General features: G+C 70.4%; 48 protein-coding genes (2 of these 48 only partly in view). 9 read left to right on the plus strand and 39 right to left on the minus strand.

What is annotated here, in order from left to right; genetic code table 11:
- The 24 genes from dnaE to dinB form a co-directional block, all read right to left on the minus strand.
- Positions 1 to 2474 carry the 5' portion of a DNA polymerase III subunit alpha gene (gene dnaE / locus HW274_RS07925; RefSeq protein ID WP_185988532.1) on the minus strand. The gene continues 1120 nt to the left of window position 1, outside the view, so only the first 2474 of its 3594 coding nucleotides appear in the window; its start codon is at positions 2472 to 2474; its stop codon lies off the left edge, out of view.
- Positions 2475 to 2650: 176 nt separating this feature from the next.
- Positions 2651 to 3619 (minus strand): ketopantoate reductase family protein, encoded by a 969-nt coding sequence (locus tag HW274_RS07930; protein ID WP_185988533.1) that lies wholly within the window; start codon positions 3617 to 3619, stop codon positions 2651 to 2653.
- A 65-nt stretch (positions 3620 to 3684) separates the two neighbouring features.
- Complete coding sequence (locus HW274_RS07935) at positions 3685 to 4287, minus strand: GNAT family N-acetyltransferase (protein ID WP_185989591.1); 603 nt, start codon at positions 4285 to 4287, stop codon at positions 3685 to 3687.
- A gap of 57 nt (positions 4288 to 4344) precedes the next feature.
- Positions 4345 to 5265 carry an RluA family pseudouridine synthase gene (locus tag HW274_RS07940; RefSeq protein WP_185988534.1) on the minus strand — a complete coding sequence of 307 codons (921 nt, stop codon included), beginning with the start codon at positions 5263 to 5265 and terminating at the stop codon, positions 4345 to 4347.
- The gene (lspA, locus tag HW274_RS07945; RefSeq protein ID WP_185988535.1) at positions 5262 to 6071 is read right to left on the minus strand and encodes a signal peptidase II; all 810 of its coding nucleotides are present in this window, start codon (positions 6069 to 6071) and stop codon (positions 5262 to 5264) included. Before lspA ends, HW274_RS07940 begins: the two co-directional genes overlap by 4 nt.
- A 245-nt stretch (positions 6072 to 6316) precedes the next feature.
- Positions 6317 to 6925, minus strand: a complete 609-nt coding sequence (locus HW274_RS07950) for a DivIVA domain-containing protein (RefSeq protein WP_075253348.1) — start codon at positions 6923 to 6925, stop codon at positions 6317 to 6319.
- A 165-nt stretch (positions 6926 to 7090) separates the two neighbouring features.
- The gene (locus tag HW274_RS07955; protein WP_075253347.1) at positions 7091 to 7387 is read right to left on the minus strand and encodes a YggT family protein; all 297 of its coding nucleotides are present in this window, start codon (positions 7385 to 7387) and stop codon (positions 7091 to 7093) included.
- Positions 7388 to 7399: 12 nt separating this feature from the next.
- Positions 7400 to 7864, minus strand: coding sequence for a cell division protein SepF (locus HW274_RS07960; protein WP_185988536.1), 465 nt, complete (start codon positions 7862 to 7864; stop codon positions 7400 to 7402).
- A gap of 151 nt (positions 7865 to 8015) precedes the next feature.
- Positions 8016 to 8831, minus strand: coding sequence for a polyphenol oxidase family protein (locus tag HW274_RS07965; RefSeq protein ID WP_185988537.1), 816 nt, complete (start codon positions 8829 to 8831; stop codon positions 8016 to 8018).
- Between the two features lie 29 nt (positions 8832 to 8860).
- Entirely contained in the window at positions 8861 to 10234 is a 1374-nt protein-coding gene (ftsZ, locus tag HW274_RS07970; protein ID WP_185988538.1) for a cell division protein FtsZ, read from the minus strand.
- 267 nt (positions 10235 to 10501) lie between these two features.
- Positions 10502 to 11734 (minus strand): cell division protein FtsQ/DivIB, encoded by a 1233-nt coding sequence (locus HW274_RS07975; RefSeq protein ID WP_260679027.1) that lies wholly within the window; start codon positions 11732 to 11734, stop codon positions 10502 to 10504.
- The gene (gene murC / locus HW274_RS07980; RefSeq protein WP_185988539.1) at positions 11731 to 13305 is read right to left on the minus strand and encodes a UDP-N-acetylmuramate--L-alanine ligase; all 1575 of its coding nucleotides are present in this window, start codon (positions 13303 to 13305) and stop codon (positions 11731 to 11733) included. Before murC ends, HW274_RS07975 begins: the two co-directional genes overlap by 4 nt.
- Entirely contained in the window at positions 13302 to 14561 is a 1260-nt protein-coding gene (gene murG, locus HW274_RS07985) for an undecaprenyldiphospho-muramoylpentapeptide beta-N-acetylglucosaminyltransferase (protein WP_185988540.1), read from the minus strand. Before murG ends, murC begins: the two co-directional genes overlap by 4 nt.
- Entirely contained in the window at positions 14545 to 16074 is a 1530-nt protein-coding gene (locus HW274_RS07990) for an FtsW/RodA/SpoVE family cell cycle protein (RefSeq protein WP_075253340.1), read from the minus strand. The genes murG and HW274_RS07990 overlap by 17 nt, the downstream gene beginning before the upstream one ends.
- Positions 16071 to 17630: a UDP-N-acetylmuramoyl-L-alanine--D-glutamate ligase gene (murD, locus tag HW274_RS07995; RefSeq protein WP_185988541.1), complete on the minus strand. Its 1560-nt coding sequence runs from the start codon at positions 17628 to 17630 to the stop codon at positions 16071 to 16073. Before murD ends, HW274_RS07990 begins: the two co-directional genes overlap by 4 nt.
- A 102-nt stretch (positions 17631 to 17732) precedes the next feature.
- Positions 17733 to 18833: a phospho-N-acetylmuramoyl-pentapeptide-transferase gene (gene mraY / locus HW274_RS08000; RefSeq protein ID WP_075253339.1), complete on the minus strand. Its 1101-nt coding sequence runs from the start codon at positions 18831 to 18833 to the stop codon at positions 17733 to 17735.
- On the minus strand, positions 18830 to 20281 hold the full coding sequence (gene murF, locus HW274_RS08005) for a UDP-N-acetylmuramoyl-tripeptide--D-alanyl-D-alanine ligase (RefSeq protein ID WP_075253338.1): 1452 nt from the start codon (positions 20279 to 20281) through the stop codon (positions 18830 to 18832). Before murF ends, mraY begins: the two co-directional genes overlap by 4 nt.
- Positions 20266 to 21852 (minus strand): UDP-N-acetylmuramoyl-L-alanyl-D-glutamate--2,6-diaminopimelate ligase, encoded by a 1587-nt coding sequence (locus HW274_RS08010; protein WP_185988542.1) that lies wholly within the window; start codon positions 21850 to 21852, stop codon positions 20266 to 20268. The genes murF and HW274_RS08010 overlap by 16 nt, the downstream gene beginning before the upstream one ends.
- Positions 21853 to 21958: 106 nt before the next feature.
- Positions 21959 to 23758, minus strand: a complete 1800-nt coding sequence (locus tag HW274_RS08015) for a penicillin-binding protein 2 (RefSeq protein WP_075253336.1) — start codon at positions 23756 to 23758, stop codon at positions 21959 to 21961.
- Between the two features lie 6 nt (positions 23759 to 23764).
- Positions 23765 to 24229 carry a hypothetical protein gene (locus HW274_RS08020; protein WP_003786297.1) on the minus strand — a complete coding sequence of 155 codons (465 nt, stop codon included), beginning with the start codon at positions 24227 to 24229 and terminating at the stop codon, positions 23765 to 23767.
- A 108-nt stretch (positions 24230 to 24337) separates the two neighbouring features.
- On the minus strand, positions 24338 to 25465 hold the full coding sequence (rsmH, locus tag HW274_RS08025; protein WP_075253335.1) for a 16S rRNA (cytosine(1402)-N(4))-methyltransferase RsmH: 1128 nt from the start codon (positions 25463 to 25465) through the stop codon (positions 24338 to 24340).
- Between the two features lie 266 nt (positions 25466 to 25731).
- Positions 25732 to 26163 (minus strand): division/cell wall cluster transcriptional repressor MraZ, encoded by a 432-nt coding sequence (gene mraZ, locus HW274_RS08030; protein ID WP_003786301.1) that lies wholly within the window; start codon positions 26161 to 26163, stop codon positions 25732 to 25734.
- A 649-nt stretch (positions 26164 to 26812) separates the two neighbouring features.
- Positions 26813 to 27226: a DUF3040 domain-containing protein gene (locus HW274_RS08035; RefSeq protein ID WP_075253334.1), complete on the minus strand. Its 414-nt coding sequence runs from the start codon at positions 27224 to 27226 to the stop codon at positions 26813 to 26815.
- Positions 27227 to 27350: 124 nt separating this feature from the next.
- On the minus strand, positions 27351 to 28622 hold the full coding sequence (gene dinB / locus HW274_RS08040) for a DNA polymerase IV (protein WP_075253333.1): 1272 nt from the start codon (positions 28620 to 28622) through the stop codon (positions 27351 to 27353).
- Between the two features lie 87 nt (positions 28623 to 28709).
- On the opposite strand from dinB, the gene HW274_RS08045 reads away from it, so the two are divergent.
- Positions 28710 to 29546, plus strand: coding sequence for a spermidine synthase (locus tag HW274_RS08045; RefSeq protein WP_260679030.1), 837 nt, complete (start codon positions 28710 to 28712; stop codon positions 29544 to 29546).
- Between the two features lie 61 nt (positions 29547 to 29607).
- Here the strand turns inward: HW274_RS08045 and HW274_RS08050 are convergent, their stop codons facing one another.
- Positions 29608 to 30546: a PAC2 family protein gene (locus HW274_RS08050; RefSeq protein WP_010613651.1), complete on the minus strand. Its 939-nt coding sequence runs from the start codon at positions 30544 to 30546 to the stop codon at positions 29608 to 29610.
- A 495-nt stretch (positions 30547 to 31041) separates the two neighbouring features.
- Here HW274_RS08050 and HW274_RS08055 point away from each other — a divergent pair, with 495 nt between their 5' ends.
- The 3 genes from HW274_RS08055 (at position 31042) to HW274_RS08065 (ending at position 37599) form a co-directional block, all read left to right on the plus strand.
- A complete protein-coding gene (locus HW274_RS08055) occupies positions 31042 to 33657 on the plus strand; it encodes an AAA family ATPase (protein ID WP_185988543.1) in 2616 nt (871 codons plus the stop codon).
- Between the two features lie 159 nt (positions 33658 to 33816).
- Entirely contained in the window at positions 33817 to 35742 is a 1926-nt protein-coding gene (locus HW274_RS08060) for an AMP-binding protein (RefSeq protein WP_075253331.1), read from the plus strand.
- A gap of 75 nt (positions 35743 to 35817) precedes the next feature.
- Positions 35818 to 37599, plus strand: coding sequence for an AMP-binding protein (locus tag HW274_RS08065; RefSeq protein WP_075253330.1), 1782 nt, complete (start codon positions 35818 to 35820; stop codon positions 37597 to 37599).
- A 39-nt stretch (positions 37600 to 37638) separates the two neighbouring features.
- On the opposite strand, the gene HW274_RS08070 is transcribed toward HW274_RS08065, so the two are convergent.
- Together HW274_RS08070 and dapA are read right to left on the minus strand one after the other, a co-directional pair.
- Positions 37639 to 38085, minus strand: coding sequence for a pyrimidine dimer DNA glycosylase/endonuclease V (locus tag HW274_RS08070; protein WP_185988544.1), 447 nt, complete (start codon positions 38083 to 38085; stop codon positions 37639 to 37641).
- Positions 38086 to 38107: 22 nt separating this feature from the next.
- On the minus strand, positions 38108 to 39004 hold the full coding sequence (dapA, locus tag HW274_RS08075; protein ID WP_075253328.1) for a 4-hydroxy-tetrahydrodipicolinate synthase: 897 nt from the start codon (positions 39002 to 39004) through the stop codon (positions 38108 to 38110).
- Positions 39005 to 39123: 119 nt separating this feature from the next.
- Between dapA and HW274_RS08080 the strand changes: the two genes are divergently transcribed.
- A complete protein-coding gene (locus HW274_RS08080) occupies positions 39124 to 39882 on the plus strand; it encodes a GNAT family N-acetyltransferase (protein ID WP_075253327.1) in 759 nt (252 codons plus the stop codon).
- Positions 39883 to 39935: 53 nt separating this feature from the next.
- On the opposite strand, the gene dapB is transcribed toward HW274_RS08080, so the two are convergent.
- Together dapB and HW274_RS08090 are read right to left on the minus strand one after the other, a co-directional pair.
- On the minus strand, positions 39936 to 40688 hold the full coding sequence (dapB, locus tag HW274_RS08085) for a 4-hydroxy-tetrahydrodipicolinate reductase (protein ID WP_075253326.1): 753 nt from the start codon (positions 40686 to 40688) through the stop codon (positions 39936 to 39938).
- Positions 40689 to 40730: 42 nt separating this feature from the next.
- Positions 40731 to 41360, minus strand: coding sequence for a TetR/AcrR family transcriptional regulator (locus HW274_RS08090; RefSeq protein WP_075253325.1), 630 nt, complete (start codon positions 41358 to 41360; stop codon positions 40731 to 40733).
- Between the two features lie 122 nt (positions 41361 to 41482).
- On the opposite strand from HW274_RS08090, the gene HW274_RS08095 reads away from it, so the two are divergent.
- Positions 41483 to 42379 carry an oxidoreductase gene (locus tag HW274_RS08095; protein ID WP_075253324.1) on the plus strand — a complete coding sequence of 299 codons (897 nt, stop codon included), beginning with the start codon at positions 41483 to 41485 and terminating at the stop codon, positions 42377 to 42379.
- 84 nt (positions 42380 to 42463) lie between these two features.
- On the opposite strand, the gene HW274_RS08100 is transcribed toward HW274_RS08095, so the two are convergent.
- The 4 genes from HW274_RS08100 to HW274_RS08115 form a co-directional block, all read right to left on the minus strand.
- Positions 42464 to 43870 carry a pitrilysin family protein gene (locus tag HW274_RS08100; protein WP_185989594.1) on the minus strand — a complete coding sequence of 469 codons (1407 nt, stop codon included), beginning with the start codon at positions 43868 to 43870 and terminating at the stop codon, positions 42464 to 42466.
- Between the two features lie 184 nt (positions 43871 to 44054).
- A complete protein-coding gene (locus HW274_RS08105; RefSeq protein ID WP_185988545.1) occupies positions 44055 to 46412 on the minus strand; it encodes a polyribonucleotide nucleotidyltransferase in 2358 nt (785 codons plus the stop codon).
- Between the two features lie 533 nt (positions 46413 to 46945).
- Positions 46946 to 47215, minus strand: a complete 270-nt coding sequence (gene rpsO / locus HW274_RS08110) for a 30S ribosomal protein S15 (RefSeq protein ID WP_185988546.1) — start codon at positions 47213 to 47215, stop codon at positions 46946 to 46948.
- Positions 47216 to 47436: 221 nt separating this feature from the next.
- Positions 47437 to 48462, minus strand: a complete 1026-nt coding sequence (locus HW274_RS08115) for a bifunctional riboflavin kinase/FAD synthetase (RefSeq protein ID WP_185989595.1) — start codon at positions 48460 to 48462, stop codon at positions 47437 to 47439.
- Positions 48463 to 48748: 286 nt separating this feature from the next.
- Between HW274_RS08115 and HW274_RS08120 the strand changes: the two genes are divergently transcribed.
- Positions 48749 to 51079, plus strand: a complete 2331-nt coding sequence (locus tag HW274_RS08120; protein WP_185988547.1) for an FtsX-like permease family protein — start codon at positions 48749 to 48751, stop codon at positions 51077 to 51079.
- An 11-nt stretch (positions 51080 to 51090) separates the two neighbouring features.
- Positions 51091 to 51912, plus strand: a complete 822-nt coding sequence (locus tag HW274_RS08125) for an ABC transporter ATP-binding protein (protein ID WP_185988548.1) — start codon at positions 51091 to 51093, stop codon at positions 51910 to 51912.
- A gap of 10 nt (positions 51913 to 51922) precedes the next feature.
- On the opposite strand, the gene HW274_RS08130 is transcribed toward HW274_RS08125, so the two are convergent.
- The 3 genes from HW274_RS08130 to rbfA form a co-directional block, all read right to left on the minus strand.
- Entirely contained in the window at positions 51923 to 52225 is a 303-nt protein-coding gene (locus HW274_RS08130) for a hypothetical protein (protein ID WP_185988549.1), read from the minus strand.
- Positions 52226 to 52296: 71 nt separating this feature from the next.
- Positions 52297 to 53376: a tRNA pseudouridine(55) synthase TruB gene (gene truB / locus HW274_RS08135; protein WP_185988550.1), complete on the minus strand. Its 1080-nt coding sequence runs from the start codon at positions 53374 to 53376 to the stop codon at positions 52297 to 52299.
- Positions 53373 to 53870 (minus strand): 30S ribosome-binding factor RbfA, encoded by a 498-nt coding sequence (rbfA, locus tag HW274_RS08140; RefSeq protein ID WP_185988551.1) that lies wholly within the window; start codon positions 53868 to 53870, stop codon positions 53373 to 53375. The genes truB and rbfA overlap by 4 nt, the downstream gene beginning before the upstream one ends.
- A gap of 197 nt (positions 53871 to 54067) precedes the next feature.
- Between rbfA and rarD the strand changes: the two genes are divergently transcribed.
- The gene (gene rarD / locus HW274_RS08145; protein WP_185988552.1) at positions 54068 to 55060 is read left to right on the plus strand and encodes an EamA family transporter RarD; all 993 of its coding nucleotides are present in this window, start codon (positions 54068 to 54070) and stop codon (positions 55058 to 55060) included.
- Here the strand turns inward: rarD and HW274_RS08150 are convergent.
- The 3 genes in view from HW274_RS08150 to HW274_RS08160 are tightly spaced (at most 51 nt apart) and all read right to left on the minus strand, a layout consistent with a single transcriptional unit that may run on beyond the window.
- Positions 55011 to 55835 (minus strand): slipin family protein, encoded by an 825-nt coding sequence (locus HW274_RS08150; RefSeq protein WP_075405054.1) that lies wholly within the window; start codon positions 55833 to 55835, stop codon positions 55011 to 55013. The two genes, rarD and HW274_RS08150, sit on opposite strands and share 50 nt — an antisense overlap.
- A gap of 51 nt (positions 55836 to 55886) precedes the next feature.
- Complete coding sequence (locus tag HW274_RS08155) at positions 55887 to 56816, minus strand: hypothetical protein (protein ID WP_075253315.1); 930 nt, start codon at positions 56814 to 56816, stop codon at positions 55887 to 55889.
- Positions 56816 to 57435: the final stretch of a nitric-oxide reductase large subunit gene (locus HW274_RS08160; RefSeq protein ID WP_075253314.1), read on the minus strand. The gene runs 1723 nt beyond the window's last position; only the last 620 of its 2343 coding nucleotides appear in the window; the start codon falls outside the window, past its right edge — the gene reads right to left on this strand; the stop codon is at positions 56816 to 56818. The genes HW274_RS08155 and HW274_RS08160 overlap by 1 nt, the downstream gene beginning before the upstream one ends.

Here is a 57435-nt window from a genome sequence, read left to right on the forward strand (position 1 = left end):
TTGTCCTTCTGGCTGGTGAGCAGGGCGGCCATGTACTCCGTGGGATAGTGGGCCTTGAGGTAGGCCGTCCAGTAGGACACGACGCCGTAGGCGGCCGAGTGGGCCTTGTTGAAGGCGTACTTGGCGAAGGGGACCACGACGTCCCACAGGGTCTTGACGCTCTCCTTGGAAAAGCCGGACTGGACCATTCCGGCCTCGAACTCGACGAACATCTTGGCCAGGATGTCCATCTTCTTCTTACCCATGGCCTTGCGCAGCGCGTCGGCCTTGCCCATGGAGAATCCCGCCAGGTCGGTGGCGATCTTCATGACCTGCTCCTGGTAGACGATGAGACCGTGTGTGGTCCCCAGGATCGGGTCGAGGGCCTCCTTGAGCTCGGGGTGGATCGGGATGACCTCCTGCAGGCCGTTCTTGCGCAGCGCGTAGTTGGTGTGGGACTCCGCCCCCATGGGGCCGGGCCGGTAGAGGGCGCCAACGGCCGAGATGTCCTCGAAGTTGTCCGGCTTCATCAGGCGCAGCAGCGTGCGCATCCCACCGCCGTCGAGCTGGAAGACGCCCAGGGTCTCACCGCGTGAGAGCAGCTCGTAGGTGGCGCGGTCGTCGAGCTCGACGTGGTCGATGTCCAGGGCCGGCTTGCCGTTGGCGACGATGTTCTCCAGGGCGTCGGAGATGACCGTGAGGTTGCGCAGTCCCAGGAAGTCCATCTTGAGCAGGCCCAGGTGCTCGCAGGTGGGGTAGTCGAACTGGGTGATGACGGCGCCGTCCTGGAGGCGCTGCATCATGGGGATGATGTCGGTCAGCGTGGCTGAGGACATGATGACGGCGCAGGCGTGGACGCCCCACTGACGGGTCATGCCTTCCAGCCCCTTGGCCAGCTCGACGATCTTCTGAGCATCGGGGTCCTCGGCGTGGAGCTTGCGGAACTCCTCGGCCTCGCCGTAGCGTTCGTCGGCGGGGTTGAAGATGCCCTTGATGGAGATGTCCTTGCCCTGGACGGAAGGGGGCATGGCCTTGGTGAGCCGGTCGCCGACGGCGTAGGGGTAGCCCATGACGCGACTGGAGTCCTTCAAGGACTGCTTGGCCTTGATGACGCCGTAGGTGACCACCTGGCTGATGCGGTCGGCGCCGTACTTCTCGCGCACGTACTCAATGACCTCGTCACGCCGGCGCTCGTCGAAGTCGACGTCGATATCGGGCATGGAGATGCGCTCGGGGTTGAGGAAGCGCTCGAAGATGAGTCCGTGGCGCAGCGGGTTGAGCTCGGTGATGCCCATGGCGTAGGCGACCATGGAGCCGGCTCCCGATCCACGCCCCGGTCCCACCCGGATGCCGTGGGCCTTGGCCCAGTTGATGTAGTCGGCCACGACGAGGAAGTAGCCGGGGAACCCCATCTGGGTGATGACGCTGATCTCGTACTCGGCCTGCTTGCGGCAGTCCTCGGGGATGTCGCCGTTGAACCGGCGGTCCATGCCGCGCCAGCACTCCTTGATAAACCAGGACTCGTCGGTCTCCCCCTCGGGGACGGGGAAGGCCGGCATGTATGAGGCCCCCTCGTCCACGGTGCGGAAGTGCACGTCGCACTGCTCGGCCACGAGCAGGGTGTTGTCGCATGCCTGGGGCATCTCGGAGAAGAGGCGGCGCATCTCGGCGCCGGGGCGCAGGTAGTAGGTGTCGCCGTCGAACTTGAAGCGGTCGGGATCGGAGAGCACGGAGCCGGAGTTGATGCACAGCATCGCGTCCTGGATGGTGCGGTCCTCGGGGCGCACGTAGTGGGAGTCGTTGGTGGCCAGCAGCGGGGCCCCGATCTCCTTGGCGATGCGCAGCAGATCCTTGGTGACGCGCTGCTCGATCTCCAGGCCGTGGTCCATGAGCTCGACGTAGAAGAACTCCTTGCCGAAGATGTCCTGCAGCTCCCCGGCGACGCGCAGAGCCTCGTCCCACTGGCCCAGGCGCAGGCGGGTCTGGACCTCCGAGGAGGGGCAGCCGGTGGAGCCGATGAGGCCGCCCGCGTAGCGCGAGAGCAGCTCGCGGTCCATACGCGGCGCCTTGCCCCACTGGCCCTCCAGGGAGGCGAAGGAGTCCATGCGCATGAGGTTGTGCAGGCCCTCGTTGTTGCGTGAGAGCAGCGTCATGTGCGTGTAGGAGCCGCGGGCGGAGACGTCGTCGCTCCGCTGAGACTCATCGCCCCAGAAGACCCGGGTCTTGTCGAAGCGGGAGGTGCCCGGCGTCATGTAGGCCTCGACCCCGATGATCGGCTTGATGCCGGCGGCCGTGGCGGCCGCGTAGAACTCGTAGGCCCCGAACATGTAGCCGTGGTCGGTGATCGCCAGGGCGGGCTGGCCCAGCCGCTTGGCCTCGGCCACGTAGTCCTTGATCTTCCCGGCGCCGTCCAGCATGGAGTAGTCGGTGTGGACGTGGAGGTGGACGAAGTCGTCCTTGGGGGCTGCTTCTTCCTGACTGCTCATCTCCGCCATGGCCCCATCCTAGGCCCGCCCGGTGCCCTGTCTCCCGGAGGGGCCCAGCGCGCTCCAGCGCGAAGGCGGGGCCTTGCCCGGCCAAGACGGGACACCGCCGAGGTAGTGGATAAGCCGGAGGAGAAATTCTCTGCGGGGCGGCGTCCTTCCCACCGCCTCCGAGAGGCGCGTCGGGCTCAGGCGCCCGCCCGGGCGACGGTCTCTCGCGGAGCCAGGACGCTGTGCGCGAGGTCGAGCACGGGGGTGGGCACGCCCACCTCGTCGCCGGCGCGGCACAGGGCACCGAGCTGGGCGTCGAGCTCGCTGGGCAGACCCGCGGCGATGTCCCGCTGCATCGATGTGGTGGCTCCGGCCGGCTGGGCGTCGGCCATGCGCAGGGCCTCGGCGACCGGGTCGGGGGCGGCGTCGGTGGCCAGGTCGTGCCCCAGTGCCGCGGCGACGGCGACGACCTCGCTCACGGCCCGGGTGAAGGCATCTCTCAGGTCGCTGCGCAGGACGCCGATCGGTGCGTTCGCGGCGGCACCGAGGGCTCCCTGTACGACGACGAAGGAGACCTTGCGCCACAGCTCGGCCCAGATGGAGCCCGGGATCCAGGCCCGGATTCCGGCCGCCTCCAGGGCCTGAACGGCGGCGCGGCTACGAGCGGTGGCAGCACCGTCCCACTCCCCCAGGGCCAGGGAACCGGCGCCACCGATGGTGCGGACCTCCCCGGGCGAGGCGACGGCGGAGTAGACACGGGCGACCCCGGGCAGGACGTGCTCCCTGCCGACGGCGTCGGCGAGCAGTCCGGGCGCACTGATCCCGTTCTGGGTTGAGACGACACCGGTGCCGGGGCCGGTCAGGACTCTGAGTGCAGGGGCCAGCGGTGCCAGCGCATCGACCTTCGTGGTGACCAGGACCAGGTCAGGCTGGCCTTCCAGGGTCTCGGTGAGGGCCTGCGGATCCTCACTGGCCAGGGGCATCTCGATGCGGGCGGTCACGAAACCGGGCTCGCCCCGGGAGCAGTCGCGCAGCGTCAGCCCGCTCGAGCGCAGAGCCGCCAAGGTGCGATCGTGAACGAGGAACCCGACCTGCTGACCGCTCGCGGCCAGGCGAGCGCCGAGCCATCCTCCGATTCCCCCGGCACCGATAACGACGATCCTCATGTGTGTCTCCTCTCAGTCCTGCTGCTGTCCGCACGAGCACGTACACCCAGGGGTCAGCGACCGGCCTAGGCGGTATGGCCGGAACTGTCCTCGGTGCTGATGCTGCTGACGATGCGGGCCATGTCCTGGTGCCAGATACCGGCGTCGAGGTAGCGGTGACCGTTCAGGACCCGGTATCCGCAGCGCTTGTAGAAGCCCATGGCCTGCTCCTGAGCTGAGAGAACCACCTCCACGCGGGGCCGGCCAGAGTGGCTCAGTGCAGTCTGCTCGAGGGCAGCAACGATGCGGGCGCCAAGCCCCGTACCGCGCACGATGCTCCGTACAGCCAAGCGACCCAGATGGACCCGACCGGGGTGCTCGGGCTCCATCAGGAGACGTCCAGCGCCCAGGGGTGTTCCGTCAGCTCCGCTGGCCAGGAGATGGATCGTGGTCGGCTCCTCGTCTCGGGCGTCGATCTCCTGGGCGAGGGGAACCGCCTGCTCAGCGACGAAGACCTCAAGGCGAACGTCGGCAACAGCCCTGCGGAGCCGGTCGGCCTCGGGGCCCGTCTCATCGCCACGGGCGGCTGCGAAGCCAATGGGTTCGTGGACGGCGGTGGCCGGGCGGATCTTGAGGGCGGGAGTCTCCGAGACCGCCTCGTCCGCGCTAGGCCTCGTCGTCGGGGCCATGGTCGAGCGAGGCAGGCGATCAGTCACTGTTCTCATTCACCTCCGCGCAGAGCCTGTTCACGGCAGGCGCAAGACATCGAGGGCATGGACGAGGTCGTCGGGGTAGTCGGAGGTGAAGACCATGTGCTCACCGGTGATGGGGTGGGTGATGCCGAGCTCGCGGGCGTGGAGCCACTGGCGGATCAGACCGGTGCGTGCGCTCATGGCCGGGTCAGCGCCGTAGGTGGCGTCTCCGATGCAGGGGTGGCCGACGGCGGCCATGTGGACGCGGATCTGGTGGGTGCGCCCGGTCTCGAGGTGAATCTCGGCCAGGCAGGCCCCGGGCATCGCCTCGATAACGTCGTAGTGGGTGATGGACTCGCGCCCGCCCTCGACGATGGCCATCTTCCACTCCCGGCTGGGGTGACGTCCGATGGGGGCGTCGATGGTGCCGCTGGAGGGATCGAGGTGGCCCTGCACCAGGGTGTGGTACACCTTGTCCACGGTGTGCTCCCGGAAGGCACGTTTGAGCACCGAGTAGGCCCGCTCCCCCTTGGCCACGATCATGACGCCCGAGGTGCCCACGTCCAGGCGCGAGACGATGCCCTGGCGCTCGGCGGCGCCGGAGGTGGCCACTCGTACGTGCATGGCCTTCAGGGCGCCGAGGACGTCGGGGCCGTCCCACCCCATGGAGGGGTGCGCGGCCACGCCCGCGGGCTTGTCGACGACGACGATGTCCTCATCCTCGTAGAGCAGCTCCATGCCCTCCACGGGAGTGGCGACCGGTTCGACGGGACGGGGGTCGGGCAGGTCGACCTCGAGGAGCTCGCCCGCGCACAGACGAGAGGATTTGGCCAGCGTCTCACCGCCTCGGCGCACCTCTCCGGCCTCGCACAGGTCCTCCACCCGGCTGCGGGACAACCCCGTCATCCGGGCAAGCGCGGTATCGACGCGTTCGCCGTCGAAGCCGTCGGGGACGGGCAGCAGGCGCATGCTCATTGCGGCTCCACGGAGGTCGCCTGCGTCGATGCATCCAAGGACTCCTCCGGCTTGGAGGGCACCTCGGCGCGATCCTTCCCGCGGGCCCGGGATCCTCGGCGGGTTGAGGAGGGCGGTGCACCGACGCCTTTCGCCTCCGGGTCGTCCGAGGCGCCGGCACGCGTGCCGTCGATCTCCCAGCCTCCCAGGGACAGGATGATGATGCCCGCGGCGGCCGCCACGATGGCGATGTCGGCGACATTGCCCACGAAGTAGCCGCCGTAGTCGATGAAGTCGATGACGTGGCCGCGCAGGAAGCCGGGCTCGCGCAGAAGGCGGTCGATGAGGTTGCCGACCGCCCCGCCAAGAACCAGGCCGAGGGCCACCGCCCAGGAGCCAGACGCAAGGTTCCGGGAGACACGAATGATGATGGCCACGACACAGGAGGCGATGAGCGCGAAGATCCACGTCTGCCCGGTGGCGAAGGAGAAGGCGGCGCCGGGGTTGCGCACCAGGACCAGCCCCAGCGCCCGGCCGAACAGCGCCGTGTGCCGGCCGTCGGACAGGGCTGAGAGCGCCCACTGCTTGGATGCCTGGTCCACGACGATGACGATGATCGCCACCAGCCACAGCACGATCACGGGGAGGCGTTTGGATCGTCTCGCCCCCGCAGTCACCTCCTGCGACGTCACGGCCTTCTCCATGGAGATGAAGGGATTGTCCGTGGGCAGTGGGACAGCGTTATCCGCGTTATCGGCGTTACCGCCGTCGACGGCGTTGCCGGTGGCTTCCTGCGCCAAGGAGGCGGGATCGACGTGGTCAGGCATAGGGCTTTCTCGCATTGCGCTCAGAGGAGAACGGGTGACGAATGGGCTGTGTACCCAGCGAAGGGCGGCGACCCGTGCGGGTCGCCGCCCTTCGTAGGAGGCCGTGTCACTGGTGACTGGAGGAGCGGAACCATCCTGATCGGATAGGGACCGTCGTGATGAGGCTCCGTTGGCCAGTCCCGAAGGTGCTCGCGGGGATGGACCGGGAGGCGATCACGGCCTGGAGGATCACGACCCCTGCAGGATCACAGGCTGGAGATGGAGCTCTCGCCGCCGTCCTCGACGTTGGCCAGCAGGTTCTGCAGGTAGCTCTTGAGGCGAGTGCGGTAATCGGACTCGAAACGCCGCAGCTCGTCGATCTTCTGCTCGAGGGCGGCGCGCTCCTTCTCCAGCTGGGCGAGGGTGCGGTTGCGCTGGTCCTCTGCCTCGCGCACGATCTGCTCCCCGGTGGAGCGAGCCTCGGTGACGATGCGCTCACCCTCGGCCTTACCGTTGGCGACGTGCTCGTCGTGGAGACGCTGGGCCAGCTCGAGCATGCCGGACGCGGCAGCCGGGCCCTGAGCGCCGGTGTCGCCGGCGGAGACAGCCGGCATGGACAGGGCAGGCTCTGCCTGGACCGGAGATACGGGGGAAGCGGGGGCGGAGGGGATAGCGGCCCCCTCGCTGAGCTGTGCGATTCGGCGGTTGGCGGCCTCGAGCTTGGCCTTGAGGTCGGCGTTCTCAGCCTCCAGCTGACGCATGGCCTCGACTACCTCGTCGAGGAACTCGTCGACCTCGTCCTGCTCGTAGCCCTCACGGAACTTGGTCGCCTGGAACTTCTTGTTGAGGACGTCGTCTGCTGTCAGCAGCGTCATGGGTCGTCACCTCGGTGTCGTTACGGATAAGGTCACGAGCACCGGGCATCCGGTCACTCATGCGGACAGAGTACCTGAACTCGAGGTTCAGGCCACATCAAGCGCGCTATCTCACGCTGACGTGAGAACAGCACTCTAGCGGTTCGCTCACAACTTCACACCTGTTCAGATGACAAGTCCGAGGAACCACTGGATGATCCAGATCCCGAAGACCAGGACCAGGAAGCTCAGGTCGATACCGACCCCTCCCAGGCGTGCCATGGGAACCCTCTGACGGATCACTCGCAGAGGAGGATCCGTCAGAGCGTAGACAAGGTTGGCCAGCACCAGGACGATCCCCTGGGGGCGCCACTGGCGGGCAAAGACCTGAATCCAGTCGAGCACGACCCTGACCAGGAGGATGAGGAAGTACAGGCTCAGAATGCTCGACAGGATCCCGGCTACCGCGGAGACGAGGTTCACGTACGAGTCAGCTCAGCTCTGGTTGAAGAAGCGGCCGCGGGCCTCGGCGACCTCACCGCCGTCAATCTCCACGCTGGCCGGAGTCAGCAGGAACACGCGCGGAGTGACACGTTCGATGGCACCGTGCAGCCCGAAGACCAGACCGGCGGAGAAGTCCACCATGCGACGTGCATCGGACTCGCTCATGCCGGTGAGGTTGATGATGACGGGGACGCCGTCACGGAAGGACTCGCCGATGATCCTGGCCTCGTTGTAGGTCGAGGGGTGAACCGTGACGATGCGGCGAAGGTCGGGGGCGGCGGTAACAGGCTCGGGCGCAGCCGGGGCGGAGAAGTCCTCGTACCCCTCGTCAGCGAAGTCCTGCTCGTGCTCCTGCACGGCGTAACCGGCGTCGACAGCCTCGTAGCTGTCCTCGTAGGTCTCTTCCTCCGGCTCCGAGTAGCCGAGGAAACTGGTCATACTGCGCAGCGCGCCCATTTATCGCTCCTTGGTTCGTCCGGTCCCCTGCGTTCCGGATGTGCTGCGACGGTATCCGCCCCCGCGACACCGCACGGGGACCTCACCTCGGCGTGTCCCCCACCTCAGGTTTCAGGAAGGTCACGCCCAGGAGTTATTCAGCAGACGAGACTTATTGCGGAACTCCAATGCCCGCCAGACGTCCGGTCACTCCGTCACGGCGGTAGGAGAAGAAGCGAGGGTCCTCGTAGGTGCACCACTGACCGGCGCTGATGTGACCAACACCGGCGCGCTCGAGCTGGGCGAGGACCCCTGCCGCAACATCAAGGCCGGGCGTCCCCCACGATGTGCGCGAGGCGCACGCCGGTTCGCGCTGCGCGGACAGTGCAAGCATCTCCTCGGGGACCTCGTAGCAGGAGCCGCAGATCGACGGCCCCACGGCGGCCCACAGATCCGCTGGATCCACTCCACCGCGTCGGAGGGAGTCGACGGTGGCGGGGACGACGCCGTCGAGCATGCCTCGCCGCCCGGCGTGCACGGCAGCCGTCAGAGCACCGTCCCAGGACGCGAGCAGAACGGGAACGCAGTCGGCCACGAGAACGCAGCAGCCGGCGGGCGCCCCGCCCGTCCGAGAGTCCAGGACGAGGGCGTCCGCCGTGGGCACCTCACCGGCCTGAGCCGTGGCCACGACGGCGGAGTGAATCTGGTTCATCCAGGCCAGGTGACTCCCCTGCTCAAGCCCGAGCAGCTCCTCGAGCCGACGACGGTGACAATGAACACGTTGCGGGTCGTCTCCGACGTGGAGCGCCAGATTCCACCCGTCATATGAGGTCCCTTCCTCACTCTCGGCATCTCGGTCCTGGGCGCTGCCTCCCGGGGCCGAGACGGGACGGGCCCGCAGGCCGCGGGTGGTGAAGAACCCACGAGCCCGCGGGCCCAGATCCACCTCGATCAGGTCCGAGGCCTCAACGGCGGTGGTATCGCACATGTTGCCGCGCCCCCGGACAGCGATGCCGCTCAGCGCAGGAAGTCGGGCAGGTCGATGCCGTCATCGTCGGCGTCGACCCCGATCACCTGAGGAACCTCAAGATCGGAGACCGAGTGCTGCTGCGACGGCACCGAGCCGTAGGAGCCGTAGGACTCATCCACATAGGCCGGCATGCTCCCCGAGGAGAGGGCCTCGGCGGCGCTGACCTCCGACAGGTGCGCCGCGGCCGCCGGGGAGGCGGAGGGCGGAGGAGCCAGCGGGACCGGACGAGTCACCGGGTTCTGGGCGGCATGGGCGCCACCGCGAGGAGCGGGGGCCGGGGGCAGGTCATCGACCGGGGAGGAGGGCACCGGCGGCACCGCGGCGGCGCGCGAGAGCCGAGTCATCGGGTCGGCCAGGCCACCGACGACCGGCTCGGAGTCGAAGCCGGCGGCGATGACAGTCACCCGCACCTCGTCTCCCAGGGCGCCGTCGACCACGTTTCCGACGATGATGTTGGCCTCGGGGTGGACGGCCTCGCGCACCAGGTTGGCGGCCTCGTTCATCTCGAACAGGCCCAGGTCGGAACCGCCCTGGAAGAACAGCAGCACGCCGTGGGCGCCGTCGATCGAGGTCTCCAGCAGCGGCGAGGCGATGGCCTCCTCGGTGGCCGTGATCGCGCGCCCCTCACCAGTGGCCGAGCCGATACCCATGAGTGCGCTGCCTGCGCCCTGCATGACGGACTTGACGTCGTTGAAGTCGACGTTGATGAGACCGGGGGTCGTGATGAGCTCGGTGATGCCCTGGACGCCCTGAAGAAGAACCTGGTCGGCCTGCTTGAAGGCGTCAACGACGGAGATGTTCTTGTCGGCGATCTGCAGGAGGCGGTCGTTGGGGATGACGATGAGGGTGTCGACTTCCTCGCGCAGCGCCTGGACACCGTCCTCGGCCTGGGCCGAGCGGCGGCGTCCCTCGAAGGAGAAGGGACGGGTGACCACACCGATGGTCAGCGCACCGATGCTCTTGGCCAGGCGGGCGACGACGGGGGCTGCGCCGGTGCCGGTGCCGCCTCCCTCTCCCGCGGTGACGAAGACCATGTCCGAGCCATCGAGGGCCTCACGGATCTCGGACTCGTGGTCCTCGGCGGCCTTGCGGCCGATCGCCGGGTCGGCCCCCGCCCCCAGCCCTCGAGTCAGGTCCCGCCCGACGTCGAGCTTGACGTCAGCGTCGGACATGAGCAGCGCCTGGGCGTCGGTGTTCACGGCGATGAACTCCACGCCACGCAGATCGGCCTCGATCATGCGGTTGACGGCGTTGACGCCGCCACCGCCAACACCGACGACCTTGATCTCTGCCTGGTAGTGCTGTGAGTCGTCCACAGCCATGCTCTCGACCACTGGCGTCCCCTCCGCGAGTTTCGTCATGAGCCCTCCGACGAGGACTCCCCTCAAACCTCAACCTCAAGTTGAGGTCAATACTTATGTCATTCTCTGAACGACGGGCTTAACGCTATGAGACATCCAGGACGTCGCATCGCATTGAAGCCCGGCGTGTTCGTGTGCAGTTGCCTGCGGATTCCCTGCTATATCGCTGCAATTTACCTGCGATGAACCTGAAGGTTCCCGGGTGCGTGCTGCTGCGCGCCCCGCCGTCCCCGGAGATACCGCGCAGCGGTGGAACGCAAGAACCGTTCAGGACGTCGGCGATGGCGCCACGGGGGTCGCGCCGGCGCTGTCAGCGGATCGTGTGGTGGGGCGATGCGGCGAGGAGACGTCGTAGATGGAGGCGGTGGTGGTCATGAGAGTCGCCAGGACGCGTGCCTTGAGCGCGTTGTCCTGGTTGTTCCCCCAGACCACACTGGCCCCGCTGGACAAGGTCAGTGTGACCTGCCCCGCCTCAGTGGCGCTGCCGCTGCTCACCTGGGCCAGGGTCTCCGGCGTGAGGGAACCCACCACCTGGGTGACGGCGGCAACCTGCTTGGCGGAGATCTTCTGTGGCTCCGATGCCTGCGCGGCGGGATCGGGCACGATGTTCACCAGGCCCGACGGCGGCTCGGAGACCCGCTCGAGGACCACCGCTTCGTTGTCGAGGACCTGGTAGCCGTCCAAGTCCTGCACGGTGGCCACCGGTACGCGCATCGTCAGGTGTACCCGCAGCCCGTGGGGCCAGGCCCTGGTCACCTGTGCCCGGCGCACCCGGACCAGCTTGTCACTGACCTGAGTGGAGAGCCGGCCGGTGTCGATCCGCAGCAACGAGTCGCCCTCGTAGGCGGCCAGAACCTCGCGGACCTGCTGGTCCGAGACGCTGCCGTCCGAACCTGCCACGGAGATCCTCCGGGCCTGCAGCCCCAGGAGGGGTGAGAAGGCCAGGGCCCAGACCGCCACGGCGATGGCGACCACCACGACGGCGACCCTCACCACCCGTCGCAGCCGCAACCGGCGCACGGCGGCTTGACGCTCCTTGAGCCGATCGGCCAGTCCGGTGGAGACGACCCGGTCGTCTCCACCAGAAAGAGCCACCTGCCTGCGGCCGAAGACGGTCAGCTCGGTGCCCGCCGCCTCGGGGCTGGAGGACTCCTGGCGAGGGCTGGTGCGGCCTGCGCCCTCGCCACCGCGACGCGAAGCCGGCGAGGAGCTGGACGCGCCCCTCGACGTCGACGGGCGCCTGGGTCGCGAGGCCGACCCGGCGCCGCCCGACTCCTTGGGAGTCCTGGGGGCCGAAGCGCTCCGGGGCCGCTTGGCGGGGGCCGCCGGCCCGGCCTGCTCAGCTCCGTGATGCACCGTCGGGGTGCTCGGCGTGGATGAGCCCTGCGCCGAGCGGGAGGGACGCGGACGCCTGGGGCCGGAGCGGCGCGGCGGGATGCTGGCCGGGGTGTCCTGAGCGCGGTTGGAGCGCTCGGGGCGGGGGGCCGAGGGCTTCCTCATGCCCGCTCGTCCCGGTCCGCGGGCGAGGGGGCTGCACCGCCCTCGCGTGCCGCCAGGTCGGCCAGTACCGTGCCGGCGAGCTCGGTGACGTCACCGGCACCGACTGTCAGCAGCAGGTCGCCGGGGCGCGCCAGGTCGGCCACCGCGTGGGCGGCGTCAAGGCGCTCGGCGACGAACCTGGCGATGCCACCAGGGACGCGCTGGGCGACGGTGTCCCCGGTGATGTCGGGGAAGTCCGCCTGAGTCTCCCTGGCGGGGTAGACGTCGGCGATGACAACGGCGTCGGCCAGGGCCAGTGCCTGTCCGAAGCGGTCGGCGAAGGCCCGGGTGCGGGAAAACAGGTGCGGCTGGAACAGGACCAGGACCCGGCCGCCGCGCTCCTGGGCCACGCCCCGTGCCGTGCGCAGCAGGGCCTCGATCTCCGTGGGGTGGTGGGCGTAGTCGTCGATGACGCGCACACCGTCGGCTTCGCCCCGGTCCTCGAAGCGCCGGCCCGTCCCCCCGAAGGCACCCAGTGCCCGGGCCATCCGGGCCGGTTCGACGCCGAGCTCGATGCCCGCGGCCCAGGCTCCGGCGGCGTCGAGGGCCACGTGGTCCCCGGGTACGGCCAGCACCAGCTCGACCGGGCCGTGATGCGGCTCCTCGCCCGCACCGCCGGCGGGCTCGCGGCCGGCTGCCGTGGTGAGGGTCAACAGCCCCCGAGTGGATGAGGCCCCACGTTCCTGGATGTCCAGGTGGACGTGCCCCTCCCCCACGAGCACTCCGCCGGGGAGGGTGTCGGGGCCTGCGAAGGAGTAGGTGACGACGCGCAGGCCCTCGGCTGCAGCGGACTGCGCCAGGCGCAGTGCGCCGGCGTCGGCGGCGCAGGCGACCAGCAGGCCCCCGGGCACCAGCCGGTGAGCGAAGTCGACGAATGCCGTCTCGAAGGCCTCCGCGGTGCCGTAGCTGTCGAGGTGGTCGGGCTCGACGTTGGTGACGATCTCCACGCGCGGGGTGTAGTTGAGGAAGGAGCGGTCGGACTCATCGGCCTCGGCGACCAGGGCGGGTCCGCTGCCCAGGTGGGCGCCGGTGCCCAGGGCCCGCACGACCCCGCCGATGGCGAAGGAGGGGTCGGCTCCGGCCTCCGTGAGGGCCTCGGCGAGCATGCCCGAGGTCGTGGTCTTGCCGTGCGCACCCGCCACGGCGACGAAGTCCAGGCCCTGCGCGGCCAGGGCCAGCGCCTGGGAGCGGTGGATGACGTCCTGGCCCCGCCGGCGGGCCTCGGCGAGCTCGGGGTTGGTCTCCTTGATCGCGGTGGAGACCACAACAGTGCTCCGCTCGGGAACGTTCGCGGCGTCATGCCCCAGGTGGGTCGTGATGCCCAGATCGGCCAGGTGGTCGAAGGCGGGACCCCCGTGGGCGTCGGAGCCGGAGACCTGGGCGCCGCGGGCCGCGAGCAGCTGAGCGACCACGCTCATTCCCGCTCCCCCGATGCCGATGAGGTGGAAGGCCCGGCCTGCCAGGGTGCAGTGGTCGCCCTCGGCCGGCCGGCGCGAGGTGCGGGAGGCGTCCTGGGGTGTGGTGGCGGTCATGCCGCATTCTCCTCGTCAGTGGGAGTGTCGTGGATGGAGGCGCACTGCCGGATGAGGGCGGCCAGGCGGGCCGCCGCATCCTGGACGCCGGTGGAGGCCGCAGCCCGGGCCATGGCGGCCTGCCGCTCAGGGTCGGAGATGAGCATGGCGAAGTCAAGGATGTCCGAGGGCTTGAGGTCGGCGTCGAGCACCATGCGCCCGCCCCCGGAGGCCAGGACGTCAGCGGCGTTGAGACGCTGCTCGCCGTTGCCGATCGGCAAGGGGACGTAGAGCGCTGGAAGCCCCAGGGCCGTGATCTCTGCGACGGTACCGGCACCGGAGCGGCACAGGACCCCGTCGGCGCAGGCATAGGCCTGCTCCATCGTGGTCAGGTAGTCGAGCACGTGGTACCGCTCAGCGAGGTCCTGCGCAGCGCCCGCCGCCACTGCCGCCTCGAGGGCGGCGCGCACCGGGGCGTCCTTGTCCTTACCGGTCAGGTGCAGCACCTGCAGGCCGGTTGGCAGGGAGTCCAGAGACTCGCTCAGGACCTCGTTGAGGTGCTGGGCCCCCAGGGATCCGCCCGTCACCAGCAGCGTGGGCAGGTCGGGGTCGAGTCCCAGCGCCGGGGCGCCCTCGACGCGGGCCCGGCGGGCCCCCTCGTCCGTGGCACGCTGCGAGACCAGGGTGGCGATGGCCGGGCGCAGCGGCAGCCCTGTGACCTCGGTGCAGCCCTTGGACGCCTTGAGACGGGTGGAGGCGAAGGTCAGGGCGACGGCCTGGGCCCAGGAGGCACCCAGCCGGTTAGCCAGCCCCGGGCGGGCGTTCTGCTCATGGATGACGACCGGCACCCCGGCCTTCCTGGCGGCCAAGTAGGCAGGGGTCGACACGTAGCCGCCGAAGCCGACCACGACGTCGGCCCTGACCGTCTCAATGGCCTCAGTGGCCGCGCTGATCGCCTTGCCCAGCCGGTGCGGCAGACGCAGCAGGTCACCGCTGGGGCGCCGCGGCAGAGGGACTCTGGGGACCAGGGCCAGCTCCAAGCCGGCCTCGGGCACCAGTCGCTTCTCCAGTCCCTCGGCGGTCCCCAGGACGAGGATCTGCGTGCCGGGGTCACCGCCCAGGGCCGGGTCCCGCAGGGCCGCGGCCGTGGCCAGCAACGGGTTGACGTGGCCGGCGGTGCCCCCGCCGGCCAGCAGCACCCGCAACGGCCGGTGCCGCTCCGAGCCGCTGGGACGCTCCTGCTGGGGCGAGCCTGCGCTCTCACTTGTCTCGGGCACGGTTCCTCCTAGGGACAATGACTGCCAGGGAACGACGCAGCGCCCCGGGACTCGTGGACAGGGCCTCCTGCGCGCCGGGTTCGTGGCGCGCGAAGGCCAGAAGCACCCCGATGGCCAGGAGGACCGACACCAGTGCAGTGCCTCCACGGCTGACGAGGGGAAGCGGGACGCCCAGCACCGGCAGTGCACCGGTGACGACCCCCATGTTGATGATCGCCTGCCCCACGATCCACGCACCAATGGCCGAGGTCGTGGCCACGACGTACAGGGAGGCGTGGCGTCTCATGATCCGCAGGCAGCAGGCCCCGATGACGGCGAACAGGGCGATGACGACGAGGGTGCCCACCAGCCCGAACTCCTCGCCGAGCACGGCGAAGATGTAGTCGGAGTCCGCCTGGGTGAGGTAGCCCCACTTCTGGCGCGACGATCCTGGCCCCACGCCCAGCCAGCCCCCGGTCCCCAGCGCCCACATCCCGTGCTTGGGCTGGTAGCCCACCCCCATGGGGTCGGCTCCCTCGGGATGGATCCAGGCGGTGATCCGGGCGCGCCGGTTGGCACTGAGCATGGAGGCGGCCGCGAACATGACGATGCCACCGGCCCCCAGGAGTGCGAACCAGCGCTTGCGCATTCCGCCCACCCACAGGGCCCCGGCGACGATGATGACCAGGATGATGACGGTTCCCAGATCCTGTCCGCCCAGGACGCTCGCGATCGCGACTCCGACACCGCCCCAGCCCGCGACCCATGCCCGGTCCCGCGGGCGCTTGTTCGCGTACCAGGTCACCAGGGTGCCCAGCACCAGGGCGAGGGCCACCTTGATGAACTCCGAGGGCTGGGCGGTACCGATCCCTGGGACCTGGATCCAGTTGCGGTTGCCGTAGACGTTGACGCCCACGGGCGTGAACACCAGGCACTGCAGAGCGATCGTCAGCGCCAGGAGCCCCCAGGCCATCTTTGGGAACCAGGACAGCGGTATGCGGGAGACCCCCACCATGCCCAGCGTCCCCACCGCGGCGAAGATGAGGTACTTGGCGAAGTCGGTGAAGGCGTTGCCACCGTTGGCGGCCACTGTCACCGACTGCACGGAGAAGACCATGATGAGCCCGAAGGTCTCCAACACCAGGGTGGACACGAGCAGGCAGTAGTAGGTCAGAGTCACCTGCTCAGCGCTCTGGGTGGAGTCGGACCCGCCGGAGGGACGCCGACGACGCTCCTCAGGGGCGCCCTCGGGCTGAGGGCCCCCGCCGTCCCAAGGTCGTGAGAGCCGCTCACCCCAGCGCGTCAGGCGCTTGCGCCAGGCGTCACGCAACCGACCGCCCGCGGCCGTGGGCCGGGAGCCGGAGGGTTTTCTCGGCTGCCGGGACGAGGCGGCCGTCTCCCTGCGGGGGCTGCTCCGCTTCGGCTTGCGGCCGGCACCGGCCCCCCGCGACGAACCTGCGGAGGCTCGTGAGGAGCCTGACGGGGAGGAGGTCGACGAGCGGGCGTTGGTGGCCGAGGTGGACCCGGTCTTCACAGCTGCTCCTGGTCGCCGGAGCCGTCCGCGTCCCTGGGGCCATCGCCTTGGGTGTAGGCCTGGGCGCAGGTGGCGAACAGGTCGCCGCGCTGGGCGTAGGACGTGAACTGGTCCCAGGAGGCGCAGGCCGGGGCCAGCATGACGGTGTCGCCTCTGCGGGCCATGGCGCCGGCGGCCTCCACCGCGGCGGCACTCACCTGCTCGGCGCTGCCGTCGCTGACGCGGGTGACGGGCAGGCCGGGGGCCTCCCGCTCCAGGGCCGTCAGGATGTCGTGCTGGTCCTTACCGATGACGACGGCGCCGCGCAGGTGGGGGCGCACCGTGCGGACCAGGTCGAAGAACTGGGCGCCCTTGGTGTCGCCGCCGCAGATCCACACGCCGGTCCCCTGCGGCAGGGACGTCAGTGCGGCCTGGGCGGAGTGCGGGTTGGTGGCCTTGGAGTCGTCGACCCAGGTGATGCCCTCCGCCTCGGCGACGGTGACGATCCGGTGGGCTCCGGGGCTGTAGGCGCGCAGTCCGGCGGCGACCGCCTCCGGGTCGGCTCCGGCCGCGCGGGCCAGCGCCGCGGCCGCCAGGGCATCGGCCAGCAGGTGCGCGGGCAGGTTCTGGGCACGCCGCCCGGGAGCCAGGTGCGCCAGGTCGGCGGTGGTGGCCAGCTCGACACCGCTTGAGCGCCGCTCGGCGTGGAAGGCACGGTCGACCAGCAGGTCCTCCACCATGCCGACCTGTCCCAACCCCGGTGCGGCCAGGGTGAAGCCGACGGCTCGGCAGCCCTCGACGACGTCGGCCTGGCGGACCATGTCCTCGGTGGCGGAGTCGGCGAGGTTGTAGACGGCGGCGAGCCAGGTGCGGGAGTAGACGCGGGCCTTGTCCTGGGCGTAGGCCTCCAGGCCCCCGTGCCAGTCGAGGTGGTCGGCGGCCAGGTTGAGGCAGGCCGAGGCCAGGGGCACCAGGGTCCTGGTGGTGTGCAGCTGGAAGCTGGACAGCTCCACGGCCAGGGCGTCGGCACTGCCTGCCAGCACCGCCTCAATGACGGGGGTGCCGATATTGCCCACGGCCGGAGCCGTGAGCCCCTGGGCCTCAAGGATCGCCGAGAGCATGCTGACCGTGGTGGTCTTGCCGTCCGTTCCGGTCAGAGTCAGCCAGGGCACGTGCGGACGCGCTGAGTCCTGCTGGATTCTCCAGGCCAGCTCGACCTCGCTCCAGGTCTCGATACCCGCCGCCGCGGCGCCTCGCAGGACCGGCCCGGTGGCCGGGACGCCGGGTGAGACGATGAGGAGCCTGGCCGGGGACTGCGCCAGGGCGGCCGCGGTCGCCTCGGCGTCGGCGACCGTGGTGGAGGCCACGGGGGTCTGCAGCATCTCGAGGGAGGACTCGCGGCTGTCGAAGACGTGGATGCGCGCCCCCAGCGTGGCCAGGGCGTCGACGACGGCGCGCCCGGTGCGCCCCAGGCCGACGACGGCCACGTGGGCGCCGTCGAGCTGGTCGCTCAGGGACCCGCCGGGGCCGGTGACGGCACTGGACGGCTCACCGGGGACTTCAGTCAGGCTGGTCACGGTGCGGGCTCACGCTCCTGGTTCCTCACTGCTCCTGACGGGGCATCCGGCAGGAGAAGACTGCTTCAATGGTTCGGGTCGCAGTGGCCCGGGCGTTCTGGCTCATCCGAAGATGAGCTGGCGCAGGTACTCGGCGTAGAAGATTCCGAGTCCCGCGATGACGCACAGGCCGGCGATGATCCAGAAGCGGATCACCACGTTGACCTCGGTCCATCCTCCCAGTTCGAAGTGGTGATGCAGTGGAGCCATGCGGAAGACGCGTCGGCCTGTCGACTTGAATGAGACGATCTGGATGATGTCGCTCATGACCTCGGCCAGGAACAGCCCGCCCAGGATGACGGCCAGGAACTCGGTCCGGGTCAGGATCGACAGTCCGGCGACCGCCCCTCCCAGAGCCAGGGACCCGGTGTCGCCCATGAAGATCTTGGCCGGTGAGGCGTTCCACCACAGGAAGCCGAAGCAGGCCCCCATGAGGGCGGCGGCGATCATGGCCAGGTCTCGTGGGTCCCTGACCTGGTAGCAGGTGGTGGGGACCATGGTCTCGTGGCCGTAGTTGCAGGACTGGTTGGTCTGCCACACGCCGATGAGCGTGTAGGCGCCGAAGACCATGGCCGAGGCACCGGCGGCCAGTCCGTCGAGCCCGTCGGTGAGGTTGACGGCGTTCGACCAGGCGGTGATGAGGAAGTTGGCCCACAGGATGAACAGGATGAGCCCGACGACACTGCCGGCGAAGGCCAGGTTGATCGCCGAGTCCCGGGCGAAGGAGATCCGGGTGGAGGCGGGGGTCAGTCCGTTGCGGTCCGCGAAGTGCAGGGCCGCCACCGAGAATCCGATGCCGATGAGCGCCTGCCCCACGATCTTCTGCCAGGCCCTCAGCCCCAGCGAGCGCTGCTTGGAGATCTTCTCGAAGTCGTCCAGGAATCCGATGAGCCCGAGCCCGACGACGAGGAAGAGCAGCAGGACCCCAGAGGCGCGCGGCGTGCGCAGCTGGCTGAGATTGGCCAGGGTGTAGCCCAGGACGGTGGAGATGATGATGACGAGACCGCCCATGGTCGGCGTGCCGCGCTTGGTGAAGTGTCCCTGGGGGCCGTCCTGGCGGATGAACTGTCCGTACTCCTTGGCGTGGAGGTAGCGGATGAGCAGGGGGGTCCCCAGCAGGGTGCCCACCAGTCCGACCACGCCGGAGATGAGGATGGCGGTCATCGGGGACGAACCTCCTTGAGGTGGTCGGCCAGGCGCCAGGCGCCCGAGCCGTTGGAGCCCTTGACCAGGACGGCGTCGCCGTCGCAGAGCAGGGCGTCGATCTGGGAGATGGCGGTCGCGGCATCATCAAAACCGACGACCTCGACCCCTCGCGCCCCGGCCGCCTCGAGTGCCTCCTGGGTGGAGCCGATGCCGATGAGCATAGCGGCTCCCGCTTGGGCCGCGAGCTCGCCGGTGCGCGCGTGATCGGCCGCAGAGGACTCCCCCAGCTCGAGCATCTCGGAAATCACGACGACGCGACGTCGCTCCCCCGCCAGAGCCGGCAGCACCGCCAGCGCCGCCGTCATGGAGTCGATGTTGGCGTTGTAGGAGTCGTCGATAAGGAGAAGATCACCACTGAGTTCCGAAATATCCATCCGGTGGGGGCTCTCGATGCTCACCGAGCCGAGTCTCTCGGCGATGAGCTCAGGGGCGATACCCGCGGCCAGGGCCAGGCCCGCGGCGGCCAGGGCGTTGGACACGTTGTGCACGCCGGCCACGGCCAGGTGGACGCGGCAGGGCTCGGCGAGACCGGGCAGGTGGAGGTCGAAGGCAGCTCGGGCGGCCGCGTCCAGGTCCACGTTCTCGGCCCTCAGGTCGGCCTGTCGCCCCCGGGCGGAGAAGGTCAGGACGCGTGCCGGTGCGAGCTCGGCCATGGCGGCGGCGCGGGCGTCGTCGGCGTTGAGGATGGCGATTCCCTCGGGCCGCAGGCCGGCGATGATCTCCGCCTTGGCAGCAGCGACTCCCTCGATGGAGCCGAACCCGCCCATGTGGGCGTGGCCGATCATGAGGACCCCGGCCGCGTCCAGGGGGGCGATGTCGGTGAGGTAGGCGATGTGGCCGGGTCCGGAGGCTCCCATCTCCAGGACGAGGTAGCGGGTGGACTCGTCGGCCTCCAGCACGGTCAGCGGCAGACCGATCTCGTTGTTGAAGCTGGCCCGGGGCGCCACCGTGGGGCCGGAGGCGGCCAGGAGCTGGCGGGTGAGGTCCTTGGTGGTGGTCTTGCCCACCGAGCCGGTCATCGCCACCACGGTGAGACGCTCGCCTTGCTCGGCTGCCGCTTGGCGCAGTGCCTCCAGGTGGGTGCGGGCCAGCGCGCCGAGAGCCGCCACGGTGTCCTCCACGAGGACGAGCCCTATGGACGCCTCCTCGGCCTGCCCCTGGGACAGTCCGCTGCGGGCGGCCTCCAGGTCGGAGACGATGGCGCCGACGGCGCCCAGGGCGCGGGCCGATCCCAGGTGGGCGTGTCCGTCGGTGCGCTCGCCGTGTACGGCGACGAACAGTGAGCCCTCGGCGGCCTGGCGGGAGTCGGTGACGACCGGTCCGGTCACCGGCGCGTCCGGGCCGATGAGCCTGCCGCCGACGGCGGCCGCGATCTGACTCAGGCTGAGCCTCATGCCCGTCCCCATTTCTCCTCGACGGCCTCAGCCATCACGGGCGCGTCGTTGTAGCGGATGAACTCTCCGGCCATCTCCAGGAAGGGCTCGTGGCCCTTCCCGGTGACGATGACGGTGTCGTCGGGTCCGCACAGCTCGACGCCCCGGCGCACGGCGTCGCCGCGCCAGGTGGTGATCTCCTCGACGTCCGTCAGGTCGGGGCGTACGCCGCGCACCCCCTCGAGGATGGCGTTGCGGATGAGCTGGGGGTCCTCGCTGCGGGGGTTCTCGTCGGTGACGACCAGAACGTCGGCCAGGCGTGCGCACACCTCGCCCAGCATGGGCCGCTTGCCCTGGTCGCGGTCGCCGTCGGAGCCGAAGACCACGATGAGGCGCCCCGGGGTGATGGGGCGCACGGCCTTGAGGGCCAGCTCCATGGCATCGGGGGTGTGAGCGAAGTCGACGATGCACAGGCCGCGTCGGCCGTCACGCTGGCTGATGCGCTGCATGCGGCCGGGGATGTTGTGGGCGCCGGCCAGGGCCGTGGCGGCCGTGGCGGCGGGCACCCCGGCACGGATGGCCATGACCAGGGCCAGGGCGGCGTTCTGCACGTTGACGAGTCCGGGAAGCGGGCAGGAGGCCTCGATCTTCTCGCCGTCGGGCCCGTGGAGGGTGAAGGTGGTGGCTGAGTCGGTCAGGGAGACGGCGGCGTCGCTGACCCACCAGTCGGCGGGAGTGTCACCGGGGTAGGCGCGCACGCGGTCGATCTCGATGGGGGCCTCGGCGGCCAGGGTCGCGCCCCACTGGTCGTCGACGCAGACCACGCCGCGGCGGGCGTGCTCGGGGGTGAACAGCTGCGCCTTGGCCTCCAGGTAGCCCTCCATGGTCTTGTGGAAGTCGAGGTGGTCGCGCTGGAGGTTGGTGAAGCCGGCGACGTCGACGACAATCCCATCGAGCCGGTGCAGGACGATGGCGTGGCTGGAGGCCTCCAGGGAGGCGGCGCCGACCTTGTCCTCCACGGCCAGGGCCATCATCCGCTGCAGGACGGGGGCCTCGACGGTGGTGCGCGGGGACTCCACGGAGCGCTCCCCCACGCGCAGCTCAACGGTTCCGGCCACCATGCAGCCGCCGACGTGGGCGGACAGGATGGCGTCGAGGAAGTAGGCGGTGGTCGTCTTGCCGTTGGTTCCGGTCACGGCGGTGGTGACCAGGCCGCGCGCCGGGTGGTGGTAGACCTCGGCGCTCAGGGGGCCGACGACGGCGCGGGGGTCGCTGTGCACGAGGGTGGGGGTGCCGGGAGCCGTCTGGCGGACGATCTGGGCGCCGTCGGCATCGGTCAGGACGGCAACGGCACCGGAGGCGACGGCCTGCGCGGCGAAGCGGGCGCCGTGGACGGTGAAGCCGGGCAGTCCCACGAAGAGCTCACCCGGGGCGGTGTCAGCGGAGTCGACGCTGACCCCCAGGATGCTCAGGTCGTTGAGGGCCGCGGCGTCCTCAGCCGAGGCGGGAGCCAGGGAGAAGCGCTCGCACAAGGTGCTGATGGGGATGGGACCATTGGAGCTCGGCCGTAGGGCGGCGGCCGACTCGTAGGCGTGGTTGCTCATAGTTCCTCAATCTATCGCGACCTTCCACTGTCGATGTTCCACAAGAGCCCCTCCGGCCCACTTCGCCGAGGTGCTGGTGGTCACGCTCATCTACCCATAGGCGTCCTCACTGATTCGCGTCCCTCTCTCCTCCGGCCCCGTTGCGAGCTGCCCGAGCCGCCACGACGCTGGGGTCCGGGGCGATGTTGAGCGCCTGCATGGCGGCCAGCGCCACCTCCCGGAAGACGGGGGCGGCAACGGTGCCTCCGTAGATCCCCTCGGGGCGGTTGACGATGACCGCGATCGCCAGCACCGGGTCGCGAGCCGGCAGGAAGCCGACGAAGGAGGCCACGGTGGAGTCGTCGGTGAGGATCTCGGTGGTTCCGGTCTTACCGGCCACCAGGTAGCCATTGATGGAGGCCGACTCCGCGGTGCCGCCCTCCTGGGTGACGCCGATGAGCATCTCGGTGAGGGTCTTGGCCGTCGTCTCGGAGATGACCCGCACCCCCTCGGGGCGGTCCTGAGGGGTCTCCTTGCCGTTGGCGTCGATCCAGGCGTCGATGACGCGTGGGGCCACGCGCACGCCCTTGTTGGCCACGGTGGCCAGCACCTGGAGGGACTGGAGGGTGGTGCCGGCCACGCCCTGCCCGAACATCGTGGTGTAACGGGTGCGGTCGTCCCAGGAGCTGGGCGGGTAGAGGATGCCGTCGGACTCTGCCGGCATCTCGATGCCCGTGGCCTGCCCCCAGCCGAAGCGCTTCATGTAGTTGTAGCGGACGTCGTCGGCGAGCTTCTCGCCGATCTGCACGGTGCCGACGTTGGAGGACTCCGCCAGGACCCCGGCGGTGGTCATGGTCTGGGTCTCGTGCTCGTGGGAGTCCTTGAAGGTCTGCCCGCTGGCCGAGGTCCAGGTGTAGGGGATGGTCCAGGTGTCCTCGGGCTTGATGACGCCCTCCTCCAGAGCGGTGGCGAAGGTGACGACCTTGCCGACGCTTCCGGGCTCGAAGACGGCCTGGACGCTGCGGGCGGTGCGGTTCTCCTCGGAGGTGGCCGAGGGGTCGGAGGGGTCGACCGAGTTGGAGTCGGCCAGGACCACGACCTTGCCTGTGGCCGGCTCCATGGCCATGACGATGCCCCAGTCCGCGTGCTGGGCGGCCACTGTCTTGTCGATGGTCTCCTGGGCGATGGACTGCAGGTCGGGATTGAGGGTGGTGCGCACCGTGGCGCCGGGTCTGGCCGGTTCATCCTCCTGCTCACCGGTGGGGATGATGACGCCGCTGCGCCCGACCTCCTCACTGCCCTTGCCGTCGGTTCCTGTCAAGACCTTGTTCTGGGTCAGCTCCAGCCCGGCCGCCCCGATGAGCTCGCGGTTGTGCTCGCCCTCGTGGGTGAAGCCCAGGACGTTGCCGGCCACGGTTCCGGCCGGGTAGGTGCGTCGGGTGCGCTGGTCGGGCTCGACCCCGGGGATGTCCAGGGCCTTGATCTTGCGCCAGGTGTCAGGAGAGACCTCCTGGGCGATGACCTCGTAGCTCCGATTTCCCACGAGCTTGGCTCCCAGCTCCAGGGGGTCGACGTCGAGGATCGGGGCGAGCTGGGCCGCGACCGCCGTCGCCCCGTAGTCGACGACGACCTTCTCGTTGGCGCCGGTGGACTCGTTGAGTCGCATCTCGGTGCGCTCGTACTGGGCGATGGCGGACTGGTTGACGCCAACGTCGTAGCTGACCGCCGAGGAGGCCAGGACGGTGCCGTCGCGCCCGGTGATGTCGCCTCGGGGGGCTCGGTTGACCCAGGTGACCGTGCGCTCGGCCTTCGCCTTCTCAGCCAGCTCGGGCCCCTCGATTGCCTGAACGTAGACGGTGCGCCCGGCCAGTGCGGTGAACATGAGCAGTCCTCCGAGCTGGAGCGCCTGACGACGCGAGGGATTCACAGGCGCCTACTTCCCGCTCTTGGCGGCGTGGGCGGGGGTCCCCTCCGTGAGCTGCCCCTTGTTGACGTCGACGACGCCGGGGGCGGCGGCGGGCACCATCCCGAGTTCCTTGGCTCGGCCGGCCAGCGCATCGGGCGCCGAGGCCTCCTGAACCTGGGTGCGCAGCGTCTCGACGTGGTCCTCGGCGACGTTGAGCTCGATCTGCTTCTCCTTCATCCGGTAGGCGGTGTCGGCCATCTTGGCGTTGAGAAGCATCGAGGTGATGAGAGCGCCAGCCAGCACGAGGATGATGACGGTCAGGAAGGGAAGGGAGGACGAGGCCGCCCGGGAGGCGCCACTGACGACGCGCAGCTGGGGCCGGTTGACGGCGCCCGCCTCCGCGCGCCCCTGGGTGCTGGTGGAACCACTTGCCTGGGCGGTGCGCCGCGTCGCAATCGGGCGGGTGACTCGAGCAGTAGCAGTGGCGCTCATCAATGTGCCTTCCCTGTGCGTAGTTGGACTGGTGTGGATGGACGATGGTGCAGTGGGATCGTTGACCGCCTGGGGCGGTCCGCCGGCGTCTGGGGCGGGCTGGGCCGCCTAGCTGCGGTGGCGACGACGCGCGGTGCGTTGACCGCTCCGGCGCCCGGGGTCCCGTCCTCGACCGCCGGCGGGAGCAGAGGCCTCTGGCGAAGGGGCCTGGTCGGCCGGACGCAGGCGGACGGCTGCCCGCAGTCGCACCGGTGCTGAGCGGGGGTTGTGGTCGAGCTCGCGGGCGTCGGCCTTCTCCGCGCCGCTGGTGAGCAGCTCCAGGTAAGGGCGGTCCGCCTCGGGAACGACCGGCAGGTCCTGGGGTGCCCGGGAGGTGGCCCCGTGGGCCAGCGCCCGCTTGACGATGCGGTCCTCCAGGGACTGGTAGGACTCAACCACCAGGCGCCCTCCCACGCGCAGGCTGTTGAGAGCCCGGGGCACGGCCCGCTCCAGAACGTCGAGCTCGGCGTTGACGGCGATGCGCAGCGCCTGGAAGGTCCGTTTGGCCGGGTGCCCGCCGCTGCGGCGCGCCGGTGCGGGCACGGACTGACGGACGAGCTCGGCCAGGTCCTGGGTACTGGTCACCGGATCCCCGGACTCGCGGCGACGCACGATGGCGGCGGCGATGCGGGAGGCGAAGCGCTCCTCGCCGTAGGTACGCAGGATGCGGGTGAGCTCAGCGGCGTCGGCATGCTCCAGCAGGTCCTGGGCGGTCATTCCTGAGCCCTGGTCCATACGCATGTCGAGAGGCGCCGGACGGGCGTAGGAGAAGCCCCGCGAGGCCTCGTCGAGCTGGAGGGAGGAGACCCCCAGGTCCATGAGGACGGCGTCCACGGTCCCCTCCGCACGAACGGAGTGCTCATGAGCCACCCGGCTGACGGCGTCGTAGGTCGCCTGAACCGCAACGAAGCGGTCCCCGAAGCGGGCCAGGCGCGCCGAGGCCAGTGCGATCGCCTCGGGGTCGCGGTCGATGCCCACGACCTTGAGGGTCGCGAAGCGCTCGAGCGCCGCCTCGGTGTGGCCCCCCATGCCCAGGGTGCAGTCGATCATGACCGGCTGGGCCGAGCCGGGCGCCGCTGCGCTGCCGGCAGCGCCCTCGATGGCGGGTGCGAGCAGGTCCAGGCAGCGCTCCAGGAGCACCGGCTTGTGCCGGCCGACGGCGTCGGCAGCGGATGCCTGCGCCTGCGAGCTGGTCATGTGGCGTGCTCCTTTCTGGTGCTGGCCCGGCCCCGGTTCGGGTACCCGGCTGGTTGTCAGTTACTGACGAGCCCTCGACATCCGCCCCTCCCCGGCGCACCGGGCGGGGCGACCATCTCGCCAGGACTCCTCCCGTGGTTCCGGCGCCGGGGAAGAGGCGTCGGACTCGACATCGGGCGGAGACCTCACGAGATGGTTCGCCAGAGCCCTGATGGCATCTGCGTGCGGTCCGTCGGGTTCGTTCAGTTGTCGAAGAGGTCGAAGCGTCAGAAGAAGCCGGGGATGATCTCCTCGGCCGTGTCGGCGAAGACCTGTTCCTGGGCGGCCAGGTAGGTGCTCCAGGACTCGGAGTCCCAGATCTCCACCCGGGCGCCGGCTCCGATCACCGCCAGGTCCTTCTTCAGGCCCGCGTAGGCCCTCAGTGGCGCCGGCAGCGTGATACGCCCCTGCTTGTCCGGGATCTGCGAGTCCGCTCCCGAGAGCATGACGCGCACGTAGTCACGCGCCTGCTTCTGAGCGAGGGGGGCCTCACGCAGCTGGGCGTACATGCGCTCGAACTCGGCGGCGGTGAATGCGTACAGGCAGTGCTCCTGACCTCGAGTCAGAACCACGCCGCCCGCAAGCTCCTCACGGAACTTCGCCGGGAGGATGAGACGGCCCTTCTCGTCCAGCTTGGGTGCATGCGTCCCCAGGAACATGAGCCACCTCCTTCCCCTCGACGACCCCGTGCACCCCACCCTACTCCACTTCCCTCCCTTTTCTCCCACCCCTCCTCCTCGAGAGCATCACAGCTCCGTATCACCAACGACGGCACCACCACCCCAGACCTCTGACTTTTCGTTGGAATCACAGCAGTTGACTGCCTGTTCACGCGAAGTGGAGGGAGGTGGAGGACAGGTGGAGGGAGGCATTCACCACCACTCTCCTCGGCGTGGTGGACATCCAGGAAAAAAGCAGAGTCCACTCGGCCTGCACGCAGGGTTCGGTTGGGGTTCAGGGCCTCAGAGCGGAGGTAGGAGCGGAGCTGCACCGCTCTTGCGCCGGCTCTCTAAGACTCAAGGCGTTCCTTAGGATCCTCAGGATTGTGTCCCGGCGTCGCGAGGTCCGCCGAGGGCTGATCGGGGCCTGCAGATACTCAGGTCCTGTCTGCAACGGGTGAGCGTTGGAGACAGGACCTGTGGAGCCGTGCCGGCGGGAGAGAGGTGGAGGTGGAGGGAAGTGGGGGCGGTGGAGAGATGTGGGGATCGGCGTGCGCCGGCGCCGCTGCAGGGGCGCGGGTGGGGTGGAGCGGCTGGAGAGGAGGGAGTGGGTGGAGAGGAGTGGGGAGGCTCGGGGGATGCGGGCCGGTCAGTCCTCTGAGTCGCGACGGCGATCCCAGCGCTCTGACTGGCGATCCATGAAGGAGGAACGCTTCTTCCCGCTGTTCCCGCTCGTGGCGGGCCCGCCTCGACCTCCCGCGGGGCGACGCGGGCTCGAGGCGCTCTCGACCCGGGTCAGCGCCAGTGCGACCCCGCCGACGGCCACGAGGAAGCCGGCGACCCCCAGCAGGATAGACAGGAGGCTGTGGGGCACTGAGACCCCTGCGATGAGAAGCGCCAGACCGACCAGGACCAGGGCCACACCGCCACCGATATGGCGGGGCGACGGCCGCGAGAGCCGACGCTCCTCACGCTGGAAGGTCTGAGCCAGCTCGGGGTCATCCTCATGGAGCTGCGATTCCAGGTCTCGCAGGACCTGCTGCTCTCGCTCTGACAGTGCCATCATGCTCCTTGCTTCCGGGCGGGGCCGGGGATCTGCGCCGTAGTTGCCAGGATAGGCGCTGTGGGGGCTCAGGAGAAACTCACCGAGAAGGTTGGCCGGGACGCAGGAGGCTCCTGCGCCCGGGTCACGGACGACGACCTCGCCCTCCTCGCCCCTCCTGCCCGGGCGGCGCCCCGGTAGCGCCGTCTCCTGACAGGAGGCTGGCCGGGGCCACTGCGTGAGCTCCCCACCTGCGGCGCACGGCGTCGGCGGCCCGCTCGGAGGCGCCGCGCCGCGGGTCCTCGTCCAGGAGGAGTTGCACGCCGTCGTCGGGGCGCAGCAGGCCCTCGACCCGCACCCCCAGGAGGCGGAAGCCACCGGGCGGGGTGGGCAGGGCGGAGTAGAGCGAGGAGACGGTCTCCCAGATGTCCTGGGCGAGGTCGGTGGGGGTGGCCAGGGTGCGTGAGCGGGTGACGGTGGTGAAGTCGGCCCCTCGGGCCTTGAGGACGGCGACCCGGCAGCGCCGGTCCGCCGCGCGCAGGCGGGCGGCGCACTGGTGGGTCTGGTCCAGCAGAACCCGCCGGGCGTGCTCCCGGTCGGTGAGGTTCTCGAAGAAGGTGGTCTCGGTGCCCACCGACTTCTCCTCGCGCACCGGCTCGACCCGGCGGGGGTCGACGCCGTGGGACAGATCGTGCAGGTGGCGCCCGGCGGCCCGGCCAAGGATCCTCTCCAGGTGGCGTACGTCAGTCTCCGCCAGGGTGCGTACGTCCTGGATCCCCCATCTGGCCAGGACCTCCTGCGTCCGGGTGCCGACACCCCACAGGGCCCCGACCGGCAGCACGTTGAGGAAGTCCTGCGTGGAGGCGGCCGGCACCAGGAGCAGTCCGTCAGGTTTGGCGTGGGAGGAGGCGAGCTTGGCGATGAACTTGGTGGAGGCGATGCCCACCGAGGCCGGAACGCCCACTCGCCGGCGTATCTCGGCGCGGATCCAGCGGCCGATGATCACCGGCGAGCCCATGCGGCGCCTGGCCCCGCTCACGTCCAGGAAGGCCTCGTCGATGCTTACCTTCTCCAGGGCGGGGGTGACCTCGGCCAAGACGGCCATGACCTGGGCGGAGACCTGGGAGTAGAGGCCGTGACGCACGGGCAGGACCACGGCCTGGGGGCAGCGGCGGGAGGCCTCGGCCATGGACATCGCCGAGGAGACGCCGAAGGCGCGGGCCTCGTAGGAGGCGGCCGAGACGACGCCCCGGCCGTCGCGGCCGCCGACGATGACGGGACGGCCGGCCAGCTCGGGGTGCTCGAGGAGCTCGACCGAGGCGAAGAAGGCGTCCATGTCGACGTGGATGATGGGGGTGGCGGAATCATCGTCCCCCCAGGACCGGCGCGCGGCCTGGGAACGGGGTGCTCTGCTCATCTCCACCTCCTCAACGAGTGCGACGGACTCACCGGCTGACGGCCCCCGAGGAGTCCGCCCGCGCTCCTCTCAGGCTACCGTGGGGCTGTGACACGTAGACGCAGGAGCTCCGGGGCCCCGGCGCTGACCGATCTGCCCCCAGGCCCGGTGCACACTTCCCTGGCCACGGCCGAGCTCGTGGCGCGAGACACCGGGATCCTTCTCATGCTCGACGGCGCGGAGTCCTCCTTCTTGGACCTGCGCGACCCCTCCCACCTTGACTTCGAGTACCACCAGCAGATGGACGCGGTGCTCTCGGCCCTGCTCGGCGAGGGCAGCCCCGTCAGGGCGCTCCACCTGGGCGGGGCGGGCTGTGCCCTGGCCAGGGCGTGGGACGTGACCCGCCCCGGCTCCCAGCAGGTCGCCGTCGAGATCGATGAGATCCTCGCGAGCCAGGTGCGGACCTGGTTCGACCTGCCCCGGTCCCCCAGGCTGCGGATCCGGGTCGGCGACGCCGCCGAGGTGGTGGCGGGGCTGCGGCCGGGCCAGTGGGACGTCGTGGTGCGCGACGTGTTCAATGGTGGGAGCGTGCCGGCCTCCTGCAGGAACCGGGAGTTCTTCGACTCCTGCCTGAGGGCGCTGGCTCCAGGAGGACTGCTGCTGGTCAACACCGCCTCCATGCCGCGTGCCCTGGCCGGCGCTGAGATCGCCACACTCGCCGGCGCCCTGGACGGGGACACCTCCCGCGTGTTCATCGTCGCCGACCCCGCTGCGGCGCGTGGCCGGCGCCGGGGCAACCTGGTGCTGGTGGCCCGCCAGGACCCTTTCACAGCCGATGAGCTCGAGGAGGCCGAGCGCGCAGTGCGCCGCCTGCCGCTGCCGGTGCGCACCTGGTCGCTCGATGACGCCGCGCTACCGCGCCCAGAGGGTGGCCGGGCCCGCTAGACCCGCATGAGGCGAATGACCGGCCGCGCCGGTCCGGGCTGCTGGCGGCGCTCGGTACCGTTCAGCCCCCGCGGCCGGGGTTCCAGCCCTGGGGCCCCAGGTCCCCGGAGTCGTTGGCCTCCAGGAAGGCCTCCAGGCGCGCGCCGATCTCCTCGGCGCTGGGCAGGTTGAGGATCGGCGCGGAGGTGTCGACCTCATCGATGGCGATCCTGGGGGCCATGGCGTCGTACTGGGCCTCCAGGGCGGAGACGACGGCACTGACCTCCGGCTGCTGAGCGGCCTCGGCGTTGATCTCGGCGCGGTTGATGCTGGCGGCGGCCTCGAGGTCCCCCACCGGCAGCGCCAGGCCGGTGGCCTGCACGACGGCGGTCAGCAGCGCCGAGGCTCCCTGCGGGAACTCGTCGCGGGCCACGTAGTGCGGGATCGCGGCCGAGACTCCCCGAGAGTCCAGGCCCAGCTCGCCCAGACGCAGCTCGAGGTAGGCCGACATCGACCCGGGCAGCTCGACGTGCCCGAACAGCTCGGGCTGGTTGGGCAGCAGGTCGGGCTGGCTGCCGTGATGGTGCACGTAGGTCGGGCGCGTGTGGGGCACGGCCATGGGAATGCCGCTCATGCCGACGGCCTGGCTCACGCCCATGGAGACGGCCAGGTGGGCCACGGCTCCGACGAACTCGTCCCAGCGGTAGTCCGGCTCGCTGCCGTGGAGCAGGAGGACGTCCTCGCCGTCGTCGTCATGGAGGAGGTCCAGGACCAGCTCGGGCATGATGACTGAGGAGTAGTTGTTGTGGACGAAGGTCATCGTGGGACGCCGGGCGCGGTAGTCCACGAGGGCGTCGATGTCGAAGGTGGCGACACGCTCGCTGGGGAGCGTCATAAGCAGCTGGTCGACGGCCAGCGCGCCGGCGTTGCCGGCGTCCATGGCGCCCTCGAAGTAGTGGATGAGGACCCTCGGGGAGATCGGCTGATCCGCGGGGTGCTGGATGGTGAACAGTGGTCTCACGAGCCCGTCTCCTCCTGTCTGGTCTGGTTCATCCTCCCGTGGCATGGGTCCGTTGGTGCGCTCGCCGCCCGAGGTGACGGGCGGGCGAGACCGACGGCGCCGGGGAGGGCGTGTCCGTGTCGTGCAATGGTCATGGTCTGGGCATGGCCTGGGTTCGGCACCCGGAGCGTTCCCGTTTGAGTCGCTTCCTGGTCGAGCGACGTCGAGCGTCCTCGGCCCAGTGAGACGATTCGGCGTTTTATCAGGATTCGTCCGGGTGAGTGCCCGGGAACGGCGGTTAGCGTCCTGGGCACTCCTGCCAACACCTTCTGGATTGTCGATGTTCCCGCCCGCGCCGGGTTCGGGCGCCTTGTTCGCCCTCGGCGTCCCCGTCGGGGCGTCAGCAGGAGAATAATGGGTCGACCGTACTGAAGCCATCACCGACCCCAGTACCCGTCAGCGTCAACCAGAGCCGGCCAGTGCACCCCGCGCGCATGCCTGCCAGAACCAGAACCGATGCGAGGCCTTGTGAGTCAGACGATCCCCTCTCGCCCACCGCACTCCCAGCAGGAGACGCCGTCGCGGGCGGAGGAAGATGCGGGCAGTGTCCGCGAGCGCGAGATGCGCGGTGAGCAGGTCGTCGTCGACCTCGCCTACAGCGAGCTGGACCGCCAGCTGGCTCAGGCCCGCCACTCCCTGGCCCGCACCGAGGCCCAGGGCGTCAGCGGCACCCACCAGTCCCGCGGGGAGCGGGACGCCTACGCCGTGCACTACTCGTCTCTGGTCTCCTCCCTGGAGGGGGTCGAGGACCGTCTGGTCTTCGGACGGATGGATATGAGCACCTCGCCCGATGATGCGTCGGACTCGGGGTCCTCCGGACGGGTCCCGACCTCAGCCTCCGGTTCTGGCAGGGGCATGGGCGGCTCCTCCCCGGTCACTGACGGGGGGCGGCGCCACTACGTGGGGCGCATCGGTCTGCAGGACGCCCAGCACCGTGAGGTGATCCTGGACTGGCGCGCCCCGTTGGCCCGGGCCTTCTACCAGGCCACGGCCTCCGAGCCCATGGGGCTGGTGCGCCGGCGGCACATCGACACCCGGGCCCGTCAGGTGCTCGGGGTGGAGGACGAGGTCCTGGACCTGACCGCCCTCGAGGCCGGCCAGGTCCCGTCCGGTTCGTCGGGGACCGCTGTGGCCGCCGGGGACCTGCAGGGCGAGGGGGCGCTCATTGCCGCGATGTCCAGCGCCCGTGACGGCCGCATGGGTGACATCGTGGCCACGATTCAGGCCGAGCAGGACCGGGTCGTCACCTCCTCGGGCCGGGGTGTGCTCGTGGTCCAGGGAGGCCCGGGGACGGGTAAGACGGCGGTGGCGCTGCACCGGGTGGCCTACTTGTTCTACTCCGAGCGCGAGCGCCTGGAGCGTTCCGGCGTGCTTCTGGTGGGGCCGTCGCGTACCTTCCTGCGCTACGTGGAGCAGGTGCTGCCCTCCCTGGGCGAGACGGGGGTGGTCTCCACGACGATCGGCGACCTGGTTCCCGGGGTGCGGGCCACGGCCCAGGAGGACGCGCGCGTCGCCGAGCTCAAGGGGCGCTCCCTGTGGGTCAAGGCCCTGGAGCGGGCGGTGCGGGGCCTGCAGCGCGTCCCGGATGCTCCCCGTGAGATCGAGGTCCAGGGGGTGCGCCTGTCCCTGGAGCCCGACGACGTGCGTGAGGCGGCCTCACGGGCCCGTCGGGGCGGCAAGCCCCACAACCTGGCCCGCGAGGCATTCGTGATCTGGCTGCTGGAGCGTCTGACCGACCAGTACGCGGCGGCCACGAACCAGGACGCCTCGGATGCTGACACGCGCGCCTGGATCCGCGAGGACATCCGTACCGCCCGTGACGCCCGCCGGGAGATCAACCTGTGCTGGATGCCGACGACGCCCCAGGGGCTGCTGGAGCGGCTGTGGAGCCGGCCCGCCCTCCTGGAGCAGGTGGCGCCCTCCTTGAGCGAGCAGGAGCGTGCGCTGCTGCGCCGTGAGCCGGGGAGCGCTCTGAGTGCGGCGGACATCCCGCTCATTGACGAGCTGGCTGAGCTGTTGGGCCCCAGTGAGGACGCACAGGCCCGGCGCGCCCGGCTGGAGGCCCGCCGCCGTGAGGACCTGGTGGCCTACGCGGCCCAGGCGATCGAGTCTCAGGAGCTGGGCGGCGGGATGGTCAGTGCCGAGATGCTGGCCGACCGGGTCTCCCAGGGCGGTCCGACTCTGACTCTGGCCGAGCGGGCCCGGGCGGATCGGACGTGGACCTACGGGCACGTCGTCGTCGATGAGGCTCAGGAGCTGGGCACCATGGCGTGGCGGGCGCTGGCGCGTCGCTGCCCGGTGCGCTCCTTCACGGTGGTGGGGGACCTGGCCCAGTACTCGGGCCCCCACGCCCCGGGCAGCTGGGGCGAGGTGCTCACCGCCCTGGGGACGGCGTCGGCTGAGGATGCTGCGGAGGCCCAGGGCCGGTCCCGGTCGCAGTCCCGTCACCGGGCCCGTTCGCGTTCGCGCCGGGGCCGGCAGTCGGGGCGCTCGCGCGGAGGGTCGACCCCGCTGCGCGAGGAGGCCCTCAGCGTCTGCTACCGCACGCCGGCCACGATCATGGAGGCGGCCGAGGAGACGGTGACGCATCTGGGCCACCCGCCGGTCTACCCGGTGCGCTCGGTGCGCGACCTGCCCGGCTGCCTGGAGGTCACCGATCTGTCGCAGTCCCCTCAGGGCGCCCAGCCCGATGCCTGGGCGAGCCTCCTGCGCGAGGTCGTCGCCCAGGAGTCTGCCCGCCTGGACGAGCAGGTGGGGGCCGGCGTCGGGCGCATCGCGGTCATATGCCCCTCCCCCGGGCGTACTGAGGCGCTGCTGCGCCAGGACCCGGACCTGGCCGCCGCGATGGAGGCTCCGGGAGGCGACGTGCTGCGTTCGCGGCTGCTGGTGGTCGACCCGGTGCTGTCCAAGGGGCTGGAGTTCGACGTCGTGGTGCTTGTGGATCCCGCTGAGATCGGTGAGCGCAGCGCGGGCGACCTGTATGTGGCGATGACTCGTCCCACGCGCCGCCTGCGGGTGGTCAGCCGCCTGCCGCTTCCCCGGGGCCTGGAGGCGCGTCCCTCCGGTCGGTGAGCCGGATCGCACACGACCGTCACCGCCACCGACCACGCAGGTTACGCCACCGTAGGTTACGGTTGATCCTGAGTTCTCATCGTCGCTCCGGGCGGCACCCGCGACGGGCGAGACCTTCCCCGTCGGGGGAAGGCTCACGGCAGACAAGGGGGAAGACCCATGAGTGCTTCACGCACGTCGGTAACCGCGCTCACGCGCGGCGCCGCGTCGGCGGCCGACTCGGACGCCTCTGGCGATGAGGCCCTTGAGGCCGTCTACCGTCAGGCGGGGGTGCCCTCCACGATCCCGGCGGTGAGCGAGCCCCTGTCGTGCATGCTGCGCGACGCCGCCCGGGACTTCCCGGACCGGGTGGCCCTGGACTTCCTGGGCGCCACGACGACCTACTCCCAGCTGGAGACCCAGGTGGCGCGGGCCGCGGAGGCCATGCGGGGCCTGGGGGTCGGGCGCGGGGACGTCGTCGGGGTCATTCTTCCCAACTGTCCTCAGCACGTGGTCGTGGCCTACGCGGCCTGGCGCATCGGGGCGATCGTGGCCGAGCACAACCCGCTGGCGCCCGCCGCCCAGCTGCGCGAGCAGTTCCACATCCACCGCGGGCGCGTCATCATCGCCTGGGAGAAGACCCTCGAGCGTCTTGTGGCGGCGGTGGGCTCCCTGGAGGCGGCGGGCCTGGGGGGCCTGAGCGTGTACTCGGTGGATCTGTCCCGTCATCTTCCGTTGCGCAGCCGCCTGGCCCTGAGGCTGCCGGTGGCCGCTGCCCGCACCCAGCGCCGCGAGCTGCGCGGCAAGATCCCGGCAGGGGTGCGCTCCTGGGACGACCTGGCCGCCTCCGCCATCCCCTTGGCCACGGGCTTCCCGCTGCCGAGTGTCTCGGAGGCGGCAGCTCTGCTGTACACCGGCGGGACGACGGGCACACCCAAGGCCGTGTGCCTGACCCACGAGAACCTGCGCTCCAACGCCGAGATGTCCTTGGCCTGGGCGTCTGGCACCACGAGCGTGGGTAAGGAGACCTTCTACGCGGTCCTGCCCTTCTTCCACGCCTTCGGCATGTCCCTGTCGCTGCTGTGCGCGGTGGGGCTAGCCGCCACCCAGGTGGTGCTCCCCAAGTTCGGGGCGGACCTGGTGCTGGCCGCATGGAAACGCCGCCCGGCCACATTCTTCCCGGGGGTGCCGGTCATGTTCGACCGTCTGGTGACCCGGGCGCGGGCCACGGGGGCGAACCTGTCCTCCTGCAAGATCGCCGTGTGTGGGGCGGCCCCCAACCCGCTGGCGGTGGCGCAGGCCTGGGAGGAGGCCACCGGTGGCACCATCATCGAGGGCTACGGGATGACCGAGTCCTCCCCCATCATCCTGGGCAACCCGATCTCGCCGGCGCGTCGGCCCGGCACCCTGGGGGTGCCCTATCCCTCCACGCAGGTGCGCCTGGTGGACCCTGAGGACGTTGAGCGCGAGGTGGCTCCCGGGGAGGTCGGCGAGCTGCTGGCACGCGGCCCCCAGGTCTTCGCCGGCTACTGGGACAACCCCGAGGAGAGCGCCGAGGTGCTGCTGGACGGGGGCTGGCTGCGCACGGGCGACCTGGTGCGCCAGGAGGCGGACGGCTTCTACGTCATCGCCGACCGCCGCAAGGAGCTCATCATCTCCGGGGGCTTCAACATCTACCCCACGGAGGTGGAAGCCGCGGTCCGCTCGATGCCGCAGGTGGAGGAGGTCGCCGTCGTCGGGCTGCCGGCCGAGGCCGGCAATGAATCCGTCGTCGCCGCGATCCTGCCCAAGGAGGGCCAGACGGTCACCCTGGAGCAGGTGCGCGAGTGGGCGGCCAAGAACCTGTCCAACTACGCCCTGCCGCGCCAGATCGCGATCCTGACCGAGATGCCCCGCTCCCAGATCGGCAAGGTGCTGCGGCGCGTGGTGCGCGACGAGCTCCTGGCGGCCCGGGAGGCGGCCTCCGGAGCGGCGACGGCGGCGGCCGTCTCCATCGTCGAGCACTTCCCCGGCCGGGGTGAGCGCAAGGACGGCGGTCAGCCGGAGGGCGGTCAGGACAGCAAGGCCAGCAAGGCCGGGCCGCATGACAGCGCGGCCTCCCGCTGAGGGCCCGATCTCAGATCGCAGCCGTTCCAGAACACCTGACTGCTCCCACTCACAGCCCGATTCAACTCCACAGACATGACTGACAGCACGATCAACGCCGCCGCCTCGCCGCAGCAGGCGGCCCAGGACCACCGCCACTACCTGCGCCCTCACTACCAGCCCGGTATTCCCGCGGCGATCGAGGTTCCCGACGCGCCGCTGAGCGAACTGCTGGAGACGGCGGCGCGCTTCTACCCCGACCGGGTCGCCATCGACTTCCTGGGTGCGGCGATGACCTACCAAGAACTGCTGGAGGCCTCGGAGCGGGCGGCGCAGGTGCTGCGGACCTCGGGGGTGCACAAGGGCGACCGGGTGGCCCTCATCATGCCGAACTGTCCGCAGCACGCTGTGGCCCTCTACGGGGCGCTACGCGTCGGCGCAGTGGTGGCCGAGCACAACCCGCTGGCGCCCGCCGAGGAGATCCGCTCCCAGCTGGACGCGCACGGGGCCCAGGTCGTCATCGTGTGGGAGAAGGGCGTCCGCCTCGTCACGGATGCGGCTGATAGTTCGCACGACGGCGATGTGCTCCAGGGGCGCACGGTCTTCAGCGTGGACCTTTCAGCTGCAATGCCGGTGCGTCTGCGCGCCGCGCTGCGTCTCCCGGTGGAGCGGGCTCGCCGGCAGCGGGCCGCCTTCCGGGCCCGGAGCCTGCCGGCGGGGGTGCGCTCCTGGGACAAGGAGGTGGCCGGCGCCCACCGGATCCCCTCACGCTTCCCCTACCCGTCCGGCTCCGACATCGCGGTCCTGCTGCACACCGGTGGGACGACCGGCACCCCCAAGGCGGCGATGCTCACGCACACCAACTTGCGGGCTAACGCCAACCAGGCCATCGCCTGGGTGCCGATGCTGCATGAGGGCGGGGAGAACTTCCTGTGCCTGCTGCCCTTCTTCCACGCCTTCGGGCTGACCTTCAACCTCTTCTGCGCGGTGCAGAAGGCCGCCACCCAGGTGATGCTGCCCAAGTTCTCGGTGGATCAGGTGCTCGCCGCGCACGAGCGGCGCCCCTTCACCTTCTTCGTCGGCGTGCCGGTCATGTTCGAGCGGATCCTCGACGGCGCCCAGAAGCGGGGCACGAACCTTGGCACTCTGCGCTACGGCGTGTGCGGGGCGGCCCCGATGCCGCCGGAGGTCGGGGCCCGGTGGGAGAAGGCGACCGGCGGTTTCTTCGTCGAGGGCTACGGCATGACTGAGACGAGTCCGATCGTGGCGGGCACGCCCATGGGGCCCTCGCGCCGACTGGGCGCGTTGGGTCTGCCCTTCCCGTCCACGGACGTGCGCCTCGTGGACCCGGAGGACCCGGATCCCGAGCGGGAGGTGCCCGACGGCGAGCCGGGCGAGCTGCTGGTGCGCGGCCCCCAGGTCTTCGCCGGCTACTGGGAGGACGAGGCGGCCACGCAGGCCGCGATCCTGCCGGGCGGCTGGCTGCGCACGGGCGACATCGTGCGCCGGGAGGACTCCTTCCTGTGGATGGCCGATCGCAAGCGCGAGCTGATCCTCACCGGCGGCTTCAACGTCTACCCCAGTCAGGTGGAGGCGGCGATCCGCTCGATAAGGGGCGTGGCCGACGTCGCCGTGGTGGGGCTTCCCGACGGTGCGATGGGCGAGCTCGTGTGCGCCGCCGTGGTCCTGACCGAGGGGACCGTGCCGGGGTCGGTGACCCTGGAGGCGGTGCGGGAGCACGCCGAGCGGATGGTCCCGCGCTACGCGCTGCCGCACCGCCTGGAGGTCATTGAGGAGATGCCGCGTTCCCAGATCGGCAAGATCCTGCGCCGTGTCGTGCGCGAGCAGGTACTCGCCAGAGCCGCGGAAGAGGGCTGAGCGGCCGCGGTACCGGTCGCCTTTGAGCCCGCCCCAGGCTTACGGGGTCAGTGCCCGCTCCCAGGGCTCGACGTCGCCGGGGACGACCCGGAAGATCGGGTGCGCTTCAAGCCGCTCCGGCAGAGGCAGGAGGTCGGGGGCGCGGCCGGCCAGCTTGGCCTCAAGGTGCCTGCGCTCCAGTTCCATCTGCCCCGCGGTGACCGTCAGGCTGACGCCGGTGCACTCCGGCTCAGGCAGGTCGATGCGGGTGGTGTCGAAGCGGTAGCCGCGCCGGACGGCCTCCTCGCGCAGCCCCCACAGGTAGGCACCCACCGCCACCGCTGGAGTGACCGGATCAGGAACGGCGCGGAAGCGTTCGAGCTGGGGGTGGTTGCGGTAGCCGCGGGTGCGCCCGGCCAGGACTGCCTGGGCCAGGAGTGACTCGCGCCAGCAGGCCACCAGACCCGCACGGTCCAGGTGGCTCGGATGCAGCGACCACATGCGCATAGCGAGCGTGTCCTGCCGGTTCTCAAAGCAGTCCGGAGGCTGCCAGAACCTCACGCAGGGCGGCGACCTCGGCCTCCTCGGCGCGCACGAGGGGCAGGCGCAGGGCGGGGCTGGGCAAGCGTCCCTGGAGGTGCAGGGCCTCCTTGGCCATAACGGCCCCCTGCCCGCCGCCCATAATGGCGTGGACCAGGGGGCGCAGGCTGCGGGCAAGGGTGCGGGCGCTGGCCAGGTCTCCGGCGTCGACGGCGTCGATCATCTGGCGCCAGGAGTGGGCGTCGGCGTGGGCAGCCACGGAGATGACGCCGGAGGCGCCGTGGGTGAGCCAGGCGAAGTTGAGGCCGTCGTCTCCGGAGTAGTACTCCAGGCCGGTGGACTCCATGCGGCGGAAGCCCTGCTCGACGTCGCCGGTGGCGTCCTTGACGGCCTTGACGCGGGGGTTCTCGGCCAGGCGGGCCAGGGTCTCCTCGGTGATCTTCACGCCGGTGCGCCCGGGGATGTCGTAGACCATGACGGGCAGGTCGGTGGCCTCCACGACGGCGTTGATATGCCGGTAGACGCCCTCCTGGCTGGGGCGGTTGTAGTAGGGGGCGTTGATGAGCAGGCCCTCGGCTCCGGCCTCCTGGGAGGCCACGCCGATGCGCACCGCGTGGGCGGTGTCGTTGGAACCGGCGCCGGCCATGACCATGGCGCGCCCGGCCAGGGCGTCCTTGACCTGACGGATCAGCTCCTGCTTCTCAGGGGTGTGGGTGGTCGGGGACTCACCGGTGGTGCCCGACAGGAGGATCAGATCGGCGCCGTCGTCGACCAGGCTGACCGCCAGGGCTCGGGCGGCGTCGTAGTCGACCTCCCCACTGGGCGTGAAGGGGGTGACCATGGCGACGCCGACGGAACCGAAGCTGCGGGAGGGGGCTGCGCTCATGGCGCCACCCTAACGTGCACCCGGCCCGCTGGGGGCCTCTTCTCATGATCTGTCTCATAGGCACCTGTGTTCCCGCCTGGGCTCGTCGGCCCGGCGGGACCGTCACCTAGGCTCGGTCCATGACCTCCTCGACCCCCTCACCTGCATCGCCATCATCGTCCTCCGAGAGCCGGGACGGCTCCGTCCTGGGCGCCGACCCTCTGGCCGGGCTGAACCCCGACCTGGACGCGCGTACGCCGCACCACCACTCCCCCAACTCTCACGACTGTGCGGAGCATGACCATGACGGCCCCCAGGCATCGGGGGGCTTCGTGCGCCCGGCTCGGGCGGAGGACCTGACGGCGATCGGGCAAGTCCAGGCCGCCACCATGCTGGCCTCCCTGGAGGCCGGCCACACCGCCGAGCACAGTGCACCCCTGCCCGAGGGTGTGCGGGCGATGATCGCCGCCCCCGTCATCGCGGCGGGCTGGGAGACGGCGGTGGCCGCGCCACCCTCGCCCGAGCACCACGTCCTGGTGGCCACCACCGCCCAGGCGGATGCTGCGAGCCGGACGGTGGTGGGCCTGCTGGGCCTGGCCCCCACCCAGTCCATGGACGCCGAGGGCCACGTCGACGAGGCCGGGGTGCAGGCCGTGGAGGTCACGGCCCTGGGCGTGGAGCCGGCCAGTCAGCGCCGCGGGCACGGCTCCCGGCTCCTGGCGGCGGCCGTGGACCTGGCCCGTCAGGACGGGGCCAGGGCGCTCGTGGCCTGGGCGGTGCGCGGGGACAAGTCGGTCAGCCGGCTCCTGTCCTCGGTGGGCATGGCGCCGACCGGGGCCCACCGGGTGCTCGGCGTCGGCGAGGGCATCACTGAGGACTGCTGGGCGGCCTCGCTGTAGCGCCTCACCGTTCCTGACCGACTCCCGCCTGGTTCCTTACCCTCTCCCCCGCCTCAGAGGTCGAGCAGGGCGTCCAGGCCGATGGTCAGGCCGGGGTGGCTGGAGACCTGCCGGACAGCGAGGACCACGCCGGGCATGAAGGAGGCCCGGTCGAAGGAGTCGGTGCGGATGGTCAGCTGCTCACCGGGGTTGCCCAGCACAACCTCCTCGTGGGCGGTCAGCCCCCGCAGGCGCACGGCGTGGACGTGGACGCCGTCGACCACTGCCCCGCGAGCGCCGTCGGGGTCGGTCTGGGTGGCGTCCGGCATAGCACCCAGGCCCGCTTTGGCGCGAGCGGCGGCGATGCCCTGGGCGGTGGCGACCGCGGTGCCCGAGGGCGCGTCGACCTTGTTGGGGTGGTGGAGCTCGATGACCTCGGCGGACTCGAAGTAGGGGGCGGCCTTCGCGGCGAAGCTCATGGCCAGCACGGCGGACAGGGCGAAGTTCGGGGCGATGAGGACGCTGCGGCCGGCGGCCTCGGGCCGGGCCAGGTGCTCGCGGATGCGTCCGTAGGACTCCTCGGTCCAGCCGGTGGTGCCCACGACGACGTCCACTCCGGCGTCGAGCAGGGCGTGGACATTGGCCTCGGTGACGCTGGGGACGGTGAAGTCGACGGCGACGTCGGCGCCCGCCAGGTGCTCGGCGTCGAGGGTGTCCCCCACGTCCAGGCGGGCCACGACCTCGAGGCCCTCGGCGTCTTCCACCGCCTGGCAGACGGTCGATCCCATGCGCCCGGCGGCGCCCACAACAGCTACGCGAATCGTCATGGCTCCACCCTAGCGACTGGCCCGCCCGCAGCGGGGGCCGTCTTACTGACCGTCCTCGAGCAAACCCGGACGGATGAGCTCGAGCCAGCGCCGACGGATCTCGGCGGAGCCCTCGCCGGGGTAGAAGACCATGAGGATGTAGAGGTCGGAGACGGTGAGATCGCGTCGCAGCCGGCCGCTGGAGCGCCCCGCCTCGATGAGGCGCCCCAGCGCCTCGGTGGCACGAGTCTCGGGCTCGGCGTACTCCACCTCCGCCCCCAACGCCTGAGCAACACTCTTGGCGGCGTGGCTGCGGGCGATCATCTCCAGGGCCCGCTGCAGGAAGCCCAGGAGCTCCTGGGCGGCATCGGACCGTCCGGCCTCGACGCGCTCCCAGGCGCTTTGAGCGTCATCGGCCAGGGCCTCGACGTACTCGTTGACGACCGCCGCGAGCAGGTCGGCCTTGTTGGGGAAGTGCCGGTAGAGCGTGCCCACGGCCACGCCGGCCACCCGAGCGATCTCCCCCATGGCGACCTCAGCGCCCTGCTCGGTGACCAGCTGCTTGGCGGCCTCCAGGATGGCAGTGCGGTTGCGCACCGCGTCGGCACGCCGTGCCGAGCGCTCCGACGTCGCGCCACGAGTCTGCGCCACCGCCCTATCCCGATCGGCCGCATCATGGGTCACCCGAGCCATCCTTCTCCCCTTCCTCAGGTCTGCCCGATACCGTGCCGAGCATCGCACTTGCACAAACATGAATCTACATTCATGATAGTACCTGAACGAGGATTCATGTTAACGAGAGGACACCTCAGACGATGACCACCACCACGTCCGATCAGGCCACCGCCACTACGAGCTCTCCTGCCGGCTCAGCAGACCACGGCACCACCCGCACCGCGCTCGTCACCGGCGCCTCCTCCGGTATTGGCGAGGACACCGCCCGCAAGCTCCAGGCGCTGGGCTACATCGTCTACGGCGCCGCCCGCCGCACTGACCGTCTCCAGGCCCTGACCGCTGACGGCATCCGCCCGCTGGCCATGGACGTGACCGACGACGCCTCCATGAGCGCCGGCGTGAACCGCATCCTGGAGGAGACCGGCCGCATCGACGTCCTGGTCAACAACGCCGGCTACGGCTCCTACGGGGCCATCGAGGACGTCCCGATCGACGAGGCCCGCCGCCAGTTCGAGGTCAACGTCTTCGGTCTGGGGCGCCTCACCCAGCTCATCACCCCGCACATGCGCACCCAGGGCTCAGGCACCATCATCAACATCTCCTCCATGGGCGGGAAGCTGACCACGCCGCTGGGCGGCTGGTACCACGCCACCAAGTACGCCGTCGAGGCTCTGAGCGACGCCCTGCGCATGGAGCTGCGCCCCTTCGGCATCGACGTCGTCGTGGTCGAGCCCGGCGGCATTCGCACCGAGTGGGCGTCGATCGCCGCCGACCACCTGGAGGCCACGGCCGAGGGCAGTGCCTATGCCGATCAGATCCGGGCCGTGGCCGGAGCCATGCGCAGCGAGTCGAACAGTCGGCGCTACTCCCCGCCGGAGGTCATCGCCCGCACCATCGGCAAGATCGTCACCGCCCGCCACCCCCGGACCCGCTACGCCGTGGGCTTCATGGCCAAGCCGCTCATTGCCGCGCGTCGGGTCCTGCCGGACCGCGCCTTCGATCAGCTCATCGGTGCCGCCTTCGGCTTCCGTCGCTGAGCAAAGGCCCGGCCCACGCGGACCAGTAGCACCAGGGGCCGACGACGACTGCCTGTTGCAGTGCGTCGTCGGCCCCGTCAGTTGTCAGGCGACCGGGCCCACGAGGATGCGGGCGCGCTTCTGCTCCACCAGCCAGGCGGCCATCTCCCGGACCTCCTCAGGGGTGACGGCCTCCAGGCGGCGTAGGTTGTCCTCCATGGAGCGCAGGCGGCCGGTGACGACCTCGGCCCGCCCCAGGCGTCCCATACGCGCCAGGGAGTCCTCTCCTCCCAGGACCATGGCGCCGCGCAGCTGGCCGCGGGCGCGCATCATCTCCCGCTCGGTGACGCCGTGCCCGGCGAGTTTCTCGAACTCACCGATCATGACGGCGCACACCTCGTCGACGTCGCCGGGGGCGCAGCCCGCGTAGAGCCCGAAGGCTCCAGCACCGGCGTAGGAGGTGTCGAAGGCGTAGGTGGTGTAGGCCAGGCCCCGCTTCTCACGCACCTCCTGGAACAGGCGCGAGGACATGCCCCCACCCAGGATGGTGGTGAGCACGCTCATGGCCCAGCGCCGCTCATCGCGCACCGCAATGCCCTGGCAGGTCAGGTACAGGTGGCTCTGCTCGCTCTCGCGCGGGACGGTGATGTCGTGGACATCCAGGGGCGCGAAGGGCTCGATCTCGAAGCGGCGCTCGCGCGGGGCGGCGTCGGGTGAGGCGTCCCAGCCGGCTGCGGCCAGGTCGGCCAGGACCCGCTCGCAGACCTCGTCGTGATCGACGGCGCCGGCAGCGGCCACCACAAGGGTGTCGGAGGCGTAGGTGCGCTTGTAGTGTTCCCACACGGCGTCGCGCGGAACCGCAGTGACGGTCTCGTTGGTGCCGCCGATGGGTCGGCCCAGCGGCGTGTCCTCACCGAAGGCGGCGCGGGCGAAGGCCTCCTGGGCGACGTCGGCGGGGTCGTCGGCGGCATCGGCCAGCTCGGAGACGATGACGCCGCGCTCGGTCTCGACGTCGGTGGGCTCCAGGAGGGAGGAGGTCACCATGTCGGCAAGCACGTCGAGGGCCTGCATACCGTCAGGGGCGAGCACGCGGGCGTAGTAGGAGGTGTGCTCCTTGGAGGTGGCGGCGTTGGACTCCCCGCCGATCATGTCGAAGGCCTCGGCGATCTCGTGGGCATCCCGCGTGGCGGTGCCCTTGAACAGCAGGTGCTCCAGGAAGTGGGTGGAGCCCTCCTGGCCGGGCACCTCGTCACGGCTGCCGACGCCGAACCACATGCCGATCGAGGCCGAGCGCAGCCCCGGCACGGACTCGGTGATGACGCGCACCCCACCGGGCAGGACGGAGCGGCGGGTGAGCGCACCGTCGTCGTGCAGGCTCAGCTCGGTGCCGTCGCGGCCGGGCCGCCCGCGCCCGAGCTCCACCTCGGCGTAGTCGGTCGGGCTCGAGGACTCCCCGGTCACGGGGGTCGAGGAGGACTGAGAGGCGGCCGGCCAGTCTGAGCCGGCGCGCATGTCTGGGTTGGTCACCCGCGAAGACTAGCGGGCTGGCAGGCCCGGTGTCCTTCCCGCACCCGGCCGCGTCCTGCCGCGCGCAGCGAACGCACTGCCCGATGACGGCGGTGTCCCCGCCCGGACCAGAGGACCGGACGGGGACACCGGAGAGATGCGTCAGTCGGCTAGGGCCGCTGAACGGGTCTCACTCCTCCTCGGAGGACTCGGCGCTGCGCATGCGACGACGGCGCGGACGACGCTCACGACGCGGCTGCTCGCCGTCCTCGTCCTTGGCCTCGCGGCGCGAGCCGCCCTCACGGGAGGCCTTGCGGGAGGCCTCGCCCTCGGCCTCGGCGGCGAGCTGCTCGTCGGTGAGGACCGCGTGCAGGCTCAGCTTGCCACGCTGGTCGATCTCGGCCAGCTCGACCTGGACCTTGTCCCCCACGTTGAGGACGTCCTCGACGTTCTCCACGCGCTTGCCGCCGACGAGCCGGCGAATCTGGGAGATGTGGAGCAGGCCGTCCTTGCCGGGGGTCAGCGAGACGAAGGCGCCGAAGGTCGTGGTCTTGACCACGGTGCCCACGAAGCGCTCACCGATCTCGGGCATCTGCGGGTTGGCGATGGCGTTGACGGCGTCGCGGGCCGCCTCGGCCGAGGGGCCGTCGGAGGCGCCGATGTAGACGGTGCCGTCGTCCTCGACCGTCAGGTCCGCGCCAGTGTCCTCCTGGATCTGGTTAATCATCTTGCCCTTGGGGCCGATGACCTCACCGATCTTGTCCACCGGGATGCGCACGGCCAGGACACGCGGGGCCGTGGGGGCCATCTCGTCGGGGGCGTCGATGGCCTGGGCCAGGACGTCGAGGATGAACAGGCGGGCGTCACGGGCCTGGCCGAGCGCGCCGGCCAGCACCTCGGAGGGCAGGCCGTCGAGCTTGGTGTCCAGCTGAAGGGCCGTGATGAAGTCACGGGTACCGGCGACTTTGAAGTCCATGTCCCCGAAGGCGTCCTCGGAGCCGAGGATGTCGGTGAGGGTGGCCCACTTGGTCTCGCCGTCGATGACCTCGTGCATGAGGCCCATGGCGATACCGGCCACGGGCGCACGCAGCGGCACACCGGCGTTGAGCAGGGACAGAGTGGAGGCGCACACCGAGCCCATAGAGGTCGAGCCGTTGGAGCCCAGGGCCTCGGAGACCTGGCGGATCGCGTAGGGGAAGTCCTCGCGGGTGGGCAGGACCGGCACGAGGGCCCGCTCGGCCAGGTTGCCGTGGCCGATCTCGCGGCGCTTGGGTGCGCCCACGCGGCCGGTCTCGCCGGTGGAGAAGGGCGGGAAGTTGTAGTTGTGCATGTAGCGCTTGTGGGTGACCGGGGAGAGGTCATCCACCTGCTGCTCCATGCGCAGCATGTTGAGGGTGGTCACGCCCAGGATCTGGGTCTCGCCGCGCTCGAAGATGGCCGAGCCGTGCACGCGGGGCAGGACCTCGACCTCGGCGGCCAGGGTGCGGATGTCCTTCAGGCCGCGCCCGTCCATGCGCACTCCCTCGGTGAGGGTGCGGTGGCGCACGATCTTCTTGGTCACGGAGCGGAAGGCGGCCTTGAGGGCCTTGGTGTCCTCCTCGGTGGGGAAGGTCTCGGCGAGCTTGGCCAGGACCTCGTCGCGCACGGCGTCGGTGGCCAGGTCGCGGGCCTGCTTGCCCTCGGTGGCGATGGCGGCGGCCAGGCCGTGGGCCTCGGCGGCCTTCTCCACGGCGTCGTACTGCTCGTCGGTGTAGTCCAGGTAGAGGGGGAACTCGGCGGTGGGCTTCGAGGCGTGCTGGGCGACCTCGAGCTGGGCCTCGCACAGGGCCTTGATGTGGGGCTTGGCGGCCTCCAGGCCCTCGGCGACGACGGCCTCGGTGGGGGCCACGGCCCCGCCGTTGATGAGCTCCCAGGCGTGCTCGGTGGCGCCGGCCTCGACCATCATGATGGCGACGTCACCGGACTCCAGGACGCGACCGGCCACCACCATCTGGAAGGTGGCGCGCTGCTGCTCGGAGTAGCGAGGGAAGGCCACCCAGTGCCCGTCGATGAGGGCAAGGCGGGTACCGGCCACGGGCCCGGAGAAGGGCAGGCCGGCGATCTGGGTGGACATCGAGGCGGCGTTGATGGCCAGGACGTCGTAGTCGTCGTCGGGGTGGATGGCCAGGACGGTCTCAACGACCTGGACCTCGTTGCGCAGGCCCTTGACGAAGGAGGGGCGCAGCGGACGGTCGATGAGGCGGCAGGCCAGGATGGCGGCGGTTCCGGCGCGGCCCTCGCGGCGGAAGAAGGAGCCGGGGATGCGGCCGGCGGCGTACTGGCGCTCCTCGACGTCCACGGTCAGGGGGAAGAAGTCGAACTGGTCCTTGGGGTGCTTGCCCACGGTGGTGGCGGACAGGACGGCGGTCTCGCCGTCGAGGTAGGCCATGGCGCTTCCAGCGGCCTGCTTGGCCAGGCGGCCCGTCTCGAAGCGCACCACGCGCTTGCCGAAGGAGCCGTTGTCGATCACTGCCTCGGCGGCGGTGACCTCGGGGTCGTCAATGAACATGAAGTCTCTTTCTCGCGATCGTCGTGCCGGGTCCGTGGCCTTCGATCGAGGCCCACGGAGCCGGGTGCTGCCATACGCGGATCTCCTTGATCCGACGGCGCGAGCGCGGTTCCGGAGGCCACCACCGAAAACCGACGGGACCGGCCGCTCCCCGGGTCTCTTCCCGGAGGCGGACTGCGTCACCTGCGCACTCCTGGCCGGCTCGCACGCTGGGAGCGCATCGATGAGCCGGCAAGTACACGAGGGCACAGCCGTGCAGATTCTATCGTGCGAGGCCTCATGATGCCGATCAGCGCCGCCGGATGCCACGTGAGATGGGACGCGCGGAACCGATGCCTTCCAGGACTGGGCTCGACCGACCGCGACAAAGCGGTGACCAACGGCAGGACGAAACTGGCCTGCGCCCCGCAACCCACCAGGGCATCAAGGCGCCCTACACCTCGCTGCTCTGAGGGCGAAGCGCCCCCTCACACGCGACGCGGCCCGGCTCCCCTCCAGGGGCCGGGCCGCACGGCTCGAGGCTGTCAGCTCGCTCAGCGGCGGATGCCGAGGCGGGCGATGAGGGCACGGTAGCGCTCGATGTCCTCCTTCATGAGGTAGTCGAGCAGGCGACGGCGCTTACCGATGAGCAGGTAGAGGCCGCGACGCGAGTGGTGGTCGTGGGCGTGGCCCTTGAAGTGCTCGGTGAGGTTGGAGATGCGCTCGGTGAGGATGGCGACCTGAACCTCCGGGGAGCCCGTGTCGCCCTCGTGGGTGGCGTACTCGGCGATGATCTCTTGCTTGCGGTCTGCGGTAACCGACATGCGGACTCCTTCGGGTCTCGTTGCACGGAGCGCCGGGGCAGGTTCTCCCGGGCATGAGGTATCCGTGGCCGATCGACGGCCCGCCAACCTTACCAGCGCCACTTCCCTCCGATCACGCCAGAGGCTGTGCGAACCGGCACAGTTCCGGGGGCGGATGCGCGACGCAACGGTCAGACCCCCGACGGCGTGCGCCCGGCGACGGCTCGGCCCACCCGCCGGAGCTACTGCGCGGTGACGTCCTCGGGACGGATCGGCTCGGGGACCGGGACTCCCAGAATCCGTGCGGTGTCCTCGATATCGGCGCGCATCTGCACCAGGAGCGCGTCGAGCCCATCGAAGGCGAGCATGGGGCGCAGGCGCTCGACGAGCTCGACCCCCACCTCCTCGCCGTAGAGATTGAGGTCGGCGCGCCCCAGGACGTGAGCCTCGACGGTGCGCTGGGGGACGTCGTCGAAGGTGGGATTGGTGCCGATCGAGATGGCGGCGGGCAGCCGCTGGACATCGCCTTCGTCTGCGCAGCCGCGGATCAGCCAGCCGGCGTAGACCCCGTCGGGTGGCACGACGCCGGCGGTGGCGGCCTCCAGGTTGGCGGTGGGGAACCCGAGCTCGCGCCCGCGGCGCAGGCCTCGCACGACGACGCCGCGCAGCCGGTGGGGACGGCCCAGGACCCGGCTTACCTGCCGCATGTTCCCGTCCTTGAGGCACTGGCGGATCCACGTCGAGGACCAGCGACGCCCCTCGTCGGAGCGGATGGTGGAGACGATCTCCACCTCGAAGCCGTCCTGGCGACCGATCTGCTCCAGGGTGGCGGCGTCCCCGGAGTTGCGCCAACCGAAGCGGACGTCGTCACCGACGACGACCGCGCGAGCCCCGAGCAGCTCCTCCAGCCAGGTGCGCACGAAGTCCTGCGGGCTCTGGGCGGCGAAGTCGAGGGTGTAGGTGATGACCAGGACCGCGTCGAGACCGAGGTCCCCCAGGGAGGCCAGGCGGTCGGTCAGGGAGGCGATGAGGGGCAGGTCGGCCTCGGGCTGGTGGACGCTACGGGGGTGGGGGTCGAAGGTGACCGCGACGGCCAGGGGCCGCTCACCGTCGCGGGCGAGCTCGTGGGAGAGCTCGACGACGCGTCCCAGGACCGCCTGATGCCCGCGGTGGACGCCGTCGAAGATGCCCATCGTGACCACGGCACCCGGCCCTCCCGGAGCGCTCAGGCTCGCTGGCACCTGCTCGGCGCCGTACCAGACCTCCACTGTCGCTGTTCCTGCTCTCATCGGCCCGTGGGCGCACCGCGCCCCTGTCTTGATCCGCATCCGCATACCCCCGCCCACCCCGCCGGGTCGGGAGAGGTGCGTGCGCGGGACAACCCTGCCACGGGGGCGCGGCCGGATGCGAACCAGCCGCCCTCGACACGCCTTGACGCGTTTCGACCGTCAGTCTATTCTCGATACCGACCGTCAGTCGATTAGCGTCGAGACCGTTCCCTCATCTGGGAAAGAGACCGCAAGACCGAGGACAGACTCCAAGGAGGCTGCTGTCATGCTGATGCGACTTCTCAAGGCGGACCTGGCGCGCGGCGCCGTCGTGGCCGCCACCCTGACCGCCCTCATTGCCCTGGCGGCCGCACTGATGTCGGCCGGGACGTCCCTGGTGGTGGACAGCCTGTCGGCCACGCACCGGCTCTCGCAGCGGGCCAGGCTCCCGGACCTGGTGCAGATGCACTCCGGCCGGATCGACGACCGCGACCTGCAGGAGATCGAGACGTGGGTGCAGGCGCGCAGCGACGTCACCGACCACGAGGTCATCAAGACCCTTCCGGTAGCGCGCCAGGAGCTGTCCATCAACGGCGTCAACCAGTCCGATTCCTACAACGAGCCCGCCTTCATCACCTCCCCCAAGCACCTCGACCTCCTGCTCGACGACGACGGCGAGCCCGTCAGCCCGGGGCCGGGAGAGGTGGTCCTGCCGATCCACTACCGGGCGATCAACAGCGCCGATGTCGGCGACACCGTGACCGTCTCCAGCGCCGGCAGGACCACGACCCTGACCGTCGTGGGATTCGCACGCGACGCCCAGATGAATGCCACCATGATCCCCTCCAAGCGCCTGGTGGTCTCGCCCGAGGACTTCTCCGCCCTGGAGCAGCAGATCACCGAGCCCGAGTACCTCATCGAGATGAGCCTGACCGACTCCACCCCTCCCGGCGGCGTCATCGACGCCTACAAGGAGGCGGGTCTGCCCAGTAACGGCATCAACATCAGCGCCTCGATGATCCAGCTCATGAACTCACTCAACGCCATGCTCATCGTGGCAGTGGCCCTGGTGGTGGCTGTCATTCTGGCCGTTGTCGCCGTCCTCGCCCTGCGCTACACGGTGCTGGCGGCCGTCGAGACGGACCTGGCCCAGATCGCCGTGCTCAAGGCCATCGGGGCGCCACTGATGCGGATACGCCGCCTCTACGTGGCCAAGTACCTGGCTCTGTCAGCGCTGGGGGCGGCCCTGGGCTACGTGGCCGGCCAGCCCCTGGCCACCGCCCTGGAGGCCCCGACGACCCTCTACCTGGGCCGGCCCGCGACAACCCTGTGGAGCGTGGGGCTGCCGATCCTCACGGTTCTGGCTCTGGCACTCGGAGTCATCGGCTTCACCTGGTTGGCTCTGCGGCGCATCGGCCGCATCTCGGCCATCGAGGCCCTGCGCAGCGGCACCAGCGCCTCCCTGCGCCCACGCCGGCAGCGCTGGAGACTGACCACCCTTCGTCGCCTTCCGGTACAGGTGTGGCTCGGGGCGCGCGAGGCACTGCGCCCCTCCAACGCCCTGATGCTCGGTGTCCTGGCGCTGTGCACCTTCACCATGGTGCTGCCGACGAATGTCTCCTCGACTCTGAGCAACCCACGTGTGGCCACCTATCTGGGGGCCGGTCGGGCCGATCTGCGTATCGACGTGCGCGCCGGGGTCCAGGACCTGACCGCTGTGGAGAAGGCCGTCGACTCCGACCCTCGCATCACCCGGCACACCACGATGCTGCGCCGCAGCTACAAGATGTCCAGTGCCACCGGCGGCTGGGAGACGACGCTCATTGATATCGGGGACCACAAGGCCTTCCCCATGGAGTACCTCTCCGGGCGCGCCCCCACCACCGACGACGAGATCGCCCTGTCCTACAGCCAGGCCCAGGACGCGGGCACCAAGGAGAGCGCCACGGTCACCGTCCAGACCGCCGACGGCGACAAGGACCTGAGGGTCACGGGTGTTTACCAGGACATCACCAACAACGGGCATACCGCCAAGGCCACCTTCGACGACGGCGCCCCCGCGCTGTGGCAGATCGTCTACGCCGATGCCAGCTCCACCCAGCAGGCCAGCGCCCTTGCCAAGCAGCTGAGCGGCGAGTACCCGGGGATCCAGGCGATCAGCATGAATCAGTATGCCGCCCAGTTCTTCGGGGCGACTGGCTCCCAGGTCCGCGTCGTCACCACGCTGGCCTGCGCCATCGCGCTGGGGCTGTCCTTCCTCATCACGGTGCTGTTCACCGTCCTCATCGTCTCGCGGGAACGACCTCAAATCGGCGTCCTGATGGCGCTGGGGTGCACCAGACGGGCCGTTGCGGGGCAGTACCTCATCCGTTTCGGCCTCCTGGCGCTGGTGGGGACCGCCCTAGGCCTTCTGGGGGCCTCCGCTCTGGGCAGCCCCGCGATCGGGACGGTCATGGCCTCGCGCGGAGCCCCCGACCTTCAGCTCCTCCCCAACTGGTGGCTGGTGGGGCTCATCCTGCCGGGGGCACTGCTGGCCACCGTCGTCGGCGCCGTCGCCCTGGCCCTCAGACGCCTACGCACCATGCCCCTGACCATGACCCTGACCACCGGCGAGTAAGGAGAGACAGAATGCGTGCCTCCACCCCATCGCGCTCCCCATGGCGCACCGGCTCAGCAGCCGCCGGACCGACCGTGACCGCGGGAGCCGGGCAACCGGCTCTGCGAGCCCAGCACCTGTCCAAGAGCTACCACTCCCCCGTCCTACGAGACCTCGACCTGGATGTCGAGCAGGGGCAGTTCGTCGCCATCATGGGGCCCTCCGGGTCCGGGAAGTCCACCCTCCTGCACTGCCTGAGCGGTATGGACCAGCCCGACGCCGGCTCGGTACTCCTGGGCGGCCAGGAGATCACGAGCCTGAGCGAGAAGAAGCTGGCAGCGCTGCGGCTGACACGTTTCGGATTCGTCTTCCAGCAGGCACACCTCATGACCACCCTGTGCCTGCTGGACAACATCGTCCTGCCCGGGTTCCTGGCAGGTCTACGTCCGCGCTCCGAGGTCACGGCGCGTGGAGAGGAGCTCATGGAGCGCATGGGGATCGCCGAGCTGGCCACCAGCGGCGTCACCGAGGTCTCCGGAGGCCAGCTGCAGCGCGCCGGCATCTGCCGGGCCCTCATCAATGACCCCGGGATCGTCTTCGCCGACGAACCCACCGGAGCGCTCAACTCCGCCACCGCGCTGCAGATCCTCGACCTGCTCGGGGAGATTCATGCCTCGGGGACGACTCTGGTCATGGTCACCCACGACACCCAGGTGGCGGCCCGGGCCGACCGCGTCCTGGTCCTCGTGGACGGGCAGATCACAGAGGACCTGCTCCTGGGCAAATATGAGGAGGCTGAAGGACCCTCACGCCTGGCGACGGTCACCGAGGCCCTCCAGCGCCACAGCGTGTGACGGGGCCGGGTCAGTGGCCTCCGCAGCCGCAACCGCCACCGCCCGAGGCGGAGGCGGAGACATCGCGCAGGCCCAGCAGGTTACCGGCCTTGTGCCCGGGGGTGACGCCCTGCGGTGCTCCCGCTCCCAGGGCCGTCGTCACCGCTGAGGCGATGGCGACGGCGTCGACGACCTCCGGGGAGGTCTGCACGGGCTCGGGCCGGTAGCCCTCACCCACCGGCTGGGCGACTGTGGGCGCTGCGGCCCGCTCGTCCTGCTCGTTGCGCTTGCCGTGCCCGCCGCATCCGCAGCGGCATCCTCCGGTCTGGCTCATCATGTCTCCTCACGCAAAGGTGCTCATCGGGTGTGCTTTCGCCGGACGGGCCGGCGGCCCGGGTGCACGTCTCAGGCCGGGTCCAGGACCAGTACCGGGCGCGCACGTGGGCCCTGGTGCCTCAACAGTGCCACGAGGCGCCCACCGGGGGCGAATCCGGCCACGACGCGCTGCTCGGCCGTCTTCGCAGAGGCCTGCAGCCGCCGCCCCTCGGGGGCCTCGGCCCTCTTCAGGACCTCGGCGTCAAGGGGCTGGCCGTAGCGCAGTGCGCGCGCCTCGCCCTCGGTCAGGGCCAGCCGCTCGAAGCAGCGCCGGGCCACCTCCTCCAGTGGGATTGTGGAGACCCCGTGAGGCTCAGGGCTGGAGGCGTCGGTCTCGACTTGGGCGGACAGGTCCGCCAGGGTGTGGGCCTCGTCAATGTCGAAGGGGCCCACTGCGGTGCGCCGCAGCGCGGTCAGATGAGCCCCACAGCCCAGCTCCCGCCCCAGGTCCCGAGCCAGGGCGCGCACGTAGGTGCCCGACGAGCAGGAGACGAGGATGTCGATGTCGACGGCCTGCACCGAGTCCGGGCCGTCGCTGAGAGTACCGTCGGCTTCGACGATCGCCTTCCGGGGCTCTGCGGTCAGGCGCAGCTCGTGAATGGTGACGGGCCTGGCCTGCAGCTCGACGTCCTGCCCGTCACGGACACGTTGGTAGGCTCGCACGCCGTCGACCTTGATGGCGGAGACCGCACTGGGCACCTGCTGGATCGGTCCGCTCAGGGCTGTCAGCGCCTCGGGGAGGCGGGCCTCGGGCAGGTCCGCGATCCGGCAGCCTCGGGCTGCGACGATCTCCCCATCGGCGTCCTCCGTCGCGGTCTCCGCCCCGAGGCGAACGGTGGCCTCGTAGGTCTTGTCGGCCCCCACCAGGTAGGTGAGGAAGCGGGTGGCGCGCCCGATGCCCAGCAGCAGCAGGCCGGTGGCCATGGGGTCGAGGGTGCCGGCATGCCCCACCTTGCGGGTGGCCGCCAGGCGGCGGGTGGCGCCGACGACGTCGTGGCTGGTCAGCCCTTGGGGCTTGTCCACCACGAGGAGCCCATCGGCAGCGGTCACTGCGCCGCGGGGGACGTCGGGGCGACGACGTGCGCGGTCGGCCCGCTCAGAGGCCTTCACAGGTCCCCGGCGTCCGTTGCGGGCTCCTGGTCGGTCTCCTCAGCCTGAGGGTCGTCGTCCTCAGCCTCCTCATCCTCCTCCTCGTGGCGGTAGGGGTCGGCGTCACCTGCGTAGGTGGCGCCCTCGGCGACCTTGGCGATCTGGGCGTCGCGCACCCGGGCCTGGGCTAGGGCGTCCTCGAGGGTCTTGGCGGTGGTGGGGAGGGCATCGAGCTGGAAGGACAGTGAGGGGGTCAGGCGGATACCCAGCGCCTTGCCGACCTCGGAGCGGATGAGTCCCTTGGCTGAGCGCAGCGCCTTGGCCGTCTCCTCCCGCTCCTCATCGCTGCCGTAGACGGTGTAGAAGACGGTGGCCTGCTGGAGGTCCCCGGTGACACGAACGTCGGTGACGGTGACGAAGCCCAGGCGGGGGTCCTTGATTCGCCCCTGAAGGAGACGGGCGACAGTCTCATGAATGCGGTCGGCGACCTTGCGGGCGCGGGCGGCGTCGGCCATGGCGGGGCTCCTTCACGTACGGGGTCCGGGCCTGTCAGGCCCGGGGCTGAGCGATCGGGACCGATCGGCGCGCCGTCCTCGCCCGCGAAAGAGCGAGCCCTTCCGAGACGGTCCAGTGCGCCTCACTATGCTACGCGGAGCGGCGACACGGTCACCGCAGCCATCCCCGAGCGCGAACGGATCAGGAACAGATCACAATGAGCTCCTCCCCCGGTGCATCCTCCTCGAAAGACGGCCCGACTGCTACGCCACCGGCCCTTCCTGAGGCCGCGGCGACCTCGGCGTCAGGGACGCTCGATAGCACTGGGATGGCTCTGGTCATCGGCTGCTACACCCTGTGGGGCGTCTTCCCCCTCTACTTCCACCTCCTCTCGGCCGCCGGCAGTGTGGAGATCATCGGTCACCGGATCCTCTGGACGCTCGTCTCCTGCCTGACGCTCATCGCCCTGCGGCGCCGCTGGGCGCAGCTGGTTGACGTGGTGCGCTCACCGCGCCTGCTGGGGATGCTGGCCGTCTGCGGGCTGCTGGTCTCGGTCAACTGGCTCGTCTACGTCTACGGCGTCAACAGCGCGCGCACGGCCGACGCCGCCCTGGGCTACTTCATCAACCCGCTGGTGACGGTGGCCCTGGCCTCGCTGGTGCTGCATGAGCGGTTGCGCCCCGCTCACCGGGTCTCGATCGCGTTTGCGGGCGCTGGAGTGGCCCTTCTCGTGGTGCTGCAGGGCTCGCTGCCGTGGATCTCCCTGGCGCTGGCCTTCTCCTTCGCCTTGTACGGGTTGGTCAAGAAGCAGCTCGGGCCCGACGTGGACGCCCTGACCGGGCTGACGGTGGAGAGCGCCGTCGTGACTCCCGCCGCGCTCGCCTACCTGGGCCATCTGACCTGGCAGGGTCAGTCGGCCTGGCAGGCCCCCGATCACGGGTGGTGGATCCTCGCGCTGCTCGTGGTGGCCGGCCCGGTCACGGCCGTGCCCCTGCTGCTCTTCGCCGCCGGGACCAGGCGTGTGCCGTTGTCCGTGGTCGGGATGGGTCAGTACATCGCCCCGACCATCCAGTTCCTGCTGGCCTGGGGCGCCTTCCATGAGCGGATCCCGCCGGCCCGATGGGCGGCCATGGTGCTGGTGTGGGCGGCGGTCGCGGTCTTCATCGGTGACGCGGTGCGCCAGCTCCTTCGCCGCCCTCGCCCTCGTTAGCCTCCGGCAGGCCTGCCTGGGGGCCGAAGCGCTCCAGGAGCGGTCCGATGATGTCCATCGGCAGGGGGAAGACGACCGTGGAGTTCTGGTCGGCACCGAGCTCCAGAAGGGTCTGCAGGTAGCGCAGCTGGAGGGAGGCCGGTGACTTCGAGAGCGTGTCGGCCGCCTGACGCAGCTCCTCGGAGGCCTGGAGCTCACCGCGGGCGTTGATGATCTTGGCGCGGCGCTCACGCTCGGCCTCGGCCCCACGGGCCATGGCCCGCTGCATCTGCTCGGGGATCTCGACGTCCTTGATCTCGACGACACTGACCTCCACACCCCAGGGCTCGGTGAGCTTCTCGATGATGTCGCGAAGGTCGGCGTTCAGGGCGCTGCGGTGGGCGAGCACGGTGTCCAGGTCGACCCGGCCGAGGACGGACCTCAGCGTGGTCTGTGCGATCTGGGAGGTGGCGATCGCGTAGTTCTCCACCGCCATGACGGCTTTGACCGGGTCGGTGACGTTGAACAGGACGACGGCGTTGACGCGCGCCGGCACGTTGTCCTCCGTGATGACCTCCTGAGGCGGGATGGTCAGGGTCACCACTCGGGTGTCGACCCGTACCAGGCGCTCGAGGAAGGGGACGACCAGGTGCAGGCCGGGCTCGTAGACGGGTCGCAGGCGCCCCAGCCTGAAGACGATGCCCCGCTCGTACTGGGTGATGATCTTGAGCGAGAGGGCCAGGGCGAGCAGGACGAGGACGGCCAGGGCTGCAATGGCGGTGGTGGTTGTAGTCATGAAGGATCCTTCAGGAAAGGTGGGTCGACGTGGCTCAGGGCTGGGCCCGAATCATCTGCTGGTGGTGTCGGTGGCCTCATTCCACGCCGAGGACCACGAGCGCCGGGCCCCGCCGCGGGTGCCATCCGACCCGAGCTCGGCGCCAGTGGTCGGGACGCGCTTGCGGGTGCGCAGGGCGGTGACGCGGCGCAGCTCGGGTTCCACGGAGGCAGCGGAGGCGGCAGTCCCGCCGTCCGCCTTCGCGGCGTCGTCGGAGTCCGCGAGAAAGGAGACATGCACGGTGCGCCCCGTTGCGGCCGCACGGGCCTGGGCGGTGGCGATCGCCTCGGCCGCCTCACGCACTGAGCGGTATCCCGAAGGGCGTGCGCTGATCGACACCGGGACGGGCCCGGTGCCCGATGAGCGACGAGCCTCCTCGGCCTCCCGGTACTCCTGCGAGCCGACGTGGGGCAGGTGGGCCGGTGCGGTGTCGGGGGTGCTCCACAGGTGACGGGCCAGCGGCAGGACTCCGGCCACGATGACGACGACGGTCGTCGTGCCCAGGACGATGAGGTCGCCGGTGGCGTGAAAGACCACCATGAGCAGTACCGGGATGAAGACGCCGACGCAGGCGATGACCAGGCCCACGCCACGGTGGAACCGTCCAGCGTCGGAGTAGGGCCACGGGTCGACGGGCCGGGTGATCTCCCGTGGGCCGGGGGTGGGCGAGCAGCTGTCCTTGGACGGGCAGCGCCCGCAGATCGCATGGGCGCCCTCATAGCGGATGACGCGCTTGTCCGGGTCGAAGGCGGTGGGCCACAGCCACTGGTCCTCGTGGCACCTCCAGCCGTCGACGTCGTCGTGGTACATGAAGTCCGAGTGCCTCCAGGACATGGAGTGCCGGGCGCTGCGTGAGCCGAGGACGTCCACGGCCCACGCAGCAGCCAGCATGATGAGCGCGTAGGCGGCGATGAGCCACACGCTCAGGTCGGGTGAGTCCATCAGTCGTTCAGCTCCGCGCGCTCACCGCGCCAGGCCTTGCGCCCACCCTGGATCTCCTCGTAGAGGGCGTCCTCGGCGAAGGTGTCCACCGTCCGCCCTCGACGCCAGTTCCTCAGTCCCAAGAAGGCGATGTAGAGGTAGGGCAGGACTCCGCCGAGGATGAAGATGAGGTCGCCGGGCATCCGCCCCCACTCGATGATCGTGTTGACCGAGTTGGTGACGTAGGTGAGCTGGCGGGCCTCGAAGTAGCCCGTGCTCACCGAGTAGCGCAGCTGGAGGATGCCCAGCGGCAGCAGGGTGGCGAAGCACATCCAGGCCAGACCAATGTTGAGGCTCCAGAAGGAGGTCTTGGCGAGCTTCTCGGGCCACTTGTCGGCCGGCACCAGGTAGCGCAGGGCGAACATCCCCAGCGCCAGCGCCATAAAGCCGTAGACGCCCATCATGGAGGCGTGGGCGTGGTTGGCCGTCAGTGCCGTCCCGATCTCGTAGTAGGACACGATAGGCAGGTTGACCAGGAAGCCGAAGACACCGGCCCCCAGGAAGTTCCAGAAGCCGACGGCCATGAGGAACATGACGGCCCAGCGGTGCGGGAAGGGACCGGCCTCCTTGCCGTGGCGGT

It is taken from the genome of Actinomyces sp. oral taxon 169 (genome assembly GCF_013394715.1).
GTDB lineage: Bacteria > Actinomycetota > Actinomycetes > Actinomycetales > Actinomycetaceae > Actinomyces.

Bases quoted from the DNA above. Each gene is read 5' to 3' on its own strand.
- dapB (WP_075253326.1), bottom strand. From the start codon at position 40,688: ATGACGATTCGCGTAGCTGTTGTGGGCGCCGCCGGGCGCATGGGATCG.
- ftsZ (WP_185988538.1), bottom strand. From the start codon at position 10,234: ATGACGAAACTCGCGGAGGGGACGCCAGTGGTCGAGAGCATGGCTGTG.
- HW274_RS07930 (WP_185988533.1), bottom strand. From the start codon at position 3,619: ATGAGGATCGTCGTTATCGGTGCCGGGGGAATCGGAGGATGGCTCGGC.
- HW274_RS08105 (WP_185988545.1), bottom strand. From the start codon at position 46,412: ATGTTCATTGACGACCCCGAGGTCACCGCCGCCGAGGCAGTGATCGAC.
- HW274_RS08065 (WP_075253330.1), top strand. From the start codon at position 35,818: ATGACTGACAGCACGATCAACGCCGCCGCCTCGCCGCAGCAGGCGGCC.
- HW274_RS07940 (WP_185988534.1), bottom strand. From the start codon at position 5,265: ATGAGCATGCGCCTGCTGCCCGTCCCCGACGGCTTCGACGGCGAACGC.
- murC (WP_185988539.1), bottom strand. From the start codon at position 13,305: ATGACCGCCACCACACCCCAGGACGCCTCCCGCACCTCGCGCCGGCCG.
- rarD (WP_185988552.1), top strand. From the start codon at position 54,068: ATGAGCTCCTCCCCCGGTGCATCCTCCTCGAAAGACGGCCCGACTGCT.
- murF (WP_075253338.1), bottom strand. From the start codon at position 20,281: ATGGGGACGGGCATGAGGCTCAGCCTGAGTCAGATCGCGGCCGCCGTC.
- HW274_RS07960 (WP_185988536.1), bottom strand. From the start codon at position 7,864: ATGGGCGCGCTGCGCAGTATGACCAGTTTCCTCGGCTACTCGGAGCCG.
- HW274_RS07950 (WP_075253348.1), bottom strand. From the start codon at position 6,925: ATGACGCTGCTGACAGCAGACGACGTCCTCAACAAGAAGTTCCAGGCG.
- HW274_RS08020 (WP_003786297.1), bottom strand. From the start codon at position 24,229: ATGAGCGCCACTGCTACTGCTCGAGTCACCCGCCCGATTGCGACGCGG.
- HW274_RS08130 (WP_185988549.1), bottom strand. From the start codon at position 52,225: ATGAGCCAGACCGGAGGATGCCGCTGCGGATGCGGCGGGCACGGCAAG.
- HW274_RS08120 (WP_185988547.1), top strand. From the start codon at position 48,749: ATGCTGATGCGACTTCTCAAGGCGGACCTGGCGCGCGGCGCCGTCGTG.
- HW274_RS08070 (WP_185988544.1), bottom strand. From the start codon at position 38,085: ATGCGCATGTGGTCGCTGCATCCGAGCCACCTGGACCGTGCGGGTCTG.
- HW274_RS08080 (WP_075253327.1), top strand. From the start codon at position 39,124: ATGACCTCCTCGACCCCCTCACCTGCATCGCCATCATCGTCCTCCGAG.
- dapA (WP_075253328.1), bottom strand. From the start codon at position 39,004: ATGAGCGCAGCCCCCTCCCGCAGCTTCGGTTCCGTCGGCGTCGCCATG.
- rpsO (WP_185988546.1), bottom strand. From the start codon at position 47,215: ATGTCGGTTACCGCAGACCGCAAGCAAGAGATCATCGCCGAGTACGCC.
- HW274_RS08095 (WP_075253324.1), top strand. From the start codon at position 41,483: ATGACCACCACCACGTCCGATCAGGCCACCGCCACTACGAGCTCTCCT.
- HW274_RS08100 (WP_185989594.1), bottom strand. From the start codon at position 43,870: ATGCGCGCCGGCTCAGACTGGCCGGCCGCCTCTCAGTCCTCCTCGACC.
- mraZ (WP_003786301.1), bottom strand. From the start codon at position 26,163: ATGTTCCTGGGGACGCATGCACCCAAGCTGGACGAGAAGGGCCGTCTC.
- HW274_RS08125 (WP_185988548.1), top strand. From the start codon at position 51,091: ATGCGTGCCTCCACCCCATCGCGCTCCCCATGGCGCACCGGCTCAGCA.
- HW274_RS08055 (WP_185988543.1), top strand. From the start codon at position 31,042: ATGCGAGGCCTTGTGAGTCAGACGATCCCCTCTCGCCCACCGCACTCC.
- HW274_RS07975 (WP_260679027.1), bottom strand. From the start codon at position 11,734: ATGAGGAAGCCCTCGGCCCCCCGCCCCGAGCGCTCCAACCGCGCTCAG.
- HW274_RS08155 (WP_075253315.1), bottom strand. From the start codon at position 56,816: ATGGACTCACCCGACCTGAGCGTGTGGCTCATCGCCGCCTACGCGCTC.
- HW274_RS08060 (WP_075253331.1), top strand. From the start codon at position 33,817: ATGAGTGCTTCACGCACGTCGGTAACCGCGCTCACGCGCGGCGCCGCG.
- mraY (WP_075253339.1), bottom strand. From the start codon at position 18,833: ATGACCGCCATCCTCATCTCCGGCGTGGTCGGACTGGTGGGCACCCTG.
- lspA (WP_185988535.1), bottom strand. From the start codon at position 6,071: ATGCCTGACCACGTCGATCCCGCCTCCTTGGCGCAGGAAGCCACCGGC.
- HW274_RS07935 (WP_185989591.1), bottom strand. From the start codon at position 4,287: ATGGCCCCGACGACGAGGCCTAGCGCGGACGAGGCGGTCTCGGAGACT.
- dinB (WP_075253333.1), bottom strand. From the start codon at position 28,622: ATGAGCAGAGCACCCCGTTCCCAGGCCGCGCGCCGGTCCTGGGGGGAC.
- HW274_RS08090 (WP_075253325.1), bottom strand. From the start codon at position 41,360: ATGGCTCGGGTGACCCATGATGCGGCCGATCGGGATAGGGCGGTGGCG.
- HW274_RS08035 (WP_075253334.1), bottom strand. From the start codon at position 27,226: ATGGCACTGTCAGAGCGAGAGCAGCAGGTCCTGCGAGACCTGGAATCG.
- HW274_RS08150 (WP_075405054.1), bottom strand. From the start codon at position 55,835: ATGACTACAACCACCACCGCCATTGCAGCCCTGGCCGTCCTCGTCCTG.
- HW274_RS08010 (WP_185988542.1), bottom strand. From the start codon at position 21,852: ATGAGCAACCACGCCTACGAGTCGGCCGCCGCCCTACGGCCGAGCTCC.
- rsmH (WP_075253335.1), bottom strand. From the start codon at position 25,465: ATGACCAGCTCGCAGGCGCAGGCATCCGCTGCCGACGCCGTCGGCCGG.
- rbfA (WP_185988551.1), bottom strand. From the start codon at position 53,870: ATGGCCGACGCCGCCCGCGCCCGCAAGGTCGCCGACCGCATTCATGAG.
- HW274_RS07965 (WP_185988537.1), bottom strand. From the start codon at position 8,831: ATGTGCGATACCACCGCCGTTGAGGCCTCGGACCTGATCGAGGTGGAT.